Here is a 55,201-nt window from a genome sequence, read left to right as displayed (position 1 = left end):
TGCGCATCTGGTTGTGCGCCTCGGTGAACAGCGCCGGCTGCAGGAAGTAGCCCGGGTTGTCGCCCTTCACCAATTCACCGCCGACCGCGAGCTTGGCGCCCTCGCCCTTGCCGATCTCGATATAGTCGGTGTCCTGCTTGAGCTGGCCGGGATCGACCACCGGGCCGATCTGCGTGTCCTTGTGGAGCGCGTCGCCGACCTTGAGGTTGCGGATGCGCTCGGTCAGGGCCGCGACGAACTTGTCGTGGATGCCCTCGGTGACGATGAGGCGCGAAGAGGCGGTGCAGCGCTGGCCGGTCGAATAGAACGCGCTCTGCGCTGTCGTTTCGACGGCGACGGCGAGGTCGGCGTCGTCGAGCACGATGGTCGGGTTCTTGCCGCCCATCTCGAGCTGGAACTTGCGCATCACCTTGACGCTGGCTTCGGCGACGCGGCGGCCGGTGTTCACGGAACCGGTGAAGGTCTGCGCCACGATGTCCTTGCTATCGAGCATGGTCTGGCCGACGACCGAGCCCCTGCCCATCACGAGGTTGAGCACACCCTTGGGGAGCCCATTGCGATTGAGAATCTCGACGATGGCCCACGAGCAGCCCGGCACGAGGTCGGCGGGCTTGAACACGACGGTATTGCCGTAGGCCAGCGCCGGCGCGATCTTCCAGGCCGGGATGGCGATCGGGAAGTTCCACGGCGTGATGATGCCGACGACGCCCATCGGCTCGCGCGTGATCTCGACGCCAACGCCCGGACGCACGGACGGCACGCTCTCACCGGTGAGGCGCAGCACTTCGCCGGCGAAGAACTCGAAGATCTGGCCGGCGCGGGTCACTTCGCCGATGCCTTCGGCGAGGGTCTTGCCCTCTTCGCGGCTCAGCAACTCGCCGAGCTCTGCCTTGCGGGCGAAGATTTCGTGCGCGGTCTTGCTCAGGATTTCCCAGCGCTGCAGGATGCCCGAGCGCGACCAGGCCGGGAACGCCGCCTTGGCTGCCGCGATGGCATCCAGCGTGTCCTGCTGGGTGGCGCGCGCGTAAACGCCCACGACCTCGTTGGTGTTGGAGGGGTTGATGTTGTCCGCCCCGTCCCCGCCGACCCATTCGCCGTTGATGAGATTCTTGTGCAGTTCGGTCATCGGGAATTCCTTCGTTAGAGCAGGTCGGCCTTGGCGAGGTCGCGCAGGAGGTGGCTGGTGCCATAGGTCCAGGGTGCGGCCTCGGTGGCGAGGCGCACGGTGTTAGATAGGGTGCCGAGCGACGGCGTCGAGATAGACACCACGTCGCCGAGCTTGTGGGTGAAGCCCTTGCCGGCGCCGCCGCGATCCTTCACCGGCGCGAACATCGTGCCGGTATAGAGCACGAAGCCATCCGGATACTGGTGATGCCGCCCGATCGAGGCGGCAACCAGCGACTCCGGCGAGCGCGAGATCTGGCTGAGGTTGGAGACGCCGGTGAGTTCGAACCCGTCCTCGCCGGTGACGCTCAGCGCGATGTCGGCCTGTTTCACCGTCTCGATGGTGAACTTGCCGTCGAACAGCCGGATGAACGGCCCGAGCGAGGCGGAGGCGTTGTTGTCCTTGGCCTTGCCGAGCAGCAGGGCCGAGCGGCCCTCGACGTCGCGGAGGTTCACGTCGTTGCCGAGCGTCGCCCCGACGATCTTGCCGGTGGATGCAACGATCATCACCAGTTCCGGCTCGGGGTTGTTCCACTCCGAGATCGGCAGGATGCCGACGTCGGCGCCGAAACCCACCGAAGCCATCGGCTGGCACTTGGTGAAGATCTCCGCGTCCGGCCCGATGCCGACCTCGAGATACTGGCTCCACACGCCACGCGCGATCAGGGTCTTCTTCACCTCCATCGCGGCGGGAGAACCCGGCTCGAGCTGGCTGAGATCGGTACCCACCAGCGTCAGGATGTCCTTGCGCAGTTCATCCGCCTTGGCCTTGTCGCCGCGCGCCTGCTCCTCGATGACGCGCTCGAGCAGCGACACGACGAAGGTCACGCCCGCCGCCTTCACGGCCTGCAGGTCGATCGGCGACAGCAGCGAGGGCGCCTTGAGGTCGGTCTTGCCCGACCACGAGTTGGCGAGGATCTGATGGAGGTTGCCGATCACCGGCCCCTTGGCCGATGCGACATAGGCTGCCGGATCGCTCTGCTCGGCGATGTCGCGCGAGGTCGGCGCGGTCTTCGAGGTGATATCGACGATGTCCTCGCCGCGCACCGTGATCACACGGGGATGCTCGTATCCGGGCACCCTGGCCCGTCCGAGAAGTACACCTTCGCTTGGAACGATCGGATTGGCCACGGCACTCCCCCAGTTTTTGCCGGGCTACCTAACCCGCCACCTCGAAGCCTGTCCAGCCAACGGCGAGGCACGTAACTCAAACTTTCGTTGGCTCGCGCCCCAAGGATCGTCCCGGTGCCGGCGTCCTATGTGTTGGAAGCGGCGTTCAAATTCCATTCAGCTACGCCGCACTAACACCCCCATTGGCTGGGATATCTTGCCCAACCGAAGGCCACTTAGGAGAGACGCATGCGTCCGTTTACTGCCGCCCTCATCCCCCTGCTCCTTGCTACTGCGCTGAGCGCTACCCCCGTGTTCGCGCAGGAGACTTCCGTGAACGGCACCATCTCGATCGGCGGCGTCGGCGAAGTGACGGCGGCCCCCGACACCGCGTTCGTCAACTCCGGCGTTACCAGCCAGGGTGCCACGGCCCGTGAAGCGCTCGACGCCAACACCAAGGCGATGGGCGAACTGATCGAGACGCTGAAGGCCGCTGGTATCGAAGCGCGCGACATTCAGACCTCGGGCTTCTCCGTGAGCCCGAACTACGTCTATTCCGATGCGCGCGACGCCAATGGCTACCAGCTGCCGCCCAAGATCAACGGCTACCAGGTGTTCAACAATGTCAGCGTCCGCGTGCGTGAACTCGCAACGCTCGGCGCAGTGCTCGACAAGGCGGTGACCGTCGGCGCCAACACCATCAACGGCGTCAGCTTCTCGGTTGCCGATCCGTCCAAGCTCTACGACGAGGCCCGCAAGGAGGCCTTCGCGGATGCGAAGGCCAAGGCGGAACTCTATGCCGGCGTGGCTGGCGAAGAGCTCGGCTCGATCCGCAGCATCAACGAAACCCAGGGCATGGGCGCCCCCCAGCCGTACATGATGATGAAGGCCTCGGCCGACTCCATCTCCGCCGGAGCAGTGCCGGTCGAAGGCGGCGAGCTCAGCTATTCGATCAACGTGCAGGTCACCTGGGACTTCGCAGACAAGTAATGGGTACTGGATGGGCGCTTCCGGGCGCCCATCCACCCTACCCCGTGATCGCCTTCCAGATCATGTTCAGGCCGACGAAGGTCAGGAAGGCCGCAAAGGTCAGCTTCAGGGTCCGCTGCTGGAGCTTGTGGGCGAGCGCCGCACCCAGCGGCGCGCACCATGCGGCGGTGGCCCCGATCAGCACCAGCGCCACGATGTTGATGTAGCCCAGGCTCAGTGGCGGGCGGCCTTCGACGCTCCATCCCGAGATGATGAAGCCGAACGTGCCCGAGAGCGCGATGAACACGCCGATCGCGGCGCCCGTCCCTACGGCCTTGTGCATGGAGGCGCCGAAGGCATGGATGGTCGGCACGCTCAGCGAACCGCCGCCGACGCCCATCAATGCGGAAATGTAGCCGACCACGGCCGCCGAAATGCGGTGGGTCAGCGCCGAGTCCCTCAGGTGCCCCATCAGCCGCTCCTGGAACGGCAGCACGATGTTGGCGGCGATGAACAGCGCCACCACGCCGAACACGATGCGCAGCACGTCGCCGGTGTAGAGCCCCGCCATCAGCCCGCCCACGAAGGTCGCCACCACCACCGGCGGCGCCCAGAGCTTGAGGATCCGATGGTCCACGGCGCCGCGCTTGTCGTGAGCGCGGGCGCTGGCAATGCCCGTGGGAATGATGATGGCAAGCGACGTGCCGACCGCTACGTGCTGGACCACGTCGCTGTCAAAGCCGAGCAGCGACAGCGACGTAGCGAGCGCCGGCACGATGATGGCGCCGCCACCGATGCCGAGCAGTCCCGCGGCAACGCCGGAGATCACCCCGGTCGCCAACAGACCGAGTACGAATGGCCAATAGCTGAGAATATCCTGCACGATCACACCTGCCCTCGCAGAGGACATGCCACGCCCGCCGCCCGCACCCAAGGCCGGGTGCGATAATATCCGTCCACTGCCGGCCTATTCACCCAGAATGTGAAACAGCACCTGCCGACGGTGCGGCCGCACCCGGTGCTCGAACAGGTAGATGCCCTGCCAGCTACCGAATGCCGGAGCGCCGTCGATGACCGGAACGGAGATCGAGGTCTGCGTCAGCGCTGCCTTGATGTGTGCTGGCATGTCATCCGGACCCTCCAGCGTGTGGACGACCCAGTCCATCCCCTCCGGCACGAGCCGCCGGAAGAACTCGTCGAGGTCGCGCTTCACGTCGGGGTCGGCATTCTCCTGGATCAGCAGCGAGCAGGAGGTGTGTCGGCAGTATATGGTGACCAGGCCTGTGCCGATTCTGCTGTCGGACACGAATCTCTCCAGCTCGGGAGAAAATTCATAAAGCCCGGCCCCGCGAGTCGTGATCTCGATACGATGCTGAACCTGCCGCAAGCCCAGAACTCCCCAAAAGACCGCGCTTCCGTCGAAGCACTGTCGCACTCGTGCCACGATTGGCCGATCCTGTCGCGCCCGTTGGAACTCCTTTTGCCACGGGGCGTTGGGGCTCTCCGACGGGGGTATGTCGAAACTGCGGAAGGTCAACCGGTCGTTCAGTTCCGGTTCAGCAGGACAGCGTCACTTCTCGAATAACTGACTCCAAAAAAAGGACAAAACCCATGCGCTTTCGCAACTGGCTCCTGACCGGTACCAGTCTCGCAGTGCTCGCACTGGTGCCCACTTCTGCCTGGGCGCAGCAGGCTGAGTACCAGGCGCTGCTGGACGCCCAGGCGTCCGGCGATGCCGACGCCATTTCCACCGCTGAAACCGCCCTGCGCGAGGTCTGCATCGTCAACGGCTACTCGAGCATCGAGGAATGCATCGCCGCGATCACCGGCGGCGGCCAGCCGGCGCCCGCCGAGGAGCCGCAGGCCGAAGAGCCGCCTCCCGCCGAGGAACCCGCCGTAGTCGAAGAGCCCGCACCGGCCGAGGAAGCCGCTCCCGTCGAGGAGCCCGCTCCGGTCCAGGAACAGGCTCCCGCAGAGGAACCCGCTCCGGCTGAAGAACCCGCTCCTGTCGAAGAGCCGGCGCCGGTCGAAGAGCCCGCCCCGGCCCAGGAACAGGCCCCCGCCGCTGAGGAGCCTGCCCAGCCCGAGCAGCCGGCCGAGCCCTCCGCCGAGGAGCAGCAGGCCGAGTTCGTCGCCCAGTTGCAGGCCGCGCTCGATGAGTATCAGGCTGCCCTCGACCTCGCCGCGACCGATTATCCGGCAGCACAGGCTGCTGCGGCTGCTGCCGAGGCCAAGATCCTCCAGCTTTGCACCACCAACGGCTATCCGGACATCCAGTCGTGCATCGGCCAGGAACTCCCGCCGCTGCCGGCACCTCCGGCCGAGCAGCCCGCTGAGGAACCCGCGGCCGAGCAGCCGGCGGAACAGCCTGCTGAGCAGCCGGTGGAAGAACCCGCAGCCGAGCAACCCGCTGAACAGCCGGCAGCCGAGCAGCCTGCCGAAGCCGGCCCGACCGACCAGCCGGCTGATGCCGACGCGGCCGATCCGCGGGCGGCAGCCCTCGACCAGCTGAACGTTGCCGCCGAACTCTACAACGTCGGCATCGGGCAGCTCGAGGCTGGCGATGCCTCCGGCCAGTCGACGATCGACGCGGCCAATCGGCAGTTCGCCGACATCTGCGCCGTACTCGGCGTGACCGATGTCGCAGCGTGCCTGGCGCAGAACAACATCGTTCTGCCCCCGGTCCCCGAGGTCGCGGCTCCGTCCGAACCGCCGCCGCCGCCGCTCGCCGATCTGCCGGGCGCCAATGAGGACGTGACGCCGCAGGCAGTCGAAGTGCTGCCCGATACGATTGCTCCCGAAACCGCAGCACCCGTGCTCGACAGCTTCAAGGACGTCTCCACCGAGACGGCCGCTGGCCAGCCGCCAGTTGAGCAGCCTGCCGAGCCTGCGGTTGCCCCGCCGGCCGACGACAGGGCCGCTCAGGCGGAGATCGCTCCGATCCAGGTGGAATCGCTGAAGACAGTCGAAGGTGAGCGCATCACCCTCGAGGCGCTGCCTCCGGTCGAGGTGCCGCAGAACGTCACGATCATCAACAACGTGACGAACGTGACCAACGTCACGACCACCACCACCACCAACAACACTACCATCAACAACAACAATGGTGGTCAGGGCGGGAACCGCCCCGGTGACAACCGTCCTGGCGGCGGCCGCCCCGGCGGCGGCGGCAACAACTACACGGACTCCGGCTTCATCTTCCAGATCGGCGTCAACCTGGTCATCTCGAACCCAGGTCAGGACTTCGACCGCATTCGCGACAGCGACCGCGACGAGGTCTACTACGACCGGCTTTCCAATGGCCGCGTGAAGGAGACTATCGAGCGCCCGAACGGCGTGCAGATCGTCACCATCCGCGATCGCTGGGGCAACGTGCTGAAGCGTTCGCGCATCATGCCCGACGGCCGCGAGTACGTCCTCGCCTACTACGACGAGGATAACTACGACGAGGACAACTACTTCGGCGATTGGCGCGATCCGGGCGAGGATCTGCCTCCGCTCCGGCTCACGATCCCGATCCGCGACTACATCCTCGACGCGGACTATGCCGACGAGGACGATGTCGAGGGCTTCTTCCGCGAGCCGCCCGTCGAGAAGGTCCGCAAGATCTACACGATCGAGGACGTGAAGCGTTCGGCCCGTCTGCGTGACTCGGTGCGCCGCGTCGAGGTGGGCAGCCTCACCTTCGACACGGCCGCGGCGACTATCTCGCGGACCCAGGTCGGAGCGCTCAGCAAGGTGGCGAACGCCATGCTGTCGCTGCTCGAGGACAATCCGGGCGAGGTGTTCCTCATCGAAGGCCACACCGACGCGGTGGGCAGCGATCAGTCCAACCTGATCCTGTCCGATGCCCGCGCCGCGACCGTCGCCCGCATCCTCACCGACTTCTACGACGTGCCGCCCGAGAACCTGGTCACCCAGGGCTATGGCGAGCGCTACCTCAAGGTGAAGACCGATGGCGCCGAGCGGCTCAACCGGCGCGTGGTGCTGAAGCGCATCACCCCGCTGGTGACCGTCGCCAACAAGTAAGGCGCCAAAGCGCAGACATGCGAAGGGCCGGGGATCTCCCCGGCCCTTTTCTCTATGGGCGGCGGCTCCGGTTTTCCTCGCGCCCCTGCGTCACCGCACCCCTTGTCACCTCGCCATTTTTCGCTATCTGTCACCCTCCAAGTTTGTGCCGGAGTGCCTATGCCCAAGCGTCTCGAGCTCATCATCGAAGCGGTCATCCTCGCCTCGCGTTGGCTGCTTGTGTTGTTCTACCTTGGGCTCGCCGTCGCGCTGGCTGTCTACGCCGTGGTCTTCGGCGTGAAGCTGTTCGATTTCGTCAGCCACGTCTTCACGATCGACGACGCTGACGCCATCCTCAAGATGCTTGGCCTGATCGATGCCGCGCTGGTCGCGAGCCTCGTGGTCATGGTCATCATCTCCGGCTACGAGAACTACGTCTCGCGCTTCGACAACGAGGGCTCGGTGCACTGGCTGGGCGAGATCGATGCCGGCTCGCTCAAGATCAAGGTGGCTTCGACGATCGTCGCCATCTCCTCGATCCACCTGCTCCAGATCTTCCTCAACGTCGGCACCCACTCCACCGACCAGCTGATGTGGTACACGCTCATCCACCTCGCCTTCGTGGTGTCGGCCCTGTTCCTCGCCTTCATCGACAGGGTGTCGGCGCAGACCAAGACGATCGGCAAATCGACGAAGATCGGGGCCGAAAAGGCCGTCGAGTCCGCTGGATTGTGATCGCTTCCCGGCTCGACCGGGGTACCGATAGACGCGCAATAACAAGACGTTGCGGGGAGAAACCGGCTCTCCGCAGCATTTAACTGCTCAAGTTGGAACAATACTCGCGGGAGCGGCGTTCTTTCGCCAGGTACTCAACAGAGGAGCTTGATAATGGCCGTCCCTGAACGCGATCCCATCTACACCGACGACACGACCCGCACGACCTATACCCGCGAATCCAATGCGACCGGGTGGTTCGTCGGCATCATCGTGGCGCTGGCATTGCTCGCCATCGGCTACCTGGTCTTCTCGGCCAACTCTGGCCCGTCGACGACGTCGACGACCGTGAATAACACCCCGGCCGTGCAGGCTCCTGCGACTGAGCTTGTTCCCATGGCCCCGGCAGTCGAGACGACCCCGATGGCTCCGGCGACGACGCCGGCCGCTCCGGCTGACGCTGCTCCGGCTGACGCCGCTCCGGCTGACGCTGCTCCGGCAACGACGCCCGCCCCGGCCGCTCCGGCAACCAGCCCGTAACGGCTGACGAGACAACAAGAACAAGAACCAGACTACTCACGACACAGGCTTCGGCCCCTCCCTTCCGAAGCACCCTAAGCCCCGGCACCTCCCCCGTGTCGGGGCATTTTTCTGGCCGTCGGCGGCCCTGAGGCACATTTGTCGCCCACCGGGTGCCCGTCATCCTTGCGAAGCGGCCATGGGGTACCTAACTGCGTGTCACAAAGCACCTAGCGGGAGTGAACCATGTTCAACATCGACGGCATCATCAAAGCCTTGCAGACCGACCCGAACGCGCAGCGGACGGCGGTGACGGGTGCTGCAGGGCTGGCCGCCGGTATGCTCCTTTCCGGCGGCGGGCTGGGCAAGCTCGTCGGCAACGTGGCCAAGGTCGGCGCCGTCGCCGCCGTCGGTGGTCTTGCCTACTCGGCCTGGCAGCAGCACCAGAAGAACCAGCAGCAGGCCGGCGCGCCGTCGGACGGCCAGCCTGCGCCCAACCGTGACGCCTTCGTTCCGCCTCCCCAGGCGGCCTACCAGACCGAGGAACTGGGCAAGTCTCTCGTCCGGGCGATGATCTCCGCGGCCAAGGCCGACGGCCAGATCGACGCCGACGAGAAGGAGCGCATCTTCAAGAAGCTGGAGAGCATGCCGCTGTCGCCGGAGGAGAAGGCCTTCGTCTTCGACGAACTGGCGAGCCCGCTGGATCTCAATGCCGTCGCCTCCCGCGCCGACACGCCCGAGCACGCCGCCGAGATCTACGCGGCCTCCCTCGTGGCGATGAAGCCCGATACCGCGGCCGAGAAGAGCTATCTCGAGGCGCTGGCCTTCAAGCTCAACCTGTCCAAGGGCCTCGTCGAGGAGATCCACCGGCAGGCTGGCCACGAAGTGCCCGCCGCCCCGGCCGTGTCGCCGACGACCTACGCTCCGACCGGCAACGTCTGAGTTACAGGGCTGTGCGTTCTTGCGCTCGTCGGAGCGCACAGCCATCTAGGGCGCGTCACGAGAGGATCGCGCCATGGAAATCGGACTCTACTCCTTCGCCGAGAACACGCCGGACCCGCTGAACGGCGGGCACCTCCAGTCGCCGGCCGAGCGCCTCAAGGACCTGCTCGAGGAGATCAAGCTGGCCGATGAGGTCGGGCTCGATTTCTACGGCCTTGGCGAGCACCACCGTCCCGATTTCGTCGCTTCGGCCCCGGTAACGATCCTTGCCGCGGCGGCGGCCGTGACCAAGCGCATCCGCCTCTCCACCGCCGTCACCGTCCTCAGTTCAGACGACCCCATCCGCGTCTGGCAGCAGTTCGCCACGCTCGACCTGCTCTCGGGCGGCCGCGCCGAGATCATGGCTGGCCGCGGCTCGTTCATCGAGAGCTTCCCGCTCTTCGGCTACGACCTCGAGAACTACGACTCGCTGTTCGAGGAAAAGCTCGCCGAGCTGCTGAAGATCCGCGAGGGCGGCAAGGTCGAATGGCCCGGCTCCGACCACACCAAGCCCATCCCCGGCATCGCCATCTACCCCAAGCCGATCCAGGAGCCGCTGCCGCTATGGATCGCGGTGGGCGGCACTCCGAATTCAGTCGCTCGCGCCGCCTACTATGGCTTGCCCCTCATGCTCGCCATCATCGGCGGCAATCCCGAAGCATTCCGCCAGTTTACCCAGCTCTACCGCATGACCGCCGAGAAGGTCGGCCATGACGTGAGCAAGCTGCCTATCGGCATCTCGTCGCACGGCTTCATCGCCGAGGACTCCCAGGACGCGCTAGATATCGCTTTCCCGACCCACCACGAGGCCATGGCCCGCATCGGCCGCGAACGCGGCTGGCCCCCCACCACCCGCGCCCAGTTCGAAGCCGGCGCCGGGCCTGCGGGAGCCTACTTCATGGGCTCGCCCCAGCAGGTCATCGACAAGATCCTGATGCAGCACGAGTGGTTCCAGCACGACCGCTTCGGCCTGCAACTGAGCGTCGGCACCCTGCCCCACGACAAGGTCATGAAGGCCATCGAGCTCTTCGGCACCGTGGTGAAGCCGGCGGTACAGAAGGCGCTCGGCGCCTAGTTTCGATTGGCGAGGATGCCCTGGTAGAGGGCGATGTGCTGCTCGACCATGGCGCCCGCGCTGTACTCGCTCGCCATCAGCGCCATGCCGGCCCGCCCCATTTCCACGCCGCGGCTCTCGTCGGCGAGGAGCAATGCGATCGCCTCCCGCAGGGCCGGCACGTCCGCCGGGGGTACGAGCAGCCCGTTGACACCATGCCGAACCGCCTCGATGATCCCTCCCGCCGCCGAGGCGACGATCGGCACGCCGGCGGACGATGCCTGCAGCAGCGCCACTCCCAGCCCTTCCATGGTCGCCGGATGGACCAGCAGGTCCAGGTTGCCCATCCAGCGCGGCAGGTCCCAGCGCTGCCCGGCGAACTGCACCACCGCTCCGAGCCCGAGCTGCGCCACCATCTGCTCGAGCTCCGCCTGGCTCCGGCCATTGCCGAACACGACGACCCGAACCCGCTCCGAAGCGAGCTCCGAGAGGGCCTCGAACAGGTAGCGGTGCCCCTTGCGAGGGATCAGCTGAGCGACCACGCCGATGACGAAGGCATCGTCGGGCAGCGCGAACTCGGCCAGGAACTCCGGGCGCGGCGCCGGATGCTGCCAGGGCGCGGGATCGACAGACGAACGGATCGTGACAAGCTTGTCAGCCGGCACGCCTGCGTTCTGCATGACCCGTCGTATCGCATCTGAAATGCAGACGACGCGTGCGTTGAGACGGCTGTGCGCCCAGACGCTGACGGGCGAACTGAGGCGATCGTCTACGCGGCGGGAGGTTACGCACGGAACTCCCGCCCACTTTGCCGCGATCATGCCGAGGACCGCCCCGCGGCGGCTGTGCAGGTGGACGAGGTCCGCGCCCTCCCTCGCGGCCAGGTCGCGCAGGCGCGCCGCGTAGAAGAGATCAGCGTCGCCGGAATAGATGGTGGGCGCGGTTCGGATGCCCATGGCGCGCAGCTGGGTGTCCAGCGGTCCATCCGGTTCACACGCAACCACGCCTTCGACGCCGCGCGAGCGCAGCCCCTCGACGATGTAGAGGACCTGCTGCCCGCCACCCGCCAGGCCCTTGCCCGGCTCCACATGCAGGACCTTCATCGCCAATTCACTCGCCTTCTCATCGCCGCGGCCGCACCAACCCCGGAAGGCTGTCGCGAGCCAGCCCACGATAGAGGTCCAGCAGGGCCGCCGCCTCGCGCTCGACGCTGAATGACGCCAGGACGCGCTCGCGCCCGCTCTTGCCCAGTGCCATTCGCAGCTGGTCATCATCCATGAGCCTGACGAGGGCTTGGGCGAGCGAAGCAGAACTGCCGGTCTCGAACAGCAGCCCCGACTGGCCATCGACGACTGTCTCGGCATAGGAGCCGGCCGAGCTTGCGATTACCGGAACGCCGGACGACATCGCCTCCAGCGGCGTCAGTCCAAATCCTTCGTTGCGGCTGGGCGCAACGCATATATCCACTGCCCTGATGTAGTCGCGAGCATCCGCCACGTGCCCCAGGAAGGTGATCCGGTCGGACAGCGAGGCTGCAGCGACGCGCTGCTGCAGCTCCTCGGCGTAGCGGCGTTGGGCGGGAACGACGTTGCCGACGATCAGCGCTTTCCATTCGGGTCTTTCGCCGGCGTTTGCGATCATAGCATCAATGAAGAGGTCGGTTCCCTTGCTTGGTCGTACCGCGCCGAAGACGCCCACATACGAAGCCCCCGGGTCGAGGCCAAGCTGTTGCTTCAGTTCGCTCCTGCTGTCTACTGGTGAGAACCTTGCGGTATTCACGCCATGCGGAATGATCCGGGACTCGCGGTCCACGAAGCTCGCGCTCTTTCCCGAAGTGGCGACCACGGCATCCACCTTGGACATGAGGAAGTCCGTGTAGCGCGTGTGCTTTCGTTGCGCCGCAGACGTGAACACGACTCGCGTGGATGGACGCAACGTCCTCAGCAGCAGGCCCGCCAGCATCTCGATGTTGCGCCTGGCGTGCCAGACGACGACTCGCGCGTCCGGCCGGTTGCCAGCCTTGTTGTCGTTGCGTGCCTCTCCATGTCTGGGCCCCACGCCCACAATCGAAACATCCACCCCCATCGCCCGCAAGGCCGGGAGGAGCGCAAAGATCGTGGAACTGACGCCGGTCTGCACCAGCTTGAAGTTTGGGTACAGAACCTTCAGCGCGATGGCCCTGTCTTGAGGGGTGATCTTCATCGGATGCTCCTCAAGACGCGGCTACGTGTGCGGTGCCGAACCGGGTCGCGAGTGCCTGCGCCTGCCGGTCGTTGCCGCCTTGCCGGATGTTCGTCCGCACGAGCCCGACCGACTGGGACCCGGGCCACTCGTAAGGGGGACCATGCTCCGGAATCAACCTCACTCGCGTTCCCACGGCTGCCGACATCCATTTCAGCCACAGATCGTCCGCGGTGGGACATAGCTTCGTGAACACATCCCGATCGGTCGCCTCCTTTGGAAGGGAACCGGGAGGATAGAGCACCCCTCCATACCCCGCGGGCATCAGCGGACCGTCGTCGGGGGATACCGCGCCATACCAGGATTTGTAGGCCTGTGGGCTGCCGTGTTCATCGAACTGCATCACGCGCGCACGATGGCAGACTATGGCGCCAGGAGCTGCGAGCTGCCCGCGAACCAGCACGTCGAGCCATTCGGGAGGATAGTACCGGTCGTCATCAGCGGTGACGATGAAGGCTTCCGGAAACGCTTCGAGTGCCGGAACGATCTTGTTGTACGATCTGCCATCCTCGCACTCGCGGACCTCCAGCCCAAACGGCGAAAGGGCAGCCACGTCTTTTGGCAGCCTGGCCGCGTCGCCATGGGCCAACCAAAGCACTATGCGATCGGGGCGGATCGACTGGCGGATCAAGCTCTTGATAGTCAAGACCAGGGTCGGAAAACGTGGCGGATAGGAAGTAAGGGAGATGACCAGATCTGCCGGCAGCGTATGCCGGACTTCTGCCATTCTCGGCTCTTCCTGCCGCATCCTGGCCGCCATGCCGCGCGAATTGAGCTCAGTGGTCAAGCGCTCCCACCATAGCCGGTACCTTGGCTTGCGCTCCGGCCGCAGTCCCTTACTCATTATCCTGCATCCGTCACTTGCGCTTGGCCGCCGGGCGACTAATGCGGTAGCTCAGCGCCGAAATCGCGGCCCGGCTATCAAGCCAGCAATTGCGTAGCGCGGTGCCCAAGGTCCGGCGGGCGGGCGCGGGGCGACGCCATTGTACGCCACTCGCCTCGGCATACCTCCACCACATGCCACCGAAAGCCACCCTGCTGTCGTTCCAGGGCTTACTGGGTCCGGTCCAGTGGATCAGCCAGTGATTGCGAGCCTGGAGGGCCATTTCGCGGCCAAGCCGTTCCAGCACGTAGTAGTGGCGGCGCCGCCCACTTCTCGACCAGACCTGCGCCGAAACATTCCACCGCGGATCGAGCAACTTCATCCGATCCGCCAGCAGGGCATTGATGATGTCCTGGTCGACGAACATCAGTCGGTCGCGATACTCTTCGTCCATGTCCCGGGCCAGTTCGCTGAACCTTACCTCCCTCAGCTTTGCCAGGTCCATCAAGAGCACGCCTGAGTTCACGTACTCATTCTCGTCCGGGTTCAGTCCGAGTAGGAGTTGGCAGTCCCGGAGTTCGTTCTCGGTCTGTTGCTCGGCCCGCGTCATCCTGATGTAGACGCCGACATCAACAACCCCTCCGATGGCATTCTCCCCCAGATCGACGCCCCACAGGTCAGCGATGTCGCCGGTTACGATCACGTCCGCGTCAAGGTAGATCACTCGATCGAGATGCGGAAGCAGGACGGGTAGCAGCGTACGCAGGAGCGCTGCCCGGCTGACATGCGTGTTGTGACCGATTTCGTCGAAGGGGTTCTGTGCCCGCACCGCGCGGACGTGGGGAGCCCGCCAGCTCACGATCTGCTCGGCCACCCACGCTTCGTCCTCGGCGTGGACAATGTGGAAACGCAAATCGTCGGGCCTGGAGGTGTTGGCCAGGATCGAGGCGATCACCACCGCCGCTTGATTGAAGTAGCCGCGGTCCACCGCAAATGCGACGGAAATTTCTTCTCTCATCCGTACTCCTGTCACCCGGCTGTTCATTTCCGGTCTATTGGCGCCCCCGCGCATAAATCGGCTGCCTACACCCGCAGAAATTCCAAGCCGTACCGTTCGACCAGTCTCTTGATCTGCCGGTCATTTCCGCCGTTGTAGATGTTGTACCGAAGGAGATTCAGCCGTTGCGAGCCATGCCACTCGAGCAGCGGCCGCCCATCCGGAACCATGTGGACATCGACGCCACGGCGACCTGACATCCATCTGAGCCAGAGGTCGTCTGCCGTGGGTGACAACTCGCGGAATGCGGTCTCGTCGAGAGTCTCTTCCGGAAGACTGCCGGGCGGATAGAGAATGCCGCCATACCCGGTAGGTAGCAGCGGTCCCTTGTCCGCGGTCGTGGCAAGCGGCCAGAACCGGTATTGCAGCAACTCGCCCTGATCTCCGAATTGGATGACGCGAGCCGTATGGCAGGCTATCGCTCCCGGGCGCTCATGCTGTCCCCTGACCAGGGTCGCCAACCAGTCCGGCGGATAGTAGTGGTCGTCGTCGGCCGTGACTATGTTGCAGTCCGCGTACGCCCTCAGGGCCGGTATGATCTTCTTGTAGGATCCGATGTCGTCGCACTCTGCGATGGTCAGCCCATGACTTCGAAGCGCAAGCACGTCCTCGGGGAGCTTTCTGGCATCCTCGGCGGAAACCCACAGGACTGTGCAATCTGCCAAAACTGATTGGGAGAGCAGGCACTTGATCGTCAGCGATAGCGTCGCGTACCGATCCGGGTACGAGGTCAAGGAGACGATCAGTCGCCCCGGCAGGCCATGACGTTCGATGCCGCGTTGCGGCGTCGATTTGCGCACGCGCCGCGCCGTCCTGATCGACAGCACGAGCCTGCGAATGGCCCGTTCCTGTGACTTGAGCCAACCTCGCACGCGTATCGCTACCTGTGTCCGAGGCTGTTGTCGTGATCGCGGGAGGTCATGGATAGCCGCTACTTCCCGCTCCGCCTGATCGACTTGATCTGCAGCGGGGGAACGCCGGACTTCTCGGCGATGGCCTGGTCCTGCTCCATGATGAAGGTCTTGGCCGGCTCGTCCTTGTCGAGGCCGCCCAGAAGGTCGGCGGGCACCTTGCGGTTGGAGCGCTGGCTGTCGTCCTCGTACACGATGTCGAACAGCACGAATTCGCTGCGGGCGGTAGGTTTCTTGGCCATGGTCGTCTCCATTCGTCCGAAACGCCGAGTTCCCCGGCAAGTACACCAGGGCGCGTCTGGAAATGTTCGAAAGCTCAGCTGCGGAAGATCGCGTCGCCCTGTTCGTCGATGATCTGCCGGCCCTTGGCAAGCGAGAAGCTCACCACGTCTTCCTTGGAGGAGAAACGGTCCGCCCGCACGAACTTGTAGCTCTTGAGTTCGCCATCGATCTCTTTTTCTATCGTCCCGGCCAGCTGGTATTCGCTGCCCACCGTCATGGTGATCGCCTTGATGGCGTAGCCCTTGTAGCTTTCTTCACCGACCACCGCCGGCTCGATCGACTTCGTGGCCCCGCCGCCACCGAACAGATTTTTCCAGAACGACATCAGGACCTCGGCCTCAATAGCTTTGCCCGCCCGCTTTAGGCTGTGGGCCGCCCTTTGTCCACAACTCAGGCCGCGTTCAACAGGCCCAGCTTCTTCATCAGTTCTTCCTCGTCCTCGTGGCTGATGAAAAGGATGATCCTCGGCGTGTCGTCGGTAAGCTGGACAAGGTAGCTGACGTCGAACTCCACGGGCTTGTCGAGCTTCTCGAAGGTTACGCCCCAGTGGATTGTGACCATCACATAGTCATCGCCGAACCACGTCTCCTTCATTGCCAGCGCCTCGGCTGACTGCTGCCCGACGCTACGATAGAACTCCGCCGCCTTCCCGGCATTGCTGAGGAACTCCTCGCGCTTCTGCGAGATTATCCCCTTCGGTCCCGCCGCGATGAAGTCATCGGCGTACAGCCCAGCCGTCTTCTGCAGCTGCAGCGCACTGAACGACCTGCCGTACTCGGCGAAGAGCTGCTCGATCCGCTTGTCCATAAACGTTCTCCTCTCGCTGAGAGAACGGACACCGCACGCCGCTGTTCCCCACCTGATTTTTGAACATCGTTCATTTCATTGCTTGAACACGGTTTTTGGTCGCGCCCTGATCCATATGGGCCTGCTCGGTCTCAACGGCTGGATCGCCGTGCAGTTCTGGCGCATGCCCGAGCCGTGGCCGCACCTGATTGGCTGCAGCGGCTGGGGCAGCGCTAGAGCCGCCCCCGCCTGAGCGAAAAGCAAAAAGGCCCGGGTCATTGACCCGGGCCTTCTTGATTCAACATGCCGACAAACTCAGTTGTCGAGGAAGCTGCGGAGCTTCCGGCTGCGGCTCGGGTGCTTGAGCTTGCGCAGCGCCTTGGCCTCGATCTGGCGGATACGCTCGCGCGTCACGCTGAACTGCTGGCCGACTTCCTCGAGCGTGTGGTCGGTGTTCATGCCGATGCCGAAGCGCATGCGCAGCACGCGTTCCTCGCGCGGCGTCAGCGACGCCAGCACGCGGGTCGTGGTCTCGCGCAGGTTCGACTGGATCGCCGCATCGATCGGCTGGATGGCGTTCGAATCCGGGATGAAATCTCCGAGGTTCGAATCCTCCTCGTCGCCGATCGGCGTCTCCAGGCTGATCGGCTCCTTGGCGATCTTGAGGACCTTGCGGACCTTGTCGAGCGGCATCTGGAGCTTCTCGCTCAGCTCTTCCGGGGTCGGCTCGCGGCCGATCTCGTGGAGCATCTGGCGGGACGTACGGACGATCTTGTTGATCGTCTCGATCATGTGCACCGGGATACGGATGGTGCGCGCCTGGTCGGCGATCGAGCGGGTGATCGCCTGCCGGATCCACCACGTGGCATAGGTCGAGAACTTGTAGCCGCGACGGTACTCGAACTTGTCGACGGCCTTCATGAGACCGATATTGCCTTCCTGGATCAGATCGAGGAACTGCAGGCCGCGGTTCGTGTACTTCTTGGCGATCGAGATCACGAGGCGGAGGTTGGCCTCCACCATCTCCTTCTTCGCAATCGCGGCTTCGCGCTCGCCCTTCTGCACCTTGTGGACGATGCGGCGGTACTCGGCGATGTCGAGACCGGTTTCGGTCGCGAGCGTGTGGATCTCGCCACGGATTTCGTTGATCGTGTCGACTTCGCGCTTGGCGAATTCACCCCAGCCCCTGCCGGAGCGGCTCGAGATCGTGCCGACCCAGTCCTGGTCCAGTTCGCTCCCGTAGTGGGCCTGCAGGAAGTCCTCGCGCTTGACACCATAGCTCTCGGCGAGGCGCAGCAGGCGGCCTTCATAGCGCACAAGGCGCTTGTTGATGTCGTAAAGCTGCTCGACCAGGCTCTCGATACGGCCCTGGTTGAGGCTCAGCGACTTCACGTCGGTGATCACCTCACCGCGCAGGCCATCGAGCTTCTTGAGGTCGGCCGCGCTCGCCGGAGCGGCGCCAGCCAGGCGATCCTCGGCATGCTGGTCCTGGAGCTTGCGCATCTTGCCATAGGCTTCGGCGATGCGATCGAAGGTCGCGACGACCTGAGGCTTCAGCTCCGCTTCCATTGCGGAAAGCGACAGCGAGTTCTCGAAATCGTCGTCTTCTTCCTCGACCGGATCCTGCGGCGCCTCGGGCTCCTCGGGAACGTAGTCGTCTTCCTCGCCGCCCGAAGCCTTCCTGGGAGCCGGCTTGGGCTTGGCCGCCTTGGGGTCTTCGCGCTTCTCGGCCGGACGCTCGATCTCGGCAGGCATCACCGGTGCTTCGCGCTTGGCATCGGGGCCGGCATAGGTCGCCTCGAGATCGATGATGTCGCGCAGCAGAATCTCGGCATTGGCCAGCTGGTCGCGCCAGATGATGATGGCCTGGAAGGTCAGCGGGCTCTCGCACAGGCCCTCGATCATGGTCTCGCGACCGGCCTCGATGCGCTTGGCGATGGCGATTTCGCCCTCGCGGCTGAGCAGCTCAACCGAGCCCATCTCGCGCAGGTACATGCGCACCGGATCATCGGTGCGGTCACTGCCCTCGCGAGCGTTGGACTTGGACGCAACGGCCGTGCCGGTACGCTCGGCAATCTCGGTCGACTCTTCCTCGGCCGTATCGGGCTCGGCCTCTTCGACCTCGTCCTCGTCGACGACGTTGATGCCCATGTCGGAGAACATCGCCATGATGTCCTCAATCTGCTCGGAGTTGACCTCCTCCGAGGGCAGAACGGCGTTCAGTTCTTCATAGGTGACATAACCGCGCTTCTTGGCGGTCTTGATCAGCTTTTTTACGGCGGCATCGGATAGGTCGAGCAGCGGGCTATCGGGGGCCTCAGCCCCAGCTGCGCCGGCAACTTCCGGCTTCTCAACGTCTTTGGGCTTGGTCTGTGTCGCTGCCTTGGTGGCCATCTAGCTTGCTGCTCCGGGCGCCCCGCCTGGTCGGGTGCCGATAAGTCGTTAAGTGGTCACGGCTTGAAACATCGTAAAGGGAAGCTCTGGCGCGACGGTTTCCGATGTGCCGTCACTTGTCCGTCATCGGAGTGATTCGCCCATAAGCGAAATCGCGCGTACCCGCAGCCTTCACTAAAAGCTCCGTGTCGCGCGCCCCGATAACGAACCAAACCCTTCGATCAATGCCTCTGTGCCATCGACGGTGGTGATCTGGTTCTGGATGTCCCGCAGCCGTTCGAATGTTTCCTCGCTCGGGTCGTCGCCCAGCGCCAATTCGGCTGCCTTCAGGGCCTTATTTAGCTCAACAGATTTGTAATGCAAGGCCAGGGCATGCGCTAATCCGATCTCGGCGTCGGGATCGGCGATCTCCGATCCGGTCTGCCAAACCCCCTGACGCGCCAGCAGATCCTGCATTTTGTCGATCGGCTCGCCATAGCCGCGGGCGCCCAGAGCCGCCCTCAGCGCCTCCGCCGAAATATCGTGGTCGCGCGTCACGAGGTCCAGCAACGCGCCCAGAAGGTTCCGCGAGGTCGGCGAAGAGAGCTCGAGCGACGCAAGTGATTCGAGCCGGCTGTCGGCAAGCGCCGGATGGTTGACGAGCGTCATCAGGATCGCCGCCTCGCGCGGGGTGGCGTCGAGCCCCCTGCCCGGCTTCAGCAGCCGCGAGTTCCGCAGCGTATCCGACACCACGACGCGCGGACTGCCGCGACCGGCGAACGAGTTCCCCCCACGCCCTCCGCGCTGCTGGTTGCCGCCGCGCCCTTCCCAGCGCTGCTGCCGCACGGGTGCGAAGAACGCCTGCAGCTTCTCGTCGAAGGCCTGCATGTAGTGCCGCTTGACCGACTGATCACCGATGGCGCCGGCGCGCGCCTTGAGCCGCGCCTCGAGCGCAGCACGCGCCTCCGGCGTCTCCGGCACGATGCCGCCCGTCTCGATGCTCCAGATCACGTCGGACAACGAACGCGCCCGGTCGATCACCTCGGCGAAGGCGCCCCTGCCCTGGGCCTTGATCAGGTCGTCCGGGTCCTGCCCCTCCGGCAACGTGGCGATCCTGACGGTGCGACCCGGCTGAAGATGCGGCAGCACCAGGTCGGTCGTCTTCGCAGCGGCGCGTTGGCCCGCCGCGTCCCCGTCGAAACAGAGGATCGGTGCGTCGCTCATCCGCCAGAGCAGTTGCAGGTGCTCTTCGGTCAGCGCGGTGCCCATCGGCGCCACCGTTCCATCGAAGCCCGCCGTCACCGCCGCGATCACGTCGAGATAGCCCTCGACCACGATGACCTGCTTGCCCGACCGCGCCGCCTCGCGAGCCGTCTGCCCATTGTAGAGGTTGAGCCGCTTCTTGAAGAGCTCGGTCTCCGGCGAGTTGAGGTACTTGGCCGGTACGTCCGGCGAGAGCGCCCGTCCGCCGAACGCGATGACCTTGCCGCGAAAATCGGTGATCGGAAACATCACCCGGTTGCGGAAGCGATCGTAGGGGAGCGGCGAGTCCTCGCGCACCACGACCAACCCCGTATCGACCATCTCCTGCGCCGACACGCCGTTGGAGGCGAGATGCTCCTTGAGGCCATTGGCGCTGTCGGGGGCATAGCCCAGCCGGAATCGCGTCTGCGACGCCGCGCTCACGCCGCGCTCGTGCAGATAGCCGCGAGCCCGCGCGCCGATATTGTGGCTCAGGGCCGCCTCGAAATACTGGGTCGCGATCTCCATCACGTCGTAGAGCGAACGCCGTGCTTCCTGCCGCCGCTCCTCGCGCTCGTCCCGCGCCGGCATCGGCACGCCGGCCATGCCCGCGAGCTTCTCCACCGCCTCGGGGAAACTCATCCCCGCCTTCTCGGTCAGGAACCGGAAGTGGTCACCGGATACTCCGCAGCCGAAACAGTGGTAGATGCCGCGCCGGTCATCGGCGTGAAAGCTCGGGCTCTTCTCGCCATGGAACGGGCAGCAGGCCCACATGTCGCCGCGCTGCGGCTGGCTCTTGCGCTTGTCCCAGATGACGTGCTCGCCCACCACCTGCGAAATCGGCAGGCGCTGCCGGATCTCATCGAGGAAGCCGTCGGAAAAGCGCATCGGAACAATCTTGAGGCGGGCCGTCAGTCCGCGAGCCCGTCCTATCCCTACACAGCTAATGGCGTCACGGGAAGCATGCTGGGCAACCAGCATCGCTCGACATCGTTGAGCAACGACAGCCTCCACGGGTCCGTCCAATGGCATCCAGCCCGGCCGCTACCACTGAGCGTCCTCACGCCTTCGACAGGTGGAAGGGCATCATGTTGGCGACCTTCAGGTCGTTCTTCCTCGATCCCGACAACGCGCCCCGCTGCGCGGCGGTGGCGTTCTTCGGCTTCCTGTCCTTTTTTCCCGCCATTGCCACGATCGCGCTGATCTACGGCATCGTCGCCAATCGCCAGATGGTCGCCGACACGATCGACAGCGTCGGCTACGTGATCCCGGAGATGGCGCGGAACATCGTCGCCGAGCAACTCGACATGCTCGCTTCACAGCCTCCGGCGACCCTGGGCTTGGGCCTGCTGATCACCGTGCCCTTCGCCCTGTGGAGCGGCTCTCGTGGCGTCGATGCGCTGCTCTACGCCATGTCGCGCATCCGCGGGGAGAAGCCGCGGCGCAGCTTCTTCAAGGCACTGCTCTACGCAATCGGGCTAAGCATCGCCGGCGCCATCTTCGTCGTGCTCGCCCTGCTCGCCGTGGCGGGCCTCCCCGCGCTCCTCCCCTGGCCCTCCGGGGAGGAGGTCCTCGTCCTGGTGCTGCGCTGGCCGGTCCTCTTCGTGCTGACCATCGGCGTCCTCGCCGCGCTCTACCGGTGGGGGCCCGACCGGCATCCGCGCAAGTTCCGCTACATCTGGCCGGGCGCAATCCTAGCCTCGCTGCTGTGGTTGCTCGCGGGCGCCGTCTTCTCGATCTATGTCGAGAACTGGGGCAACTACGAAGCCACCTTCGGCTCCGTTTCCGCCGCGGTGGTCCTGCTGCTGTGGCTCTACAACTCGGCCCAGATCCTCGTGCTCGGCGCTGTGTTCAACACCGAGATCGAGCGGGCGACCACCGCTAGCCGTTGAGCCTGAACTTCACGAACCGCTGTCCATCGTATTCGACCTCGCCCGCCGGTACGAACCCCAGTCGTGCGAGGCCCTTCATCCGCACGCGGCTCGGAGGCAGCATGATCGTGACATTGCTGAGCTTCATCTCGCGGGCGCGCCGCACCAGCTCACCGAAGATGCGCGCGCCGTGCCCCCAGAATCCAGGGAGGAGTACCAGGCCGAGGTCGGCCTCGTCGCCTTCCTCCTGGAAGCCGCCCCAGCCGGCAAAATCCCCATCGATGCGGATGGCCCACGGACCGTAGCCGTTCGCGTCCCACTGCGCGTCCTTGCTTGCTGCCCAGTCGCGCGCCTGACCCTCCTGCCACTCGCCCCCGGCGAGCGGCATGTGTCGGCGCACATCCGGATCATTGAGCAGTCGCACCCAATGCTCTGAGGGCACGTCGGACAGCCTGTGGAAGGTAATGGCGGACGCCATCGCGGATCGGCTCAGGCTTTCGGCGCGCCCTTCGCGCTCTGATACATCCGCCATGCCAGCCCGAAGAGGCCGATGGCGAAGATGATGGCGAGGATTCCGCCCAGGATCACGAACACCCAGGCCGCCGTCATCGGGAAGAACAGCAGCGCCACGCCGAACACCACATAGGCCACGCCCGACAGCAGCACCGGCCAGATCTTGGCGTAGTGCTCGCGCTCGCGGACGATCACCCAGATCTCCATCACGCCCACGAAGATCGACTGGAACGCGACGAGGTAGACGAGGAAGGTCGCTGTCAGCAGTGTGGCAACGAACGGCGATATGAGGATCAGCACGCCCGTGATGATCGCCAGTGCATTGCGCACCACGTCGAACCAGTAGTTGCCGGTCTTCGCACCACCGAAGGTCAGGCTCCACAGCCCCAGCACGCCATCGACCAGCAACAAAGCGCCGCCGAACAGGACCAGCACCACGAGCGCCTGCGACGGGAAGATGATCGCATAAATGCCGGCGAGCAGCATCAGCAGGCCCCTCAGCCCTGTGATCCATGCCCAGCGCCTGCGCGTGTCGCTCGAGATCGCCATCGGTCCGCCTCCAATGTCATTGCCTGACTTGAGGTTAGCCGATTTTCACGCGCCGCCAAACCCGTTCCGGGCCGCCGCAGCCTTATGCACCGAACTTGCGTCGGCACTGGAGAAGTGATCTTACCCACGCCCAATCATGTTTTGAGGCTTTTCCGATGCCACTCGCAATTTACGCTCTGGCGCTTGCCGCCTTTGCCGTTGGCTCGGCCGAGTTCGTCATCTCGGGCATCCTGCCTCCCCTCGCTGAGGATCTCGCCGTCTCGATTCCCACTGCCGGCCTGCTCGTCACGGCCTATGCGGCAGGCGTCGCCATCGGAGGGCCCATCCTCACGGTCCTGACGTCCCGCTATTCGCAGCGCAGTGTGCTGATCGGCGTGATGGTGCTCTTCACCGTCTCGCAGGTCCTCTGCGCATTCGCGCCCGACTATGGGTTGCTGCTCGCGGCACGCCTGCTCTCTTCGATCGCCCACGGTGCTTTCTTCGGGGCCGGCAATGTCCTCGTCGCCAACCTCGTTCCGCCCGAGCGCCGTGGCGGCGCCTTCTCGCTTTTCATCAGCGGCATCACCGTCGCCAACCTGCTCGGCCTGCCGGGCGGCAGCGCCATCGGCCTGCACTTCGGCTGGCGCGCAACCTTCATCACTGTCGCTGTGCTGGGTGCAATTGCTGCCGTCGTCCTGATCCTGCGCGTCCCCAGGACCGGCGCACCCGGCGAGAACGCCCCCAGCCTCGGCGAGCAGGTTCGCGAGTTGCGCCACCAGCAGGTCTGGCTGTCGTACCTGACGATCACCTTCGTGATGGTCGGCGCGCTCACCTTCGGCACCTATCAGGTGCCGATCATGGAGCAGGTCACCGGCCTCTCGCCCTCGATCGTGCCGTTCTATCTGCTGATCGGCGGTCTCGGCTCGGTGCTCGGCATCTACCTGGGTGGTCGCGGCACCGACTGGAAGCCGATGCCCACGCTGATCACGGTGCTGCTGCTGCAGGCGCTGTTCTACTTCACCATGCTGTTCGCCATGCACGACAAGGTGTGGATGACGGTGAACCTACTGATCTCGTCGATCCTCGGCTTCGCCTTCTCGACGCCGCTGCAGACGCGCGTCATCGCGGCTGCCCATTCAGCTCCCAACCTTGCCTCTGCGCTGATCTCGACGGCGTTCAACATCGGGATCGCGGCCGGCGCGGGCATCGGCGCCATCCTGCTGACGAGCGGCATCCGCTATGCCGACCTCCCCGCCGTGGGCGTGATCACGAGCCTGCTGGCTGCTGCAACGGCGACCCTGTCGTTCTTGCTGGAGCGCCGGCAACTGTCGCTGGCGAGCGCCTAGCTCCCCAGCGCCGCCTTGATCCTGGCCGAAGCCTTGCCGAAATCGATCTGGCCGGCGTACTCGGCCTTGAGCGAGGCGATCACCTTGCCCATGTCCTTGCCGCCCTGCGCGCCGGTCTTGCCGATGGCGTCGGCGATCGCCGCCTCGAGTTCGGCTTCGCTCAGCCCCTTGGGCAGGAACTCGCCGAGAATGGCGATCTCCTCGCGCTCGACGGTGGCGAGGTCCTCGCGGCCCGCCTTCTCGTAGATGCCCAGCGATTCCTCGCGCTGCTTCACCATCTTCTGCAGCAGCGCGAGCAGGTCCGGGTCGCTCAGCGGTCCCTTGCCCGTGCCGCGGGCCTCGATGTCCTTGTCCTTGATCGCCGCAATGACCGCACGCAACGTCGCCGTGCGCCGCTTGTCGCCGGCCTTCAGCGCCGTCTTGTAACCTTCGCTGATCAGCTCGCGCATTCACTAACTCCTTGGTGCGGGCGGCACGTCGGCCACCATCATGAGATTTCCGTCCGGGTCCTTGAACGTGAAAAACACGCCATCGGTGACCGGCCCGACCTCGGCAGCGCCCCGCTGGATGGCATGCTCGCGCGCCGCCTGGATGTCGGAAGTGTTGAAGTGGAAGGCCGGCTTCCTGTCATGCGGCCCGATGTAGTCTTTGCTGTCGAGCACCAGCCCGCTGCCGGCCGCCATCGGCACCACATGGATATGCCCGAACAGGATCTCGCCGCCAGGCTCGAGCCCGAAAAACGCCCGGTACCAGTCGCGCGATCTTTCGATGTCGCTCACCGGTACGAAAACTCCGCCAATCTCACGGTCAATCGCAGCCATGATGCTTGCCTTGTCCCCTCTTTGCCGCACCCCATATAGCGCAATAATGCCGGTGCGCCACTTGCGCTCCGACGGCCCCCCAACTAAGGAGGGGCCTCAACCGACACCGACCAGAACCTTTGGAGCCCCGCCATGACCGGCTGGCAGCAAAAGCCCGCGACCGCCCTCCTGCTGCTCGACGACGGCACCCGCCTCGAGGGCCACGGTATCGGCGCCATCGGCCACTCGGCTGGCGAGGTCTGCTTCAATACGGCGATGACCGGCTACCAGGAGATCCTCACCGATCCCTCCTACGCCGGCCAGATCATCACCTTCACCTTCCCGCATATCGGCAACGTCGGCACCAACGACGAGGATATCGAGACGGTCAACATGGCCGCACTCTCGGGCATCCGCGGCTGCGTGCTCCGCGCCGACATCACCAACCCGTCCAACTACCGGGCCGTCGAAAAGCTCGATGCCTGGCTGAAGAAGCGCAACATCATCGGCATCGCCGGCGTCGACACCCGCGCCCTGACGGCCCGTATCCGCGAGAAGGGCATGCCCAACGGCGTCATCGCCCATGCTCCCGACGGCTATTTCCACGAGCCGTCCATGATTGCCGAACTCAAGGCCTTCCCCGGCCTCGAGGGCCTCGACCTCGCCAAGGAAGTGACGACCGCCCAGACCTACCACTGGGACCAGACCTCGTGGACGCGCACGGGCGGCTACGGTCGACTCGAGAATCCCGAGTTCCACGTCGTCGCCATCGACTACGGCGCCAAGCGCAACATCCTGCGCCAGCTTGCCGACCAGGGCGCCAAGGTCACCGTCGTGCCCGCCACGGCGACGGCCAAGGACGTGCTCTCGCACAACCCCGACGCGATCTTCCTCTCCAACGGTCCGGGCGATCCGGCCGCCACCGGCAAGTATGCCGTCCCGACCATCAAGGCCCTGATGGAGACCGGTAAGCCGATGTTCGGCATCTGCCTCGGTCACCAGCTTCTCGGCCTCGCCGTCGGCGGCAAGACCGAGAAGATGCACCAGGGCCATCACGGCGCCAATCATCCGGTCAAGGACCTCACCACCGGCAAGGTCGAGATCACCTCGATGAACCACGGCTTCGCGGTCGACACCGAAAGCCTGCCGGGCAACGTCAAGCAGACCCACGTCTCGCTGTTCGATGGCTCCAATGCCGGCCTCGAGGTCGAGGGCAAGCCGATCTTCTCGGTGCAGTACCACCCCGAAGCCAGCCCCGGCCCGCACGACAGCCACTACCTCTTCACGCGCTTCCTCAACCTGGTGCGCGCCCAGAAGGGGATGGCGCAGATGCCCGAGCAGGTGAAGGCCGGCGAATAGCAAAGGGCCGCCCTTTCGGACGGCCCCCATCGGTCAGGTCTGACCGCGCTTACTGGGCCGGGAGCGTAGCGACGTACGCGTCGAACTCAGCCTGGTCGAGCTGGCCGTCCTTGTTGGTGTCCGCCGCGTCGAACGCTTCCTGGGTCAGAGTGGGCCAAGCCACCTGCGCCTCGGCGATGCTGACGCCGCCGCTGGTGTCCGTATCCACGGTGGCGTACGTCACAGGCGCTGCCTGGGCGAAAGCCGCAGTGGAGAGGCCGATGGCTGCAATGGTGATCAGGATCTTCTTCATGGATAGTTTTCCTTCCATGTGAGGTGGTCGTGGCTGGTGGCCCAGCCCCGGTGGCGGCGTTAGTGCCGTCCACGAGGAGCAAGACTAGGGAGGAATGTGACCGCCAACCGGCTGGATAACGGCTCCCTCAGGTTCATTTGCTGGTCATTTCTTGGGTACACGGGAACGGCCCAAGAACGTGGAACCCAAGGCATATTTGCCACGTTACCGTTGGTTTCGCGCCTAGCTCCAGCGCTTCAGCAGCGGTCCCTCGAGGCCGCTCACCGGGTCCGTCCGGGGCATCGGAACACGCGCAATATTGTGGTCCGCGGCCGGCCGTTCATCCGATTCGCCGCGCAGCAGGTCCCAGGCCTGCCCCGGCGGGTAGCAGCCTACGACGAGGAAGTCCGAACTCGAATCGATCCGCATGTGGGCGACGCCCGCCGGGATGACGATCACGTCGCCCGGCTCGACGTCGAATGTCCGCCCCTCGGGTCCACCGAGCATCAGCCGCGCCGAACCGCGTGCCACGCCCAGCGTCTCGTGCGCCGTCGAATGATAGTGGTGATAGGTGAAGATGGTCGCCCGCCACGCCGGCGGCCAGCCGTTCTCGGCAAACAGCGCTTCCATGCCCTCGGGGCTCGTCGCAGTCCGGTTAAGCGCCTGCTCGTAGAACAGAAGCGGCAGCCGGCTGTTGGGGAATGTCCCGTCGTCGAAGAAGAGCTCCTGCCTCAGGCCTTCGACGCTTCCGGACATCTCACACCAACCCTTCGCTCTCGATCTTGTCCAGCTTGCAGCTGCCCGGCGCGGGGATGGCGTAGCCCTTGCCGTACCAGGTGCTGCGCGCCTCGGTGCTGGCCCGGCTGAGCACCTCCGGCACCACGATGCCGAGCGGCAGGTTGATGATCGCGTTGCCGCGATTGGCCTCGACGGCGTCCACCGCTGCCATCACCGCCGGATTGTCATTGAGCTCGTCTATGCCCGCCGTGATCGTCCACATCCCCGTGTAGCAGGCGCCCTGCTGGTCGATGGCCAGCTCCTTGGCGCGCACCTTGTCGGGATCGTTCTGCGTCTGGAGCGTCACGAGGTCGGTGAATATCCCGAGCGCCCACTGCACGTGGTGGCCATAGGCCTCGGCCACGAGGTAGGCCATGGCGTAGTCGGCCCCCAGCGGGAAGCGCGTCCGCAGCCGCTGATAGGCATCGGCGTCGGCATAGACCACGCGGTTCTGCGGACAATACATGACCGTCAGGTCCTTGCCCGCGAGGCCGCAGCCGAAGCCGCTGGAGTTTTCGACCACCTTGAGCGTCACTCGCGGAAATCGGATCGCCGTCTGCCAGAAGAACCGGCGCCACATCAGCTCCGCCTCCCCGCCAACGACGGGCGGATAGGCCGCGACCTGCTCGACCGTTGCCGATGCCGTCGGCACGCCGGTGATGGACGTCGGTGGTGGTGGCGGCGAAACCTTGCCGCTGATCAGCGTGACGGGATTGATCCCCGCCAGCATCACGAAGACGACGCCGAGCGCGACGACGCCGGACCATCCGAACCGCTTGATATGCGGCATCAGGCCGGCAGGTATCACGCTCATGTCTCTCTCCCTCGCGTCAGCTAGATGCTGGCGTTGAACGTATCGCACTGGCCCACGTCGCCAGTCTGCATCCCGCGCTTCAGCCACGCCATGCGCTGCTCGGACGTGCCGTGGGTGAAGTTGCGCGACGAAACCTGCCCGCGCGTCAGCGTGTCGTCGCCGATGGCATTGGCGGCATTGATCGCTTCCTCGACGTCACCCTGCTCGAGATAGTTCTGCCGGTTGGCGTAGTTGGCCCACACGCCGGCATAGCAGTCCGCCTGCAGTTCCACGCGCACCGAGTACGCGTTCTGCTGTTCCTGGCTCATGGTCGCCCGGGCCCGGTTGAACTCGGGCAGTACGCCCGTCTGGTCCTGCACCGCATGGCCGATCTCGTGCGCGATCACATAGGCCTGGGCGAAGTCGCCCGGCGCACCGAACTGCCGGCGCAACTGGTCGTAGAAGCTCAGGTCGATGTAGACCTTCTTGTCGTTGGGACAATAGAACGGCCCGGACTCCGACTGAGCCGCGCCGCATGCAGATTGGGTCGTGCCACTGAACAGGACGACTGTGGGTGGCCGGTAGGTCAGGTTGTTCTCCTGGAAGACCTTACCCCAGAGGTTCTCGGTGTCCTTGACGACGACACCGACGAAATCGGCCAGCTCGTCTTCCCCCGCCGCCGTGGACGGAGTCGACCATTGCTGGCTGGAGGGCGCCACGGCGCCGCCTCCACCCGTCAGGATGTCGATCGGGTTCTGACCGCTGACGAACCAGATGATACCCAGCACAACGATGATGCCGAGCAACCCGAGGCCTCCGCCCCCAGCCCGGCCCGTCGGCAAGCGGACGCCTCCGGGAATGCCAAATCCGCCCGAGCGACCAAATCCGCCGCCCATACCGCCCTGGCTGCGCCGGTCCTCGATGTTCGAGCTACGCTCGCGGCCTTGCCACTTCATCTGGGTGTTCTCCAATAGAGGCTGAATTCTATCAATAAGCTGCGGCCGGGCAAACCGGTTCCACCATCGAAACTTCGTCCCAACTTGATTGTTGACCAGTTGGTCAAAACCTCATCAGATGCCGCCGCCTGTCATTGCACCGTCACGCTGGCGGGAGAGGAGAAGGCCGCCGGGTTTGCGTGCGGTCGACGGCAGTTGCGGCCGTCCCTTTGGCATCCATTAGCTCAGGGAGACTTCGACCATGAATTACTACAATGGTATTTCCCGCCGCGCCTTCCTCGCCGGTTCGGCGACGCTCGGTGCCGCAGTCGTCCTGCACCCGTTTGCCGTCCAGGCGGCGGCCGGCCAGGCTCACCTTCGCATCATGGAGACCACCGACCTGCACGTCGCGGTCTTCCCCTATGACTATTACGCTGACGCGCCCAACGACACGCTCGGCCTCGCCCGTACCGCCGCGATCATCGACTCGATCCGCGCCGAGGCCGGCAATTCGGTTCTCGTCGACAACGGCGACGTCATCCAGGGCAACCCGATGGGCGACTACATCGCCTACGAGAAGGGCCTGACCAACGAGCCCCACCCGATCATCGCGGCCATGAACGTCCTCGGCTACGAAGCCGGCACGCTCGGCAACCATGAGTTCAACTACGGCCTCGAATTCCTCGACGCAGCAATAGCCGCCGCCAACTTCCCGATCGTGTCGGCCAACGTCGTCAAAGGCGAGCTCGGGGCGGAGCCGCTGGCCGATGCCACCTACATCGCGCCCTACAAGATCGTCGAGAAAGAAGTGACCGACGGCGCCGGTGCCAAGCACACGATCAAGCTCGGCTTCATCGGCTTCGTGCCGCCCCAGATCATGACCTGGGACGCCACTCATCTCGCCGGCAAGGTCAACACCCGCGACATCGTCGAGACCGCCAAGGCTTACGTGCCGAAGATGAAGGAGGAAGGCGCCGACCTCGTCATCGCCCTCTCCCACTCCGGCATCGCGCCCGAGATCGGCATCGGCGAGAACGCCTCGCTCCAGCTCGCCGCGGTCGAGGGCGTGGATGTGATCGTCACCGGCCACCAGCACCTCGTCTTCCCCAATTCCAAGGACTTCGAGGGCGTCGAAGGCGCGGACCTCGCCGCCGGCACGCTGGCCGGCAAGCCCGCCGTGATGGCTGGCTTCTGGGGCTCGCACATGGGCCTGATCGACCTGCTCCTCGAGAAGGCCGATGATGGCAAGTGGTCGATCGTCTCGCATACCGCCGAAGCCCGCCCGATCTTCGAGCGCGTCGAGGGCAAGGTGAAGCCGCTGGTCGAGAGCGTCGCCAACGTCCTCGCCGCCGCGCAGGACGACCACGACGAAACCCTCGCCTATGTCCGCCGCGCCGTCGGCGAGACCGCTGCCCCGCTCCACTCCTACTTCGCGCTCGTCGCCGACGACCCGTCGGTGCAGATCGTGAACATCGCCCAGAAGTGGTACCTCGAGCAGATGATGAAGGGCACCGAGTGGGAGGCCCTGCCGATCCTCTCCGCCGCGGCCCCGTTCAAGGCCGGCGGACGTGGCGGCCCCGACTACTACACCGACGTGCCGGTCGGCCCCGTGGCGATCAAGAACGTCGCCGACCTCTACCTCTATCCCAACACCATCCAGGCCGTGGTCGTCACCGGCCAGGACGTCCAGAACTGGCTCGACCGCTCGGCCGGCATCTTCAACCAGGTCGCAGCCGGCGCCGCCGACGCTCCGCTGATCAACCCGGATTTCCCGTCATACAATTTCGACGTGATCGACGGTGTGACCTACAAGATCGACCTCACCAAGCCGTCCAAGTACGGCCCCAAGGGTGAGGACCTGGGCAACACCGGGAGCCGCATCGTCGACCTCCAGTTCGACGGCAAGCCGATCGACCCGGCCCAGAAGTTCGTCGTCGCCTCCAACAACTATCGCGCCGGCGGCGGCGGTACGTTCCCCGGCATCAATCCGGAAAAGATCGTCTTCAAGGGTCCCGATACCAACCGCGACATCATCGTGCGCTACATCGTCGACCAGAAGACCATCCAGCCCAAGGCCGACAGCAACTGGTCCCTGGCCCCCATCGGAGCCACCGTGCTGTTCACGACCGGCCCGAAGGCGGCCGAGCACCTCGCCGACGTCACCGCGGTCAAGATCGAGGCCACCGGCGACACCGACGAAGCCGGCTTCGGCGTCTATCGCATCTCGCTCTAGATGCACTGACCCGGCGGCAAACGCTTCCCTCCCCCTTGAGGGGAGGGATTGAGGGAGGGGGTGGTTCGGCGATCGCCGCAGCCGCCCCACACTCCCCATCCCGGGGGCGCAATCCCCCTTGCCGCACAACCCATTATGCCCTCTCCTTGTCGCCCAACGACGCGCGGAGGAGACGCCCATGCTGCACACTGAAGCCCGCCATGCGGATGGTCTCGCCATCCCCCGCCGCCGCGCCATCGGGGTCGCATCCGACCACGCCGGCTTCCCGATGAAGGGTTTCATCCGCGACCTCCTCGCCGAGCATTGCGACGAAGTCATCAGCCTCGGCGCCGAGTCGACCGAGCCGGTGGATTTCCCCGATGTCACGCGCAAGGCCGTGGGCCTCATCCTCGACGGCCGCGTCGAACGTGTCGTCCTCGTCTGCGGCACCGGCGCCGGCGCCTGCATCGCTGCCAACAAGGTCAACGGCATCCGCGCCGCGGTCGCCACCGACACCTACGTCGCGCGCCAGTGCGTCATCCACGACGACGTCAACGTGCTCTGCATCGGCGCCTGGATCGTCGGCCCGCAGGTCGCGTCCGACGTGGTGCGCGCCTTTCTCGCGGCCGAATTCTCGACCGAGGAGCATTTCCGCCGCCGCGTCGAGAAACTTGCCGACCTCGAGCGCGAGGCCCGCGGCGCCTGACCTGACACGCACGCTGCGAGCCTCGCACCCCCGGCCCCTTGACTAAGTCACGGGGCGGGATTTCGCTTGCGCTGTTAGTCGCTTGGCAGTTGAGCAGGGATTCGATGGGTACCACCCCACAATTGGAAGTCCTCCTCAAGGAGGCGGATATCACGCTGAACGGGTCCCGGCCCTGGGACCCTCAGATCCATTCCGATCAGTTCTGGCAGCGCCTCTATGGCCAGGGCACCCTCGGCCTCGGCGAGGCCTACATGGACGGCATCTGGGATGTCGAAGACATGGCCGAGTTCTTCAACAAGATCCTCACCTCCAAGGTCCCCGAAGCCATCAAGCCGACGCCGAACCTCGTCTGGCAGGTGGTCCAGGCGCGCTTTCTCAACATGCAGAACATCTCGCGCTCGAGGCGCGTGGCCGAGGTTCACTACAGCGAAACCGAGGCCTACATGGCCTCGCTCGACAAGCGCATGACCGGCTCGTGCGGCTACTGGCCCGAAGGGGTGACCAACCTCGACGAGGCGCAGGAGGCCAAGCTCGACATGGTCTGCCGCAAGATCGGCCTCAGGCCCGGCCAGCTCGTCTGGGACATCGGCTGCGGCTGGGGCGCCTTCATGGGCTTTGCCGCCGAGAAATACGGCGCCCGCTGCGTCGGCGTAACCGTGTCGCCCGACCAGGCTGCCTACGGCCGCGAGCGCTACCGGAACCTGCCCATCGAGTTCCGCGTCCAGGACTACCGCGAGTTCGACGGCAAGGCCGACCATGCGGTTTCGATGGGCATGTTCGAGCATGTCGGCCACAAGAACTATCGCGCCTATTTCGAGAAGGCCCGGCAGGTCATCAAGGACGACGGGTTGTTCATGATGCACACCATCGGCAGCCAGTGGTCGACCGAGACCATCGAGGCCTGGCTCGAAAAGTACATCTTCCCTGGCGGCGTCATCCCCTCGGTCGCACAGATCGGCGAGGCCATCGACGGGCTCTTCACCGTCATCGATCTGCACAATATCGGCCCGCACTACGACAAGACGCTGGTCGCCTGGTACGAGAACTTCGAGCGCAACTGGAAGAAGGACCGGACGCCGGCCGAGGAGCGCTTCTATCGCCTCTGGAAGTACTACCTGCTCTGCTGCGCCGGCGGCTTCCGCGCCAAGGTTCTGCAGGTTTGGCAGTTCGTCCTCTCCACAAGGGGCGTGCCCGACGGCTACATCACCCAGCGTTGACCGCCCGGGAACTCTGCTTCGTTGCCGGTGAACAGTCCCGGCACCCCGATCACATCCGCGTCTCGAGCCCATGAACGCCCGCCTCTCGCTGCTGCTCGTCCTCACCCTGCTCCTCGCCGGCGCAGCCTTCCTGTGGCTCCGACCCGAACCGACCCCCGAGCCTGCCGCGCCGCCCCAGAGCCCGCGATCAAGCGCTTCCGAACGTTTCTTCATCCTCGCCGTCAACTGGCAGCCCGCCTTCTGCGAGGGCGCTGCCGATCGGCCCGAGTGCCGGTCGCAGACCAAGTCCCGCTTCGACGCAAACCACTTCTCGCTGCACGGCCTGTGGCCGAGCGGGGAATATTGTGGTGTCAGCCCGGCGACCGAACGCCTCGACCGCGACAGCCGCTGGTCCGAGCTTCCTGCCGTCAAGCTCCCGACTGACCTCCGTAGCGAGCTGGACGAAGTCATGCCCGGCACCCGGTCCCACCTCGACCGCCACGAATGGACCAAGCACGGCACCTGCTTCGGCAGCGATGCTACGGCCTACTATGAAACCTCGACGGCGCTCCTCGCCGAGCTCAACGCCTCGAAGGTGCGCGATCTCTTCGCCGACAACATCGGCAAGCACGTGACCCAGGCACAGATCCGCGCCGCCTTCGACGCGTCCTTCGGCCGGGACGCTGGGCAGCGGGTCCGCGTCGCCTGCGAGGATGATGGCAGCCGCCGGATCATCTCCGAGATCACCATTGGCCTCTGGGGAACCGAAGCGGACACCCTGCCCCAGTTGATCAACGCCGCCCGCCCCACCAGTGGCGGCTGCGCCGGCGGTATCGTCGATCCCGTGGGTTTGCAGTAGCGGTTCGTTTACCGGCCCGCTTCAGCCCGCCTCAACGGCTCGCCGCTAGTGTCGCTTCGGGTTTTCAGCGGGGCCACCATGTCAAATCCTCACTTCGCCCTCGATATTTCGGGGCTACGGAAGAGCTTCGACCGCCCGGTCGTCATCGATCTTGAACTCAAGGTCAGGGCCGGCGAGTTCTACGCCCTGCTCGGCCCCAACGGCGCCGGCAAGACCACGATCCTCCGCATGGTTGCGGGCCTCCTCCGGCAGGATGCCGGCGCAATCTCCGTCTGCGGCATCGACACCGCCAAGGACCCGGTCTCCGCCAAGCAGATCGTCGCCTGGGTGTCGGACGAGCCGATGGTCTATGACCGGCTCACGCCGCTCGAATATCTCGAATTCGTCGCCGGCCTGTGGCGCATCGACGCCAGCGAGGCCGAGCGTCACGCCAACGAACTCATCGACTGGCTCGGCCTTCGCCCGCACGCCAACGAGCGCTGCGGCGGCTTTTCGAAGGGCATGTTGCAGAAGGTCGCCCTCGCTGGCGCCCTGGTCCACAACCCGCGCCTCATCATCCTCGACGAGCCGCTTACCGGCCTCGATGCCGGCTCGGCCCGGCAGGTCAAGGATGTCCTGAAGCAGAAGGTTGCGTCCGGCGTCACCGTCATCATGACCACGCATATCCTCGAGGTCGCCGAGCGCATGGCCGAACGGATCGGCGTCATCAACCACGGCCGCCTCGTCGCCGAGGGCACCCTTGCGGAACTCCGCGCCCGCATCGGCCGCGAGACCACGCTCGAGGAAATCTTCCTCGATCTCGTCGCCCAGAAGGAAGCCGATCTCGCCGCGGAAGCCGCCGCCTGATGAGCACACCCGCAACGCTTCCCTGGTTCGCCGCCCATGAGTTCCGCCTCGCCTGGCGCGACTGGCTGGCCATGATGACGGCGGGCCGCCGGGTCCGCGGCATCGTCCTCTTCATCGTGCTCGCGGTCTTCTACCTGGGGCTACATCTTCTCGCGGCCGCCCTGCTTGGCCCCTGGATCAGGGACGGCATCACCACCGACAAGGTGACGCTCGTCACCGTGACCGGGACAGGTTTCCTGTTCTGGACTGTGATGCTCAGCCAAGCGCTGGAATCGGTGACCCGGGCCTACTATTCCCGCTCCGACCTCGACCTGCTGCTCTCCTCGCCTGCCTCCTCCGCCAGCGTCTTCGCGGTCCGCACCGGCGCGATTGCCTTCGGCACGGTGCTCCTCGCCTGCCTGCTTGCGAGCCCCATCATCAACGTCCTCATCGCTCAGGACGGGGCCCGGTGGCTTGCCGCCTACGGCGTCCTCGCCGGCCTTGGTGCTCTTGCCGCCACCCTTTCCGTGCTTGTGACCATCGGGCTCTTCCGCGCCATCGGCCCCGCCCGGACGCGTCTTGTCGCACAGATCATTGCTGGCATCGTCGGCGCCGGCTTCGTCATCGGCATCCAGGCCGTCGCGATCCTCAGCCTCGGCAACATGAACCGCTATGCGGTGATGCAGTCGCCCGAGTTCGTCGCAGCCGCCCCCGAGCTATCAAGCCTGATCTGGCTGCCCGCCCGCGCCGCCATGGGCGGTCTGTCCGCAATGCTGCTCGTCCTCTTGATCGGCTTCGGCTCGCTGGTTCTCGTCATCCGCGCCACGTCCGGAAGCTTCGCCCGGCATGCCATTGCCGCGGCCGGCGTCTCGGCCGCACGCGTGCAGCAGTCCGCTTCGACCCGCCCGTTCCGCAAATCGAGCCAGCGCCACGCGCTGCGCGTCAAGGAATGGAAGCTGCTCCGCCGCGACCCGTGGCTGCTCAGCCAGACGCTGATGCAGATCCTCTACCTCTTTCCGCCAGCGCTGTTCCTGTGGGTCTCCTACGGCCAGAGCGCCGGCACCTATGTCGTGGTCATCCCCGTCATCGTGATGGCCGCCGGCCAGCTCGCCGGTGGCCTATCCTGGCTCGCGATCTCGGGCGAGGACGCGCACGATCTCGTCGTCACGGCGCCGATCCATCCGCGCGCCGTCCTTATCGCCAAGATCGAGGCGGTCCTCGTCTCGATCGCCGTGGTCTTCGGCCCCGTCCTGCTATTCGTCGCCATCGCCTCGGTGGAGCTTGCCGCGATCACCGGCCTGTTCGTCGCGATCTCGGCCGGGTCGGCCACCGCCATCCAGCTCTGGTTCCGCGTCCCCATGCGCCGCGCCATGTTCCGCCGCCGCCAGGTGGCATCGCGCGCCGCAACCATTTCGGAAGCGCTGAGCTCGATCATGTGGGCCGGCGCCGCCGTCCTCGCCGCGGGCAACCAGTGGATCGCGGCCCTGCCTGCCATCCTCGCGGTCGTGGTGCTCGCCGTAGCCTATGCCCTCAGCCCCAAGGGCAAGCGCGTCTAGTGATCGCTCCCCGCGGGAGCGATCCAAGCGGTAACGAGCGCCAGTACGGCGGCCAGCGCGCCGACCGGGGCCAGCCAGGCGAGCCCCCACAGATCGAGCACCACGCCGCCGATCACGGCCGACAGCGCGCCGCCGAGGTTCATGGCCGTGAGGTTCAGCGCCGCCGACAGCTGGACCGACTTGGCCGATAGCCCCGCCAGCCGATGGAGTTGCGGCGGCATGAAGCCCCAGGACAGGACGCCGTAGACGGCCATGAAGCCAAAGAAGGCCGGCGCCACGACCGGATCCGGCAACAGGGCCAGCAGCGGCAGGCCGGCAAGCAGCACGATCATCAGGCCGATTATGATCAGCGTCGTCTGCTTGCCGCCGAACCGGTCGGCCAGCCAGCCGCCGAAGTGACCGCCCAGCATCGCCCCGCAGCCAAAGGCCAGCATCACCACCGGCATCAGCGACCGATCGATCCCCAGGAAATCCGTCGTGATCGCCGCCAGGAAGTTGAAGAAGATGAAGGTCCCCATGATGAGGAGGCCCGACGTCAGCAGCGTCGTCGGCACGCCCCGCACCTTCAGCACGCTGAGACGTTCCCGGAGCGAGCGGGCATCACCGTGGATATCGCCCGGCAGGCGCAGCCACATCGTCACCGCCGCGAGGATGGCGATCACGCCCAGCCCGACATAGGCGACGCGCCAGCCCAGCGAGTTGGCAACCAGCGACGCCAGCGGCGCACCCAGCGCCACTGCTATCGACCCGCCCATCACCACCGTCGAGATCGCGCTCCCGCGTTTGCCCGGAGCCGCCAGCGCTACTGCCGTCGACTGCGCCGTGGAAGTGAATAGCCCCGCCCCGCAGGCGAGAACGGTGCGCGCCCCGAGCATCAGGAGATAACCTGGTAGCAGGCCGAACAGCACCGCCATCGTCCCGAACACGAACTCGGCGCCCGCTACCACCGTGCGCCGGTCCACATGTCCCAGCACGGTCGCGAGGATCGGCGTGCCGATCCCGTAGGCAATCGAATAGGTGAAGATCAGCAGGCCTGCCTCGGAGAGGCTGATCCCCATCTCGGCGGCGACATCGGGCATGACGAGGACAACAAGCGAGCTCTCCACGCTGCCGGCAAAAGCCCCCAGCGCCAGCCAAAGTAGTCTCGCGTCCATCGTGTGCACCTCTTCCATACCAGTAGGGAGAGGAGTCCCGAGACTTGGTCAAGCCACCGCCGGCTACACCTTTCTGCCGAGCCCTGTCACGCTGTGCGGCACCCATCCCTGCCTCCGTTGTCCAGCTTCCTCGACTCGCCCGTCTCGGCTAGTCGGGACGTTCGTATGGATGGCCTCGAGGACGATCTGACGTGAGCCGGCTCAACTTCCGTGACGCAACACCTGCCGACCTTGGTTTCATCGTTGGCTTGATCGTCGAGGACAGTGTCGTTCCCACCAACGACCTCCCCGATCAGCCTAGTCACCCCCGCTACCTCGCGGCCTTCGCCGCGATCGAGGCCGATCCCAACCAGACGCTGGTGATCGCAGAGTACGAGGGCAAGCGCGTGGGCACGCTGCAGCTGACCTTCATCCCGGGGATCGCGCGCCTGGGCGAGTTCCGCTGCCTCATCGAGGCCGTGCACATCGTCCCGACCCACCGCAACCTCGGCCTTGGCAGCGAGATGATCGGCTGGGCGATCGAGCAGGCCCGCGCCCGCGGCTGCGGCATCGTTCAGCTGACGTCGAACAAGAAACGTCTCGACGCCCACCGCTTCTATGAGCGGCTGGGCTTCAGCAAGAGCCACGAAGGTTTCAAGTTGGCGCTTTAGTCGGCCTGGGCGCGCAACACCACGGCCACCGTATCCGGCCGCGCACCGGGGTCCGGCAGGTCATGCGGGCCGAAGCCTTCCGCCGTGTTGACGTTGAGCGCCACGCCCGTGGTGCGGAACCCGAGCACTTCCTCGAACCCGCCGTTCTCGGCGCGCACCAGCAGCGGCGCCGAAGGATCGAACGTCTCCAGCATGGCGATCACTTCGCCCACGGTGAGTCCGCATAGCTGCGGCGCCTTGGTCCGCGAGGGCTTGTTCAACAGTTCGAGCACAATAGGCCATCCGTGAAGGCGCATTCCCGGGATGAACATGCGACGAGCGTCTCACCTCGCGCACCCCACAAATATGGGGGTCAGGTGCTCGCCTGCGGCATTGCTTCAGAAATACTGCAGCCGCGCCACCAGATGCCCGAGTTCGGACTGCTTCCTGATGCCGAGCTTGTCGTACACGGTCTTGAGCGTCGAGCGCGCCGTGTGCTCGGAAATGCCCAACCCGGTGGCAGCTCCCTTGAGCGGCGAGCCCGTGCCTACCAAAGCGGCAAGCCGCGCTTCCGCGTTCGTCAGGCCGAAGAGTTGCAGCATGCGGGCTGCGTCGCGCCGCTCCGGCCCTTGCGTGTCGGCCAGCAGCACCAGCGCGGCATCCGGCCCGTGCTCGCCATGCTCGAGCGGCAGCACATGGGCGACGAGGCTGCGACCGTCGGGTCGCCGCAACAATATGGGGTCGGACATGCGCGGCCCGGTGCGCGCCACGCTGTTCTTGAGCGCCCGCTGCAGCGCCTGCCGTTCCTCCGCCACGTTGCTCAACAGCAACTCGCCTGCCTTCAGCCGCTCGAGGCAGAGCAGGCTCTTCGCGCTGGCATTGGCCTCGAGCAGCGTTCCGTCCTCGCGCACCACCGCAGCGGCCCGACCCGTATCCTCGATGAGGCCGAGGAAAACCGATGCGGCCGTGCCGATGGTCGCCCGGCCGACGACCCGCGGCTCGCTCCAGATGGAGGTGACACGCTTGGCGTGGAGCCCGAACACGTATTCCAGTGGCCGCAATGCCCGCATGTAGTCCGGCGCGGCGTCGGTGATCTCAAGCGACACGATCTCGGCATCGGCGAGGTCGGAAACCGTTGAATCCGCATGCTTGATCAGGCCTGAGCGGGTGTAGCCGAGGAAGGTGTCGACACCCGACATATCCCGCCGCTCCTCGCCCGTCGGGCGCACAGTTGCCCGCAGCCAGTCCTCGCCGTCCACGCTGGCCACGCCGTGCAGCAGCCCGCCCTCCATCCAGGTGGATGCCGTCCCTTCCACGGTTGCTTCCGAGTAGAGCTTCTGCATCGCGGCCGCTCCGGGCGCGTCCATGATGTTGCCCATCACGAACATGCCCTCGCCGATATCGGTGCCCGGCTCGCCTTCCACCGAGACGCCGACCACCCCGCGACGGTAGGGCGCCAGCCCCCGGCCGGTGGGTGCGTGATAGATGCCAAGCAACCCGATGCTGGACGATGACAGCACCAGCCCCTCCGGCAGGAAGGGATTCACGGCTGCGGCATCGATCCGGAACCCCGTCCAGATGACATCGATAGCAGTCTTGTGGAATGGAGGCTCCAGCGCCGCGCCCGGTATCCTCGCGGAGAGGGGCCTGTCTGCGCCCTTGCGGGCGTCTCGAGCTTTTTCGCCTAGCATCGGCTACCCCAGCCGATTCCGCCGCCCGCACTCCCGCCGGCAGCCAAATCCAATGAAATCGATCTCATAGAGGATAGGAAGACGCGGCAGAAGTATCAACGCATGAATGTCTCACATTGATGCGCGCGGGATCACATCGCGCCGAGCCGCGCCAGGACCTCGTTGGGGATTCGATAGATCCGGATCACTTCCTTCTGATCCCTCAGCCCGCACATCTCGCGCTGCACGAAGAACTTCCACACTTCGTGCGCCACGGTCCGCACCAGCGCCAGCCGCGCTTCGGGCGCGCCGGGTGACGCATCGAAGGCATGGAGCGCCGCGATCGCGTTCTCCACCTGTCGGCCGTGATGACCAAGGGACGAGGCCTTCTCGCCCAGCACCTCGTTCTCGATGGAGCCAAAGCCACTGGTGAGGCGCTGGCGAAGTTCGGCAATGTCGAGGGCTGTAAGCGGCATGGTCGAAAGCTAGGGACGCCTGCATCGCTTCGCAACCCTGCCCTTCTCAGCTCTGACAGGGCAGGCTAGAAGCGCCGGATGTCCTCGCCCCTCGCCCGCCCCACAGCGACGCTGATCGGCTTCACGGCCGTGCTGCTGTGGTCGCTACTCGCCTTTCTCACGGCCGCCAGCGGCACGATGCCGGCCTTCCAGCTCACGGCGATCACCTTCGCGATCGGCGGCCTGTCGCTGCTGGTCCTGCGCCCCGGCGCGCTGAAGGCCATGCGCCAGCCGCTGCCGGTCTGGCTGCTCGGCGTGGGTGGGCTGTTCGGCTATCACTTCGTCTACTTCTTCGCGCTGCGGAACGCGCCGCCTGTCGAAGCCGGTCTCATCAACTACCTGTGGCCACTCCTGATCGTCGTCTTCTCCGCCCTGCTGCCGGGCGAGCGCCTCAAGTGGCAGCACATCGCCGGCTGTGTCCTCGCACTTGCTGGCGCCGTGCTTGTGGTCACTCGCGGCCAGGGATTTGGCTTCGATCCGCAGTATGCCCTCGGCTACGGCGCGGCCCTCTTTGCTGCCCTCGCCTGGTCGACCTACTCCGTCCTGTCGCGCCGCTTCGCCCACGTGCCGAGCGATGCGATCGCCGGTTTCTGCCTGGTGACGGCAGCCCTCGCCGCCATCTGCCACATGTTGCTCGAAACGACCGTCTGGCCCGCGAATGCCTGGCAATGGGCTTCCGTTGTAGGCCTCGGCCTCGGCCCCGTCGGGCTCGCCTTCTATGTCTGGGATATCGGCGTGAAGCAGGGCGACATCCAGATTCTCGGAGCCGCCTCCTACTCCGCCCCGCTACTCTCGACCCTCATCCTGATCGCCACGGGATATGCCGCCTACAGCAACACGATCCTGGTCGCCTGCCTGCTGATTACTGCAGGCGCCGTCGTCGCTGCCAAGGACATGCTGTTCAGGCGCCCTGCCGCCGCTCGCTAGAACAGGAACGAGGCCGTCGCCGGGTTCGATCCCGTCCGCCCCCGCTCGCCCTTCTCGAGCCCGTCGATCCGCTTCATGTCGTCATCATCGAGCTCGAAGTCGAACACGTCGATGTTCTCGACCATGCGTGCCTTGTGCGTCGACTTGGGGATCACGATGAAGCCTTGCTGCAGGTGCCAGCGGATCAGCACCTGCGCCGCCGACCTCCCGTGCTTGCTGGCGATCTCGGCGACCGTCCTGTCATCCAGCACGCTGCCCGACCCGAGCGGGCTATAGGCCTCGATGTGGATTTCGTGGGCCAGGTTGTAGGCAAGACGCTCCCGCGCCTGGAAGTAGGGATGCAACTCGACCTGGTTCACCGCCGGAACCTCCCCGGTCTCGGCGATGATCCGCTCGATGTGGTCCTGGTTGAAGTTCGAGACCCCGATCGACCTGATCCGCCCCTGCCCCTTGAGCTCGATCAGCGCCTTCCAGGCCTCGACATACTTGCCCTGGCTCGGCACCGGCCAGTGGATCAGGAACAGGTCGAGCTGCTCGAGCCCCAGCGCCTTCATGGTCTTGTCGAAGCTCGATAGCGCCTGGTCGCGCGCATGCCCGCCGTTGCGAAGCTTGGAGGCGATGAACAGTTCGCCGCGCGGCACCGAGGCCCGCTTGATCGCTTCGCCGACACCTTCCTCGTTGTGGTAGCCCTCGGCCGTATCGATCGACCGGTAGCCGGCCTCGATCGCATCCGTCACCACCCGCGCGGTGATCCCCGGATCCACCTGCCACACACCGAGCCCCAGTTGCGGGATCGTGTTGCCGTCGCGCAGCGTGATGGAAGGAACGGTCGGCATGTGTGCACCTCATGGCAGCGGGAATGGAAACGCCGGTCCACGAGCGGCAACCAAGGGCTGCCGCTCGTGACAGGCTTCCGGGCACAATGCCTCCCGGCGCCAAAAGGTTCAGTGACGGCTAGGGCGCGGGCGCGCTCAGCACCGTCACGTCTTCGATCCCGATCTCGGCCAGTTGGGGAAGGATCGACTGCGGATCACCACCGATCATGATGATTGCGCGATCGGTGGAGGACATGGCCTTCGCCGCGCGTTGCACCTCCGAAGGGTCGAGCGAGACGAAATCCTCGAGCCGCGAGCTGAACTCCGCCGCGGTCATGTCCTTGCCGGCTGCTCCGAGCACGAGACCGGCTACACCGCTGGAGGTTTCGGCTGTCCCTGCCGACGCGTTGGCCGAAGCCATGATGGTACTTGTCAGCTCCACCTCTGTGACAGGAACCGTCGCCAACTCATCGAAGCCCTTCAGGATCTCGGCCAGCGATGCCCCGACCTTGTCGGCCTGCACGGACGTATTGACCAGCATCACACCGCCGGTTCGCATGCTGGACCACACGCCACTGCTCACCCCATAGGAGTAGCCCTTGGCTTCCCGCAGCACGAGACTGAGCCGGCTGCTGGATTCGCCTGCGAACAGTCGCGCAACGGTCGAGGCCTCGGTGAACCCGGGCTCGTCGAATCCGGGCGCGGGTCGCGCCACGTAGATCACTGCCTGGCTGGTGTCGGCGCTTGGCGCGACATAGATTCCGGGCTCTTCCGGAAACACGGCGGACGGGAAAGTCACCGGAGTATCACCGGCCTCTCCCCCAACCCAATCGCCGAAGGCCGCCTCGAGGGAGGCCCGAACCTCCTCCAGCGACTGCGTTCCCACGCTGAAGAGGGTCATCGTGCTCGGCGTGAAGCGCTTCTCGTAGGCGCCTCGAATGTCGTCGACGGTCACCCCCTCGATGGACGCAACACTGGACTGGAGCGCCGGGCGCCCCGGCTCGAGCGGGAACATCAGGCGTTCGAGCTCGTAGTAGGCGGAGGCTGCCGGATCGAGCTGCCGGTACATCAGCCCCTGCTGCAACTCCGCCTTCAGCGTCGCCCATTCGGCTGGCTCGAAACGCGGCGCACGCACAGCGTCGGCCAATAGCTTCGTCGCCGGCTCGAAAGCTTCCGCGGCGACCGAGAGCAGGACGGTCGAGCGGCGCGTGTCGATGAACCCCGAGACATCGGCGCCGATATCCTTGGCCGCCTTGCTGAAGGCCTCGAAGTCGCGCTCCCCCGCCCCTCTCGTCATCAACGTTGCCATGGCTTCGGCGAGACCCTCGCGCCCCGGCTCGTCGTTGCCGCTGCCGCCGGTCACCGATGCTGCAACCAGCGCCATCGGAGCTCCCGGCGTCCGGTAGTGCACGACCTCGATCCCATTGGAGAGCGTCGCGGTTTCCATGGCGGGCAGCTTGCCCTTGCCCGGCACGTCCGGAGCCAGCATCGGCACTTCGACCGCCGGCCGATCGGCCGCGGCGATCGGCTGAGGAACACCCGAGCTGTCCTTGAGAACCGCCGGATAGTCGCCCGGTTGCCCCGGCAGCATCGTCAGTACGCTCATGGCCTCGGGCCTGACCACGTCCCGGAAGGTCGCACTGACCTGCTCGGGCGTCAGCTCCAGCAGGAGCGGATCGTCCTGGAGCACTAGTTCCGTATCGCCAAACAGGTCGAGTGTCGTCCCGAGAGCGCCGGCCTTGCCCAGGGCCGCCTCCGTGGCGACGCCCCGCGACAGCAGCATCAGCCGCCGCGCCCGCTCCATATCCTCGGGCACCATGTCGGTCGCCGCGAAATCCAGTATGACCCGGCGCAGTTCAGCTTCCAGGGTATCGATGGCCACGCCCGGCGCCGCCGTCGCAGATACCGTGAAGCGCCCTCCGAGGCGGCCATTCTCCCATCCTGCCGACGCCTGGACCGCAAGTCCCGTTTCGACGAGCCTGCGCCGCAGCACGCCGTACTCGTAGTTGCCCAGGACGTCCGCTGCTATCGTCAGCGCCCGGCTCTCCTTGGTCTCCACCGACGGTCCGGCGATGCCGAGCATCACCATCGGCGAGGCAACGCGGTCCGTAGCCTCGATCCGCGCCACAGGGGCCACCGGCACGCTGGCCGCCGGCACCATGACATCACCGCCCCGCGGCACCCGTCCGAATGTGTCGGCGATGAGGGCCCTGGTTGCGTCGACGTCGAAATCTCCCGCCACGGACAGGATGGCATTGTTGGGCACATAGTAGGCGTTGAAGAAGGCCTTCACGTCGCCCAGCTGCGCCGCATCGAGATCGGCGATGGAGCCGATGACTGCCTTGGCGTAGGGATGCGGCGCCGGGAACAGGGCCGACCTCAGCGCGAGCATTCCCGACTGGCCGGCACTATCGAGAACGGTCTGACGCATCTCGTTCTTGACGACATCGCGCTCGACGTCGAACTCGGCCTGGTCGACTTCGCGGCCCAGATTGGCCATGCGGTCTGCCTCGACGGACAGCAGCACCGGCAGTGCCGAACTCAGGCCATCGGCGAGATAGATCGTTCGATCTTCGCTGGTGAAGGCGTTGTTCGAGAGGCCCAGCTCCGAATACGTCCTATCGATGTCCGGATAGTTCTTCGTACCGCTGAACATGAGGTGCTCGAACAGATGGGCAAACCCCGACCGCCCCGCGGGCTCGTTCATGCCCCCGACCCGGTAGATCAGCGAAAGCGCAACCTTGGGCACCTTGTGGTCGGGCGCCAGCACCACCTCCAGCCCATTCTCGAGCCGGTAGTGCACCACCTTCAGCTCATCGTCGGCAATAGAAAGTGACGTAGAAACAAGCACAAAGCTTGCAGTCGCCAGAAGCAGTCGAATAAAATGCATACACGGGCCCTGAGTGAAACTGGGCCAGTAATGGCATCGACTCCGAAAATGGTCCACTACATTTCGTGGCACCCCCGCGCGCCGCATGCCAGGTGCATCGGCAGGCCATCGGTACTATACTGCCATTGCCATGAGCAGTGATGCCATCACCAAGCCGCGGACAGAGACCAAGCCAAAGGTGGCGCGGCCACCGTTGCACAAGGTCATTCTCGTCAACGACGACTTCACCCCGCGCGACTTCGTCGTGCGCGTGCTGAAGGCCGAGTTCCGGATCACCGCCGATCAGGCCTATCGCATCATGATCACGGCCCACACCAAGGGCTCTTGCGTGGTCGCCGTCTTCATCCAGGAGATCGCCGAAACCAAGGCGAAGCGCGCCACCGAGATGGCGCGCAACGAAGGCTACCCGCTGCTCTTCACGACCGAACCGGAAGACTAGGTCAGGATCGAGATCCCGAGCGCCAGCATCAGCAGCACGATGATGATGCCGACCACCATGATCGCGAACACCACCTTCGCGATGGTGGCCGCACCCGCGGCGATGCCGGTGAACCCGAGCGCACCGGCGACGAGCGCAATGACGATGAGCAGAATCAGAAACTGAAACATTCGAGCCACCCTGTTGATCGTGCAGGGGAAACGGCGCGCTGCCGCCCGGGTTCCACGCTTGACGCTGAGGCGCGTGGGCAGTAACCAGCGCCTCAGCCAGCCAGCACCTGCGAGCCAGCGTCCACTGAACCGGAGCTCGCCGTGACTGCCTCGTCCCCCATCGATTTCCCGCTCTCCACCTGGCTCGATCCGCACAGCGGCGATCGTTTCGGCCATGCCGAACTGATGCAAAGCCTGTCCCGCCAGCGTGTCGTGCTGCTCGGCGAGACCCACACGCGCTACGATATCCATCGCTGGCAGCTCCATGTGGCCGCAGGGCTGATGGCTCATCGTCCGATCGCGATGGGCTTCGAGATGTTCCAGCGCCGCCAGCAACCGGTACTCGACGAGTGGATAGCCGGCGGGTTCGCCTCAGAAGAGGCATTTCTCGAGGCCGTCGAATGGGCCGAGGTCTGGCGCTACGACGCCGCGCTCTACCTGCCGCTCTTCCGCTTCTGCCGCGAGTTCCAGGTGCCGATGCTGGCACTGAACTGCTACCGCACCCTCGTCACCCGCGTCGGCAAGGAAGGCTGGGACGCCATCCCGGTCGAGGAACGCGATGGCCTCACGCCCGCCCGCCCGGCCCTGCCCGCCTATCGCGCCTACCTCGCTGGCGTAGCCGGCCCCCCGGACCGCCCGCGCGACGAGGCGAGCTCCGATCGCTTCGTTCGGGCCCAGCAGACCTGGGACCGCGCCTTTGCCTGCAACATCGCACGCGCTGCCGAGGCCCCGGACGCCCCGCTTGTCCTCGGCATCATCGGCCGGGGTCATCTCGAGTATGGCTACGGCACGCCCTACCAGCTTGCCGACCTCGGCATAGACCGGGTCTCGGTGCTGCTGCCGGCAGACAGCCCCTACGATCCCGCCCGCCAGCCCGGCATCGCCGACGCCCTGTTCCGCCTGCCTCCCGGCAGCATCGACTAAGCGCGCAAAGAGAAAGGGCCCGGTCGAACCGGGCCCTTCGCGTCACTTCACCAGCCGATCAGTTGGCCCAGGTCGTGTAGCCGAGCTTCATCGTCGTGCCCGCAAAGCCGTTCACCCTGAACTGCGAGATGCGACCCTGGTTGGTCTTGGCGCACACATAGGTGCCCGGCGGAACATCGGCGAGCGGGATGCTGTCGCCCGAGAAGTCCTCCTCGGCGCAGCCGTCGTAGCCGCGGTTCGAGCCGTTACCCAGTGCCAACTGCGCGCCACCCTGCGGAGTGATGTACTTCTCTACCGCGGTCACGGCCTGGTACCAGATATCCACCCCGGCCCCGCCGACATTGCCGTTGTCGAGATTGGCCTGGAAGGTCTGCTTGAGCTCGATCGGCCCCGTCGAATGCGTCACCGGCGCCTCTATCGGCTCCGGCGGCGGGGGCAACGGCGGAACGCCGACATACACCGTCAGCGACGACGCCTTGTTGTTGATCGAGGTGTGCAGCTGGTCGGTGTCGTTGTTCACGTTCCGGCAATATTCGCCGAGGTTCGTGTTCTCGCACAGCCGGGCCTTGGCCCCGCCGAGCAGCTGTACCGACGAGATCTTGTTGTTGAACGTGGCATTGAGTGTGTTGCGGGTCCCGAGGCCCACGCACAGTTCATCGCCGCTGAGGCCGTTGCCGGTGTAGAAGCAGGCGCCCGCCTCCTCGTCCTCGTCATCGGGAACCGGCGGCGGAGGCGGTGGTGGCAGCGGTTCGTCGCCGCAGTTGACCGACAGGCTCGGGCCGCCCGGCCCGACATTGAAGCCGAAGCTGCATTCAGGGTTGTCGCCCGAACCTTCCTCGATGACCTCCTCTTCGTCCTCGACAGGCAGAAGGAAGCTGGCGCTGACCCAGCCGTCGGGCCCGTCATGCTGGACGAAGCAGAAGTTGGACGGCGCACATTCGGTGATCGTCACCACCTCGCCCGCCGTCAGTTGATCGACAATGCCGAAGTCCTTTCCCGGGCCGGTGCGCACGTTGACCCCCGACTTGGCAGTCGCCTCGACCGCGAACGCTGTTCCGGCCGTGATTATCAGCCCTGCCGCGCACAACGCGACCGGCATCAGAAGCCGTTTGATGGCCATTTCCCTCACCCCTCTCCCCCTGCGACTGGTAAATCCCCGCCGCATATGAAGTTGATTAAGCACAATACAGCTGAACCGGCGCTGAATACTGGCGTTTCGTCTACATTGGCATCCTTCTGCAACCGGCGACCCAAACCGCGCGATCGTGCCCCGCAACCACAGGGGCCGCGCGAGCGTTGTGCCGTCCAAGCCGCTTCCGGAGTTGCCCATGCTGCGTCTGCCTCTCGTCTTCCGACTGGTTGCCCTCGCGGCGGTCGTCGCCATGTCGCCACTTCCGGCCACCGCTGGGCCGGCTGAGAACGCCACGCTCGCCAAATACGCCGGCGAGTGGCGCGGCATCGGCAAGGTCACCGGGCCCAATCCGGGTACCGTCGTCTGTCGCATTACCTTCAAGGCCGCCAACTCCGGCAGGCTCAGCTATACCGGCCGCTGTTCCTTCAGCGGATCTGGCGCCGCGAGCTTCCGGGGCACGATGCTCTACAACGATGCTGCCCGCCGCTACGAAGCCGCATCGAGCGCCCAGGGCGTCTCGAACCAGACCGTCGGCAAGAAGCAGGGCGGATCAATCGTCTTTTCGACCGGCGCCATCACCACCCGCTACGGCACCATCTCGTCGACGCTAACGCTGGCCGGCAGCGCCATTCGCCTCGCTTTCCGGCTGGTTGACCGCAAAGGGGCGATGAACGACTCGAACATCGCCTTCAGGCGGGGCTAGGCCGACAGGCAATCGCGACGACTCTTGGGGGCTAGACCAAGAGGAGAACTGGCATGACCGACTACAAGGTTGGCTACTTCGTCGGCAGCCTCGCCAAGGCATCCATCAACCGCAAGCTTGCCAAGGCGCTGGTGCGCCTTGCGCCTTCCGGCCTGATCATGAACGAGATCACCTTCGCCGACCTGCCGCTCTACAGCTACGACTACGACGCCGACTTCCCGCCCGAGGCCAAGCGCTTCAAGGCCAGTGTCGACGCCGCCGAGGCCATCCTGTTCGTCACGCCCGAGTACAACCGCTCCATCCCAGGCGGCCTCAAGAACGCCATCGACTGGGCCAGTCGCCCATGGGGCCAGAACTCGTTCCGCCGGAAGCCGTCGGGCGTGATCGGCGCCTCCATCGGCTCCATTGGAACGGCGGTGGCTCAGCAGAGCCTCAAGAGCGTCATGGCCTTCTGCAACTCGCCCCTGATGAACGCCATCGAGGCGTACATCCACTTCACGCCCGGCCTCATCGCCGACGATGGCGAGGTCACCGACGAGAGCACCGAGGTGTTCCTGCGTGACTACATGGTTGAGTTCGAGGCCTTCATCGAGCGCGTCTACACCGCCATCCCGCGCCCGGGCTGACGGTCAGGCGCTCTCCCGCGCGTAGCGCACTTTCGCCCGCTCCCGGGCCCGCGCGATCAGCACCTCGCGGTCGCGCTTGGGCGCGTCGGTCTCGAGTTCCTTGAGCAGGCGCTTCACCACCTTCTCGATGTCGTCGACGGCCGCGTAGAACGCCGTCTCGTTGCTCTTGGACGGGTGCGTGTAGCCCGAGATCTTGCGCACGAACTGCAGCGCCGCGTCCCGCATCTCGTTCGTGCTCGCCGGCGGCTCGAAGTTGAACAGCGGCTTGATGTTGCGGCACATGGGCAGGCTCCATCCGGAACAATATCAGAGGCGTACGTTCTAGCGCGTCAATGGTTCCCCGGCCAATGCCGGGCTTCGCCATTTCCGGCGGCCGCCCCATCCGGGGTAACATGCCCCGAGAATCACGCTCGGACGCCCTCAACTGGAAACCACCCTCTACCCGCCTGTGAAGAGCTTCCTCGAAGCTGCCGGTTACGCCGTGAAGGGCGAGGTCGGCGGCTGCGATCTCGTCGGGCTGCTCGAGGGAGAGCCTCCGCTGCTCGTGGTCTGCGAGCTCAAGCAGGCCTTCAACCTCGAACTGGTGCTGCAGGCCGTCGACCGGCAGGCCCAGAGCGACGAGGTCTGGATCGCCGCCCGCATCTCCATGACCGGCAAGGGCCGCGAACGCGACCGCCGCTTCCGCGACCTCTGCCGACGCCTCGGCCTCGGCATGCTCGGCGTCAGCGCGACGGATCACGTCGAGGTCATCGTCAGTCCGATCGCCCCGATGCCCCGGAAGAACACGCGCAAGCGCAACCGCCTGGTCGATGAGCATCGACGGCGGAAGGGCGATCCCACCCTCGGCGGCAGCACCCGCCAGCCGATCATGACCGCCTATCGCCAGCAGGCCCTCGCCTGCGCAGCCGCGCTCCAGGCAGGTCCCCTCCGCCCGCGCGACCTCAAGGCCACAACCCCGATTGCCGCCAAGATCGTGCTCCACAACGTCTATGGCTGGTTCGACCGTATCGACCGGGGCGTCTACGCGCTGACCGATGCGGGACAGGAAGCCCTGAAGCGCTGGCCGGTCGACGCCTGAGCCTCGCGCCCTCGGGGCGTGCTTGCGCATCCCCGGGGTGCGCCCTTGCGCATCCCCGCGACAACTTGCGCCCTCATCCTTCGCGCCGGGGGTTCCCTTCCCCCACCGCTTCGGTTACAGGACGCGCTTAGCCCACAGAGTCTGCCGCCCAAGCCCGCGCCGCCGCCGCGCGTCTTTCCGCGCGCGCAACGCTGAGGCCCGAAAAGTTGCAGGACTTTTCGGACAAGCCGAAGCGCAACTGAGAACCGAGAGCCACAGATGCCAAAACGCACCGACATCAAATCGATCCTCATCATCGGTGCGGGTCCGATCATCATCGGACAGGCCTGCGAGTTCGACTACTCGGGCACCCAGGCGTGCAAGGCGCTCAAGGACGAGGGCTACCGGATCATTCTGGTGAACTCGAACCCGGCGACGATCATGACCGATCCGGATCTGGCCGACGCCACCTACGTCGAGCCGATCACCCCCGAGATCGTCGCCAAGATCATCGAGAAGGAGCGCCCCGACGCGCTGCTCCCGACCATGGGCGGCCAGACCGCGCTGAACTGCGCGCTCAGCCTCAAGAAGATGGGCATCCTCGACAAGTTCAACGTCGAGATGATCGGCGCTGACGCCGAGGCCATCGACAAGGCCGAGGATCGCGAGCTGTTCCGCGACGCCATGAAGAAGATCGGGCTCGAAACCCCGCGCTCCATGCTCGCCCACAACACCATCGAGGCGCTGCAGGCGCTCGAGGTGATCGGTCTGCCCTGCATCATCCGTCCGAGCTTCACCCTCGGCGGCACCGGCGGCGGCATCGCCTACAACAAGGAAGAATACCTCACCATCGTCGAGAGCGGCATCGACGCCTCGCCGACCGACGAGGTGCTGATCGAAGAATCCGTGCTCGGCTGGAAAGAGTACGAGATGGAGGTCGTCCGCGACCGCAACGACAACTGCATCATCATCTGCTCGATCGAGAACCTCGATCCGATGGGCGTCCACACCGGCGATTCCATCACTGTCGCTCCGGCCCTGACGCTGACCGACAAGGAATACCAGATCATGCGCGACGCCTCGATCGCCGTGCTCCGCGAGATCGGCGTCGAGACCGGCGGCTCGAACGTGCAGTTCGCCATCAACCCTGCCGATGGCCGCATGATCGTCATCGAGATGAACCCGCGCGTGTCGCGTTCTTCCGCCCTCGCATCGAAGGCCACCGGCTTCCCGATCGCCAAGGTCGCCGCTCGCCTCGCCGTCGGCTACACCCTCGATGAGCTCGAGAACGACATCACCGGCGGCGCCACCCCGGCCTCGTTCGAGCCGACCATCGACTACGTCGTCACTAAGATCCCGCGCTTCGCCTTCGAGAAGTTCCCCGGCGCCGACAACCGCCTGACCACTTCGATGAAGTCGGTCGGGGAAGCCATGGCCATCGGCCGCACCTTCCAGGAATCGTTGCAGAAGGCGCTGCGCTCGCTCGAAACCGGCCTCACCGGTTTGAACGAGATCGGCATCCCCGGCTATGCCGCCGACGCCCAGGAAGACGACAACGAGAACGCGGTCCTCGCCGCCATCTCGACTGCAACGCCCGAGCGCCTGCTGCACGTCGCCGAAGCTATGCGGCTCGGCTTCAGCCTCGAAGACATCCACGACGCCAGCAAGATCGATCCGTGGTTCCTTGAGCAGATCCACGGCATCATCGAGACCGAAAAGAAGGTTCGTGAGTTGGGCCTGCCCGGCACTGCCGCCGCGCTCCGCAGCCTCAAGGCCATGGGCTTCTCCGATCGCCGTCTCGCCGACCTCGCCGGCAAGCAGGCCAAGGACGTGCGCGCCCTGCGCAAGTCGCTCGGCATCCGCCCGGTCTACAAGCGCATCGACACGTCCGCGGCCGAGTTCGCCTCGCCGACGGCATATATGTACTCGACCTACGAGGCTCCTTTCAGCGGCCAGCCCGAGGATGAAGCCCGTCCGTCCGACCGCAAGAAGGTCGTGATCCTCGGCGGCGGCCCGAACCGCATCGGCCAGGGCATCGAGTTCGACTATTGCTGCTGCCATGCGGCCTTCGCGCTCGCCGACGCGGGCTACGAGACCATCATGGTCAACTGCAACCCCGAGACCGTCTCGACCGACTACGACACCTCAGATCGTCTCTATTTCGAGCCGCTGACCGAGGAAGACGTCATCGAGATCCTCGAGACCGAAAAGCAGAACGGCACGCTGCACGGCGTCATCGTCCAGTTCGGCGGCCAGACCCCACTGAACCTCGCCGACGCGGTCGAAAAGGCCGGCGTGCCGATCCTCGGCACCCAGCCCTCCTCGATCGATCTCGCCGAAGACCGCGACCTGTTCTCGAAGCTCATTTCGCGCCTCGACCTGACCCAGCCCAAGAACGGCATCGCCTACTCGCTCGAGCAGGCCCGCCTCGTCGCCGAACGCCTCGGCTACCCGCTGGTCATCCGCCCGTCCTACGTGCTGGGTGGCCGCGCCATGGCCATCGTCCACTCGCCCAACGAATTCGAGCGCTACGTACAGGATACCCTCACCGGCCTCGTGCCGCCGGATATCCTGATCCGCTACCCCAACGACAAGACCGGCCAGATCAACTCGGTCCTCTCCGACAACCCGCTGCTGTTCGACGGCTACCTCTCGCGCGCCATCGAGATCGACGTCGATTGCCTCAGTGACGGCAAGGACGTGTTCGTCTGCGGCATCATGGAGCACATCGAGGAAGCCGGCATTCACTCCGGTGACTCGGCCTGCTCGCTCCCGCCGCAGCACCTTTCGGACGAGATCATCACCGAACTGAAGCGCCAGACCCGCGACCTCGCGCTGGCCCTCAATGTCGGCGGCCTGATGAACGTCCAGTATGCGCTGAAGGACGGCACCATCTACATCCTCGAAGTGAACCCGCGCGCCTCGCGTACGGTGCCCTTCGTCGCCAAGGTCATCGGCGAGCCGATCGCCAAGATCGCCTCGCGCGTCATGGCCGGTGAGAGCCTCGAAAGCTTCAACCTGGTTGAGAAGAAGCTGAACCACGTGGCGGTGAAGGAAGCCGTATTCCCGTTCAACCGATTCCCCGGCGTCGACACCGTGCTCGGCCCCGAGATGAAGTCGACCGGCGAAGTCATCGGCCTTGATACCAACTACCCCATCGCCTTCGCCAAGTCGCAGCTCGGCGCCGGCTCCAAGGTGCCGCGCGAAGGCACGGTGTTCGTCTCCGTCCGCGACGACGACAAGCCGCTGATTCTCGAGTTCTGCCGCCACCTCGAACACGCCGGCTTCAAGATCGTCGCCACCTCCGGCACCCACAAGTACCTGACCGAGAACGGCATCGCCGCCACCAAGGTCAACAAGGTACTGGAAGGCCGCCCGCACATCGTGGATTCGATGAAGAACGGCGGCGTGCAGCTGGTGATCAACACCACCGACGGCGCCAAGTCGATCTCCGACAGCCGCGACATCCGCCGCACCGCGCTGATGGGCAAGATCCCCTACTACACGACGATCCCGGGCGCCGTCGCCGCGGTCGAAGGCATCATCGCCTACCGCGAAGGCAACCTGCAGGTCCGCCCGCTGCAAAGCTACTTCGCGGCGTAACGCATGACCCGACCCGCGCCCGAAATCGTCGCGCGGGTCGAACGACTCCTCGGATGGGCCCCCGAAAGCTGGCGGCCCGTCCATGGCGGCTACACCCCCACGGCCCGCTACGCCGTCGCCGCCGGCAAGCGTACCGGCTTCGTCAAAGTTGCGACGACCGACGTCACAGCCAGACAGATCAACTGCGAGATCGTTGCCTATTCGGGCATCTCCGGTGACTTCGTGCCCCGCTGCTACGGTGCCGATCCTGATCCAGACACGCCCATCCTCATTATCGAAGACCTGAGCGCCGCCGCCTGGCCACCGCCATGGACGGAAGCCGCGGTCGATCAGGTCCTCGAAGCGATTGATCGCATGCATGCCACGCCAAGCACGCTCGAGCACGGTGGCCTGCTTGAAGGCCGCGAGGCCGGCTGGCCGACCGTCGCAGCGGATCCGGAGTCCTTCCTGTCGCTGGGCCTCGTCACCGCCGACTGGCTCGACAGCGCCCTGCCCGCCCTGATCGCCGCGGAGCGGTCGTGCCACCTCGCCGGCGACGCCCTCACCCACCTCGACCTCCGCAGCGACAACCTCTGTGTCACCCCATCGGGCGTGAAGTTCATCGATTGGGCAGAGGCCTGCCGCTCCGCCGCCGACGTCGATCTCGGCTTCTTCCTTCCGAGCCTCGCCTACGAGAACGGCCCGCGCCCCGAAACCATCCTTCCGGAGCGGCCCGACATCGCCGCTCTCGTCGCCGGTTTTTTCGCCTCCCGGGCGGGCAAGCCCGACATCCCGCTCTCGCCTTTCGTCCGCCGCGTACAGCGCGAGCAGCTGTCCACCGCACTGCCCTGGGCTATCCGTGCCCTCGATCTGCCGCCACCGGCGGATTGACACTCTCTCGCCGCGGCACCTAGAAGGGCTCGCATCATGAAGCTGGCAGACCGAACCATCTGCATCGCGTCGCGCGCCTGATCGGCGTGACGATGCTGCTGCCACCAGCGCTCCGCGCCGGGTGAGTGCGGCTGCTCATTCTCAAATCATCACGGCCTGTAGCGCCCGGATCCCGCGGCGCCGGTCCTCTATCGAGACAGCATCATGACCAACTATTTCGAAAGCCCGTTCAAGGGTATCCGGCTCGACGAGCACGT

General features: G+C 65.5%; 57 protein-coding genes (2 of these 57 running past the window's edge). 26 read left to right on the top strand and 31 right to left on the bottom strand.

Annotated features, from left to right (window positions below):
* Both PRN20_RS18775 and PRN20_RS18770 read right to left on the bottom strand, forming a co-directional pair.
* Positions 1–1,126, bottom strand: partial view of an aldehyde dehydrogenase family protein gene (locus PRN20_RS18775; protein ID WP_273959170.1) — the 5' portion only. It extends 314 nt beyond the left edge of the window; only the first 1,126 of its 1,440 coding nucleotides appear in the window; its start codon is at positions 1,124–1,126; the stop codon falls past the left edge of the window.
* 14 nt (positions 1,127–1,140) lie between these two features.
* Complete coding sequence (locus tag PRN20_RS18770) at positions 1,141–2,295, bottom strand: fumarylacetoacetate hydrolase family protein (protein ID WP_273959169.1); 1,155 nt, start codon at positions 2,293–2,295, stop codon at positions 1,141–1,143.
* A 228-nt stretch (positions 2,296–2,523) separates the two neighbouring features.
* Here PRN20_RS18770 and PRN20_RS18765 point away from each other — a divergent pair, with 228 nt between their 5' ends.
* Positions 2,524–3,264 (top strand): SIMPL domain-containing protein, encoded by a 741-nt coding sequence (locus tag PRN20_RS18765; protein ID WP_273959168.1) that lies wholly within the window; start codon positions 2,524–2,526, stop codon positions 3,262–3,264.
* 37 nt (positions 3,265–3,301) lie between these two features.
* Here the strand turns inward: PRN20_RS18765 and PRN20_RS18760 are convergent, their stop codons facing one another.
* Both PRN20_RS18760 and PRN20_RS18755 read right to left on the bottom strand, forming a co-directional pair.
* On the bottom strand, positions 3,302–4,153 hold the full coding sequence (locus PRN20_RS18760; RefSeq protein WP_273959167.1) for a sulfite exporter TauE/SafE family protein: 852 nt from the start codon (positions 4,151–4,153) through the stop codon (positions 3,302–3,304).
* Positions 4,154–4,210: 57 nt separating this feature from the next.
* The gene (locus PRN20_RS18755; RefSeq protein WP_273959166.1) at positions 4,211–4,630 is read right to left on the bottom strand and encodes a secondary thiamine-phosphate synthase enzyme YjbQ; all 420 of its coding nucleotides are present in this window, start codon (positions 4,628–4,630) and stop codon (positions 4,211–4,213) included.
* 224 nt (positions 4,631–4,854) lie between these two features.
* Between PRN20_RS18755 and PRN20_RS18750 the strand changes: the two genes are divergently transcribed.
* The 5 genes from PRN20_RS18750 to PRN20_RS18730 all read left to right on the top strand — a co-directional run bounded on the left by PRN20_RS18750 (position 4,855) and on the right by PRN20_RS18730 (position 10,540).
* On the top strand, positions 4,855–7,272 hold the full coding sequence (locus tag PRN20_RS18750; protein WP_273959165.1) for an OmpA family protein: 2,418 nt from the start codon (positions 4,855–4,857) through the stop codon (positions 7,270–7,272).
* A 159-nt stretch (positions 7,273–7,431) separates the two neighbouring features.
* Positions 7,432–7,986, top strand: coding sequence for a TIGR00645 family protein (locus PRN20_RS18745; RefSeq protein WP_273959164.1), 555 nt, complete (start codon positions 7,432–7,434; stop codon positions 7,984–7,986).
* A gap of 153 nt (positions 7,987–8,139) precedes the next feature.
* The gene (locus PRN20_RS18740; RefSeq protein WP_273959163.1) at positions 8,140–8,505 is read left to right on the top strand and encodes a hypothetical protein; all 366 of its coding nucleotides are present in this window, start codon (positions 8,140–8,142) and stop codon (positions 8,503–8,505) included.
* Between the two features lie 225 nt (positions 8,506–8,730).
* On the top strand, positions 8,731–9,426 hold the full coding sequence (locus tag PRN20_RS18735; protein WP_273959162.1) for a tellurite resistance TerB family protein: 696 nt from the start codon (positions 8,731–8,733) through the stop codon (positions 9,424–9,426).
* Positions 9,427–9,499: 73 nt separating this feature from the next.
* Positions 9,500–10,540, top strand: coding sequence for an LLM class flavin-dependent oxidoreductase (locus PRN20_RS18730; protein ID WP_273959161.1), 1,041 nt, complete (start codon positions 9,500–9,502; stop codon positions 10,538–10,540).
* Here PRN20_RS18730 and PRN20_RS18725 read toward each other — a convergent pair.
* The 8 genes from PRN20_RS18725 to PRN20_RS18690 form a co-directional block, all read right to left on the bottom strand.
* Positions 10,537–11,622, bottom strand: a complete 1,086-nt coding sequence (locus PRN20_RS18725; RefSeq protein ID WP_273959671.1) for a glycosyltransferase — start codon at positions 11,620–11,622, stop codon at positions 10,537–10,539. The two genes, PRN20_RS18730 and PRN20_RS18725, sit on opposite strands and share 4 nt — an antisense overlap.
* A gap of 19 nt (positions 11,623–11,641) precedes the next feature.
* On the bottom strand, positions 11,642–12,721 hold the full coding sequence (locus PRN20_RS18720) for a glycosyltransferase family 4 protein (RefSeq protein ID WP_273959160.1): 1,080 nt from the start codon (positions 12,719–12,721) through the stop codon (positions 11,642–11,644).
* A 10-nt stretch (positions 12,722–12,731) separates the two neighbouring features.
* The gene (locus tag PRN20_RS18715; protein WP_273959159.1) at positions 12,732–13,547 is read right to left on the bottom strand and encodes a glycosyltransferase family A protein; all 816 of its coding nucleotides are present in this window, start codon (positions 13,545–13,547) and stop codon (positions 12,732–12,734) included.
* Between the two features lie 70 nt (positions 13,548–13,617).
* Positions 13,618–14,601, bottom strand: a complete 984-nt coding sequence (locus tag PRN20_RS18710) for a glycosyltransferase family 8 protein (RefSeq protein WP_273959158.1) — start codon at positions 14,599–14,601, stop codon at positions 13,618–13,620.
* 65 nt (positions 14,602–14,666) lie between these two features.
* Positions 14,667–15,440 carry a hypothetical protein gene (locus PRN20_RS18705; RefSeq protein ID WP_273959157.1) on the bottom strand — a complete coding sequence of 258 codons (774 nt, stop codon included), beginning with the start codon at positions 15,438–15,440 and terminating at the stop codon, positions 14,667–14,669.
* 131 nt (positions 15,441–15,571) lie between these two features.
* Entirely contained in the window at positions 15,572–15,793 is a 222-nt protein-coding gene (locus PRN20_RS18700) for a hypothetical protein (RefSeq protein ID WP_273959156.1), read from the bottom strand.
* A 74-nt stretch (positions 15,794–15,867) separates the two neighbouring features.
* Positions 15,868–16,158, bottom strand: a complete 291-nt coding sequence (locus tag PRN20_RS18695) for an HlyU family transcriptional regulator (protein ID WP_273959155.1) — start codon at positions 16,156–16,158, stop codon at positions 15,868–15,870.
* Between the two features lie 65 nt (positions 16,159–16,223).
* Complete coding sequence (locus PRN20_RS18690; protein ID WP_273959154.1) at positions 16,224–16,640, bottom strand: hypothetical protein; 417 nt, start codon at positions 16,638–16,640, stop codon at positions 16,224–16,226.
* An 82-nt stretch (positions 16,641–16,722) separates the two neighbouring features.
* Here PRN20_RS18690 and PRN20_RS18685 point away from each other — a divergent pair, with 82 nt between their 5' ends.
* Complete coding sequence (locus PRN20_RS18685) at positions 16,723–16,872, top strand: hypothetical protein (RefSeq protein WP_273959153.1); 150 nt, start codon at positions 16,723–16,725, stop codon at positions 16,870–16,872.
* Positions 16,873–16,934: 62 nt separating this feature from the next.
* Here PRN20_RS18685 and rpoD read toward each other — a convergent pair whose 3' ends face one another.
* Both rpoD and dnaG read right to left on the bottom strand, forming a co-directional pair.
* Positions 16,935–19,013, bottom strand: a complete 2,079-nt coding sequence (gene rpoD / locus PRN20_RS18680; protein WP_273959152.1) for an RNA polymerase sigma factor RpoD — start codon at positions 19,011–19,013, stop codon at positions 16,935–16,937.
* Positions 19,014–19,187: 174 nt separating this feature from the next.
* Positions 19,188–21,122 (bottom strand): DNA primase, encoded by a 1,935-nt coding sequence (gene dnaG / locus PRN20_RS18675; RefSeq protein ID WP_273959151.1) that lies wholly within the window; start codon positions 21,120–21,122, stop codon positions 19,188–19,190.
* A 200-nt stretch (positions 21,123–21,322) separates the two neighbouring features.
* Here dnaG and PRN20_RS18670 point away from each other — a divergent pair, with 200 nt between their 5' ends.
* Positions 21,323–22,126 carry a YihY/virulence factor BrkB family protein gene (locus tag PRN20_RS18670; RefSeq protein WP_273959150.1) on the top strand — a complete coding sequence of 268 codons (804 nt, stop codon included), beginning with the start codon at positions 21,323–21,325 and terminating at the stop codon, positions 22,124–22,126.
* Here the strand turns inward: PRN20_RS18670 and PRN20_RS18665 are convergent.
* Both PRN20_RS18665 and PRN20_RS18660 read right to left on the bottom strand, forming a co-directional pair.
* Positions 22,116–22,529, bottom strand: coding sequence for a GNAT family N-acetyltransferase (locus PRN20_RS18665; protein ID WP_337956263.1), 414 nt, complete (start codon positions 22,527–22,529; stop codon positions 22,116–22,118). The two genes, PRN20_RS18670 and PRN20_RS18665, sit on opposite strands and share 11 nt — an antisense overlap.
* 65 nt (positions 22,530–22,594) lie before the next feature.
* The gene (locus PRN20_RS18660) at positions 22,595–23,167 is read right to left on the bottom strand and encodes an HdeD family acid-resistance protein (protein WP_273959148.1); all 573 of its coding nucleotides are present in this window, start codon (positions 23,165–23,167) and stop codon (positions 22,595–22,597) included.
* Between the two features lie 155 nt (positions 23,168–23,322).
* On the opposite strand from PRN20_RS18660, the gene PRN20_RS18655 reads away from it, so the two are divergent.
* Positions 23,323–24,492, top strand: coding sequence for an MFS transporter (locus PRN20_RS18655; protein WP_273959147.1), 1,170 nt, complete (start codon positions 23,323–23,325; stop codon positions 24,490–24,492).
* Here the strand turns inward: PRN20_RS18655 and PRN20_RS18650 are convergent.
* Positions 24,489–24,941 (bottom strand): GatB/YqeY domain-containing protein, encoded by a 453-nt coding sequence (locus PRN20_RS18650; RefSeq protein WP_273959146.1) that lies wholly within the window; start codon positions 24,939–24,941, stop codon positions 24,489–24,491. The genes PRN20_RS18655 and PRN20_RS18650 overlap by 4 nt on opposite strands.
* Before the next feature lie 3 nt (positions 24,942–24,944).
* Complete coding sequence (locus PRN20_RS18645) at positions 24,945–25,313, bottom strand: VOC family protein (RefSeq protein WP_273959145.1); 369 nt, start codon at positions 25,311–25,313, stop codon at positions 24,945–24,947.
* 132 nt (positions 25,314–25,445) lie between these two features.
* On the opposite strand from PRN20_RS18645, the gene carA reads away from it, so the two are divergent.
* On the top strand, positions 25,446–26,651 hold the full coding sequence (carA, locus tag PRN20_RS18640) for a glutamine-hydrolyzing carbamoyl-phosphate synthase small subunit (protein WP_273959144.1): 1,206 nt from the start codon (positions 25,446–25,448) through the stop codon (positions 26,649–26,651).
* Positions 26,652–26,700: 49 nt separating this feature from the next.
* On the opposite strand, the gene PRN20_RS18635 is transcribed toward carA, so the two are convergent.
* The 4 genes from PRN20_RS18635 to ypfJ all read right to left on the bottom strand — a co-directional run bounded on the left by PRN20_RS18635 (position 26,701) and on the right by ypfJ (position 29,448).
* Positions 26,701–26,943 (bottom strand): hypothetical protein, encoded by a 243-nt coding sequence (locus tag PRN20_RS18635; RefSeq protein WP_273959143.1) that lies wholly within the window; start codon positions 26,941–26,943, stop codon positions 26,701–26,703.
* A 222-nt stretch (positions 26,944–27,165) separates the two neighbouring features.
* Complete coding sequence (locus tag PRN20_RS18630; protein ID WP_273959142.1) at positions 27,166–27,678, bottom strand: cupin domain-containing protein; 513 nt, start codon at positions 27,676–27,678, stop codon at positions 27,166–27,168.
* A gap of 1 nt (position 27,679) precedes the next feature.
* A complete protein-coding gene (locus PRN20_RS18625) occupies positions 27,680–28,513 on the bottom strand; it encodes a neutral zinc metallopeptidase (RefSeq protein ID WP_273959141.1) in 834 nt (277 codons plus the stop codon).
* Positions 28,514–28,533: 20 nt separating this feature from the next.
* Positions 28,534–29,448, bottom strand: coding sequence for a KPN_02809 family neutral zinc metallopeptidase (gene ypfJ / locus PRN20_RS18620; protein WP_273959140.1), 915 nt, complete (start codon positions 29,446–29,448; stop codon positions 28,534–28,536).
* Between the two features lie 241 nt (positions 29,449–29,689).
* Between ypfJ and PRN20_RS18615 the strand changes: the two genes are divergently transcribed.
* From PRN20_RS18615 to PRN20_RS18590, 6 genes are all read left to right on the top strand, one after another.
* Positions 29,690–31,660, top strand: coding sequence for a bifunctional 2',3'-cyclic-nucleotide 2'-phosphodiesterase/3'-nucleotidase (locus PRN20_RS18615; RefSeq protein ID WP_273959139.1), 1,971 nt, complete (start codon positions 29,690–29,692; stop codon positions 31,658–31,660).
* A 178-nt stretch (positions 31,661–31,838) separates the two neighbouring features.
* Positions 31,839–32,345, top strand: coding sequence for an RpiB/LacA/LacB family sugar-phosphate isomerase (locus PRN20_RS18610; protein ID WP_273959138.1), 507 nt, complete (start codon positions 31,839–31,841; stop codon positions 32,343–32,345).
* A gap of 104 nt (positions 32,346–32,449) precedes the next feature.
* Entirely contained in the window at positions 32,450–33,562 is a 1,113-nt protein-coding gene (cfa, locus tag PRN20_RS18605) for a cyclopropane fatty acyl phospholipid synthase (protein WP_273959137.1), read from the top strand.
* A gap of 70 nt (positions 33,563–33,632) precedes the next feature.
* On the top strand, positions 33,633–34,400 hold the full coding sequence (locus PRN20_RS18600; RefSeq protein ID WP_273959136.1) for a ribonuclease T2 family protein: 768 nt from the start codon (positions 33,633–33,635) through the stop codon (positions 34,398–34,400).
* A gap of 78 nt (positions 34,401–34,478) precedes the next feature.
* Entirely contained in the window at positions 34,479–35,246 is a 768-nt protein-coding gene (locus PRN20_RS18595; RefSeq protein WP_273959135.1) for an ABC transporter ATP-binding protein, read from the top strand.
* Positions 35,246–36,781 (top strand): permease, encoded by a 1,536-nt coding sequence (locus PRN20_RS18590; protein WP_273959134.1) that lies wholly within the window; start codon positions 35,246–35,248, stop codon positions 36,779–36,781. Before PRN20_RS18595 ends, PRN20_RS18590 begins: the two co-directional genes overlap by 1 nt.
* Here the strand turns inward: PRN20_RS18590 and PRN20_RS18585 are convergent.
* The gene (locus PRN20_RS18585) at positions 36,778–37,935 is read right to left on the bottom strand and encodes an MFS transporter (protein WP_273959133.1); all 1,158 of its coding nucleotides are present in this window, start codon (positions 37,933–37,935) and stop codon (positions 36,778–36,780) included. The genes PRN20_RS18590 and PRN20_RS18585 overlap by 4 nt on opposite strands.
* 191 nt (positions 37,936–38,126) lie before the next feature.
* Between PRN20_RS18585 and PRN20_RS18580 the strand changes: the two genes are divergently transcribed.
* Positions 38,127–38,585 carry a GNAT family N-acetyltransferase gene (locus tag PRN20_RS18580; RefSeq protein ID WP_273959132.1) on the top strand — a complete coding sequence of 153 codons (459 nt, stop codon included), beginning with the start codon at positions 38,127–38,129 and terminating at the stop codon, positions 38,583–38,585.
* Here PRN20_RS18580 and PRN20_RS18575 read toward each other — a convergent pair.
* The 3 genes from PRN20_RS18575 to PRN20_RS18565 all read right to left on the bottom strand — a co-directional run bounded on the left by PRN20_RS18575 (position 38,582) and on the right by PRN20_RS18565 (position 40,710).
* Positions 38,582–38,857 (bottom strand): hypothetical protein, encoded by a 276-nt coding sequence (locus tag PRN20_RS18575; RefSeq protein ID WP_273959131.1) that lies wholly within the window; start codon positions 38,855–38,857, stop codon positions 38,582–38,584. The genes PRN20_RS18580 and PRN20_RS18575 overlap by 4 nt on opposite strands.
* Before the next feature lie 105 nt (positions 38,858–38,962).
* Entirely contained in the window at positions 38,963–40,255 is a 1,293-nt protein-coding gene (locus PRN20_RS18570) for a hypothetical protein (RefSeq protein ID WP_273959130.1), read from the bottom strand.
* Between the two features lie 131 nt (positions 40,256–40,386).
* Positions 40,387–40,710, bottom strand: coding sequence for a DUF6665 family protein (locus tag PRN20_RS18565; protein WP_273959129.1), 324 nt, complete (start codon positions 40,708–40,710; stop codon positions 40,387–40,389).
* A 78-nt stretch (positions 40,711–40,788) separates the two neighbouring features.
* On the opposite strand from PRN20_RS18565, the gene yddG reads away from it, so the two are divergent.
* Entirely contained in the window at positions 40,789–41,676 is an 888-nt protein-coding gene (yddG, locus tag PRN20_RS18560) for an aromatic amino acid exporter YddG (RefSeq protein WP_273959128.1), read from the top strand.
* Here yddG and PRN20_RS18555 read toward each other — a convergent pair.
* Complete coding sequence (locus PRN20_RS18555) at positions 41,673–42,512, bottom strand: aldo/keto reductase (RefSeq protein WP_273959127.1); 840 nt, start codon at positions 42,510–42,512, stop codon at positions 41,673–41,675. The two genes, yddG and PRN20_RS18555, sit on opposite strands and share 4 nt — an antisense overlap.
* 118 nt (positions 42,513–42,630) lie before the next feature.
* Positions 42,631–45,381: a M16 family metallopeptidase gene (locus tag PRN20_RS18550; protein ID WP_273959126.1), complete on the bottom strand. Its 2,751-nt coding sequence runs from the start codon at positions 45,379–45,381 to the stop codon at positions 42,631–42,633.
* Positions 45,382–45,511: 130 nt separating this feature from the next.
* Between PRN20_RS18550 and clpS the strand changes: the two genes are divergently transcribed.
* Entirely contained in the window at positions 45,512–45,820 is a 309-nt protein-coding gene (gene clpS, locus PRN20_RS18545) for an ATP-dependent Clp protease adapter ClpS (RefSeq protein WP_273959125.1), read from the top strand.
* Here the strand turns inward: clpS and PRN20_RS18540 are convergent.
* Positions 45,817–45,990 carry a DUF1328 family protein gene (locus PRN20_RS18540; RefSeq protein ID WP_273959124.1) on the bottom strand — a complete coding sequence of 58 codons (174 nt, stop codon included), beginning with the start codon at positions 45,988–45,990 and terminating at the stop codon, positions 45,817–45,819. The genes clpS and PRN20_RS18540 overlap by 4 nt on opposite strands.
* 141 nt (positions 45,991–46,131) lie before the next feature.
* On the opposite strand from PRN20_RS18540, the gene PRN20_RS18535 reads away from it, so the two are divergent.
* Positions 46,132–46,953, top strand: coding sequence for a ChaN family lipoprotein (locus PRN20_RS18535; RefSeq protein ID WP_273959123.1), 822 nt, complete (start codon positions 46,132–46,134; stop codon positions 46,951–46,953).
* A gap of 58 nt (positions 46,954–47,011) precedes the next feature.
* Here PRN20_RS18535 and PRN20_RS18530 read toward each other — a convergent pair whose 3' ends face one another.
* A complete protein-coding gene (locus PRN20_RS18530; protein ID WP_273959122.1) occupies positions 47,012–48,073 on the bottom strand; it encodes an SH3 domain-containing protein in 1,062 nt (353 codons plus the stop codon).
* Positions 48,074–48,281: 208 nt separating this feature from the next.
* Here PRN20_RS18530 and PRN20_RS18525 point away from each other — a divergent pair, with 208 nt between their 5' ends.
* Both PRN20_RS18525 and PRN20_RS18520 read left to right on the top strand, forming a co-directional pair.
* On the top strand, positions 48,282–48,788 hold the full coding sequence (locus tag PRN20_RS18525; RefSeq protein WP_273959121.1) for a hypothetical protein: 507 nt from the start codon (positions 48,282–48,284) through the stop codon (positions 48,786–48,788).
* Between the two features lie 53 nt (positions 48,789–48,841).
* A complete protein-coding gene (locus PRN20_RS18520) occupies positions 48,842–49,414 on the top strand; it encodes an NADPH-dependent FMN reductase (RefSeq protein ID WP_273959120.1) in 573 nt (190 codons plus the stop codon).
* Between the two features lie 3 nt (positions 49,415–49,417).
* Here the strand turns inward: PRN20_RS18520 and PRN20_RS18515 are convergent, their stop codons facing one another.
* On the bottom strand, positions 49,418–49,696 hold the full coding sequence (locus tag PRN20_RS18515) for a DUF2277 domain-containing protein (protein WP_273959119.1): 279 nt from the start codon (positions 49,694–49,696) through the stop codon (positions 49,418–49,420).
* Positions 49,697–49,838: 142 nt separating this feature from the next.
* On the opposite strand from PRN20_RS18515, the gene PRN20_RS18510 reads away from it, so the two are divergent.
* The 4 genes from PRN20_RS18510 to catB form a co-directional block, all read left to right on the top strand.
* A complete protein-coding gene (locus PRN20_RS18510) occupies positions 49,839–50,492 on the top strand; it encodes a DUF2161 domain-containing phosphodiesterase (RefSeq protein WP_273959670.1) in 654 nt (217 codons plus the stop codon).
* 258 nt (positions 50,493–50,750) lie between these two features.
* Positions 50,751–54,074 (top strand): carbamoyl-phosphate synthase large subunit, encoded by a 3,324-nt coding sequence (gene carB / locus PRN20_RS18505; RefSeq protein WP_273959118.1) that lies wholly within the window; start codon positions 50,751–50,753, stop codon positions 54,072–54,074.
* A gap of 3 nt (positions 54,075–54,077) precedes the next feature.
* The gene (locus tag PRN20_RS18500; protein ID WP_273959117.1) at positions 54,078–54,944 is read left to right on the top strand and encodes a phosphotransferase; all 867 of its coding nucleotides are present in this window, start codon (positions 54,078–54,080) and stop codon (positions 54,942–54,944) included.
* A gap of 204 nt (positions 54,945–55,148) precedes the next feature.
* Positions 55,149–55,201: the beginning of a type B chloramphenicol O-acetyltransferase gene (catB, locus tag PRN20_RS18495; protein WP_273959116.1), read on the top strand. 586 nt of this gene lie beyond the right edge of the window; the window shows 53 of its 639 coding nt (coding positions 1–53); its start codon is at positions 55,149–55,151; the stop codon falls past the right edge of the window.

It is taken from the genome of Devosia sp. ZB163, from assembly GCF_028613635.1.
Lineage (GTDB): Bacteria > Pseudomonadota > Alphaproteobacteria > Rhizobiales > Devosiaceae > Devosia_A.
The sequence above is the reverse complement of the archived record's forward strand: the minus strand, read 5'-3'. Positions and strand labels throughout refer to the sequence as shown.

Excerpts from the sequence above, each read along its gene's own strand:
- PRN20_RS18610 (WP_273959138.1), top strand. The coding sequence starts at position 31,839 with ATGCTGCACACTGAAGCCCGCCATGCGGATGGTCTCGCCATCCCCCGC.
- PRN20_RS18725 (WP_273959671.1), bottom strand. The coding sequence starts at position 11,622 with ATGAAGGTCCTGCATGTGGAGCCGGGCAAGGGCCTGGCGGGTGGCGGG.
- yddG (WP_273959128.1), top strand. The coding sequence starts at position 40,789 with ATGTCCTCGCCCCTCGCCCGCCCCACAGCGACGCTGATCGGCTTCACG.
- PRN20_RS18730 (WP_273959161.1), top strand. The coding sequence starts at position 9,500 with ATGGAAATCGGACTCTACTCCTTCGCCGAGAACACGCCGGACCCGCTG.
- rpoD (WP_273959152.1), bottom strand. The coding sequence starts at position 19,013 with ATGGCCACCAAGGCAGCGACACAGACCAAGCCCAAAGACGTTGAGAAG.
- PRN20_RS18760 (WP_273959167.1), bottom strand. The coding sequence starts at position 4,153 with ATGTCCTCTGCGAGGGCAGGTGTGATCGTGCAGGATATTCTCAGCTAT.
- PRN20_RS18600 (WP_273959136.1), top strand. The coding sequence starts at position 33,633 with ATGAACGCCCGCCTCTCGCTGCTGCTCGTCCTCACCCTGCTCCTCGCC.
- PRN20_RS18500 (WP_273959117.1), top strand. The coding sequence starts at position 54,078 with ATGACCCGACCCGCGCCCGAAATCGTCGCGCGGGTCGAACGACTCCTC.
- PRN20_RS18635 (WP_273959143.1), bottom strand. The coding sequence starts at position 26,943 with ATGAAGAAGATCCTGATCACCATTGCAGCCATCGGCCTCTCCACTGCG.
- dnaG (WP_273959151.1), bottom strand. The coding sequence starts at position 21,122 with ATGCGCTTTTCCGACGGCTTCCTCGATGAGATCCGGCAGCGCCTGCCG.
- PRN20_RS18660 (WP_273959148.1), bottom strand. The coding sequence starts at position 23,167 with ATGGCGATCTCGAGCGACACGCGCAGGCGCTGGGCATGGATCACAGGG.
- PRN20_RS18565 (WP_273959129.1), bottom strand. The coding sequence starts at position 40,710 with ATGCCGCTTACAGCCCTCGACATTGCCGAACTTCGCCAGCGCCTCACC.
- PRN20_RS18555 (WP_273959127.1), bottom strand. The coding sequence starts at position 42,512 with ATGCCGACCGTTCCTTCCATCACGCTGCGCGACGGCAACACGATCCCG.
- PRN20_RS18525 (WP_273959121.1), top strand. The coding sequence starts at position 48,282 with ATGCTGCGTCTGCCTCTCGTCTTCCGACTGGTTGCCCTCGCGGCGGTC.
- PRN20_RS18740 (WP_273959163.1), top strand. The coding sequence starts at position 8,140 with ATGGCCGTCCCTGAACGCGATCCCATCTACACCGACGACACGACCCGC.
- PRN20_RS18735 (WP_273959162.1), top strand. The coding sequence starts at position 8,731 with ATGTTCAACATCGACGGCATCATCAAAGCCTTGCAGACCGACCCGAAC.
- PRN20_RS18670 (WP_273959150.1), top strand. The coding sequence starts at position 21,323 with ATGTTGGCGACCTTCAGGTCGTTCTTCCTCGATCCCGACAACGCGCCC.
- PRN20_RS18520 (WP_273959120.1), top strand. The coding sequence starts at position 48,842 with ATGACCGACTACAAGGTTGGCTACTTCGTCGGCAGCCTCGCCAAGGCA.
- PRN20_RS18550 (WP_273959126.1), bottom strand. The coding sequence starts at position 45,381 with ATGCATTTTATTCGACTGCTTCTGGCGACTGCAAGCTTTGTGCTTGTT.
- PRN20_RS18570 (WP_273959130.1), bottom strand. The coding sequence starts at position 40,255 with ATGCTAGGCGAAAAAGCTCGAGACGCCCGCAAGGGCGCAGACAGGCCC.
- carA (WP_273959144.1), top strand. The coding sequence starts at position 25,446 with ATGACCGGCTGGCAGCAAAAGCCCGCGACCGCCCTCCTGCTGCTCGAC.
- PRN20_RS18690 (WP_273959154.1), bottom strand. The coding sequence starts at position 16,640 with ATGGACAAGCGGATCGAGCAGCTCTTCGCCGAGTACGGCAGGTCGTTC.
- PRN20_RS18700 (WP_273959156.1), bottom strand. The coding sequence starts at position 15,793 with ATGGCCAAGAAACCTACCGCCCGCAGCGAATTCGTGCTGTTCGACATC.
- PRN20_RS18615 (WP_273959139.1), top strand. The coding sequence starts at position 29,690 with ATGAATTACTACAATGGTATTTCCCGCCGCGCCTTCCTCGCCGGTTCG.
- PRN20_RS18540 (WP_273959124.1), bottom strand. The coding sequence starts at position 45,990 with ATGTTTCAGTTTCTGATTCTGCTCATCGTCATTGCGCTCGTCGCCGGT.
- PRN20_RS18720 (WP_273959160.1), bottom strand. The coding sequence starts at position 12,721 with ATGAAGATCACCCCTCAAGACAGGGCCATCGCGCTGAAGGTTCTGTAC.
- PRN20_RS18630 (WP_273959142.1), bottom strand. The coding sequence starts at position 27,678 with ATGTCCGGAAGCGTCGAAGGCCTGAGGCAGGAGCTCTTCTTCGACGAC.
- PRN20_RS18750 (WP_273959165.1), top strand. The coding sequence starts at position 4,855 with ATGCGCTTTCGCAACTGGCTCCTGACCGGTACCAGTCTCGCAGTGCTC.
- carB (WP_273959118.1), top strand. The coding sequence starts at position 50,751 with ATGCCAAAACGCACCGACATCAAATCGATCCTCATCATCGGTGCGGGT.
- PRN20_RS18655 (WP_273959147.1), top strand. The coding sequence starts at position 23,323 with ATGCCACTCGCAATTTACGCTCTGGCGCTTGCCGCCTTTGCCGTTGGC.
- PRN20_RS18595 (WP_273959135.1), top strand. The coding sequence starts at position 34,479 with ATGTCAAATCCTCACTTCGCCCTCGATATTTCGGGGCTACGGAAGAGC.
- PRN20_RS18590 (WP_273959134.1), top strand. The coding sequence starts at position 35,246 with ATGAGCACACCCGCAACGCTTCCCTGGTTCGCCGCCCATGAGTTCCGC.
- PRN20_RS18710 (WP_273959158.1), bottom strand. The coding sequence starts at position 14,601 with ATGAGAGAAGAAATTTCCGTCGCATTTGCGGTGGACCGCGGCTACTTC.
- cfa (WP_273959137.1), top strand. The coding sequence starts at position 32,450 with ATGGGTACCACCCCACAATTGGAAGTCCTCCTCAAGGAGGCGGATATC.
- PRN20_RS18530 (WP_273959122.1), bottom strand. The coding sequence starts at position 48,073 with ATGGCCATCAAACGGCTTCTGATGCCGGTCGCGTTGTGCGCGGCAGGG.
- ypfJ (WP_273959140.1), bottom strand. The coding sequence starts at position 29,448 with ATGAAGTGGCAAGGCCGCGAGCGTAGCTCGAACATCGAGGACCGGCGC.
- PRN20_RS18650 (WP_273959146.1), bottom strand. The coding sequence starts at position 24,941 with ATGCGCGAGCTGATCAGCGAAGGTTACAAGACGGCGCTGAAGGCCGGC.
- PRN20_RS18625 (WP_273959141.1), bottom strand. The coding sequence starts at position 28,513 with ATGAGCGTGATACCTGCCGGCCTGATGCCGCATATCAAGCGGTTCGGA.
- PRN20_RS18585 (WP_273959133.1), bottom strand. The coding sequence starts at position 37,935 with ATGGACGCGAGACTACTTTGGCTGGCGCTGGGGGCTTTTGCCGGCAGC.
- PRN20_RS18765 (WP_273959168.1), top strand. The coding sequence starts at position 2,524 with ATGCGTCCGTTTACTGCCGCCCTCATCCCCCTGCTCCTTGCTACTGCG.
- PRN20_RS18645 (WP_273959145.1), bottom strand. The coding sequence starts at position 25,313 with ATGGCTGCGATTGACCGTGAGATTGGCGGAGTTTTCGTACCGGTGAGC.
- PRN20_RS18745 (WP_273959164.1), top strand. The coding sequence starts at position 7,432 with ATGCCCAAGCGTCTCGAGCTCATCATCGAAGCGGTCATCCTCGCCTCG.
- PRN20_RS18515 (WP_273959119.1), bottom strand. The coding sequence starts at position 49,696 with ATGTGCCGCAACATCAAGCCGCTGTTCAACTTCGAGCCGCCGGCGAGC.
- clpS (WP_273959125.1), top strand. The coding sequence starts at position 45,512 with ATGAGCAGTGATGCCATCACCAAGCCGCGGACAGAGACCAAGCCAAAG.
- PRN20_RS18695 (WP_273959155.1), bottom strand. The coding sequence starts at position 16,158 with ATGTCGTTCTGGAAAAATCTGTTCGGTGGCGGCGGGGCCACGAAGTCG.